General features: G+C 69.6%; 58 protein-coding genes (2 of these 58 running past the window's edge). 24 read left to right on the top strand and 34 right to left on the bottom strand.

Annotation, left to right across the window (positions count from 1 at the left end):
• From M9917_RS16260 to M9917_RS16215, 10 genes are all read right to left on the bottom strand, one after another.
• Positions 1-306, bottom strand: the 5' portion of a protein-coding gene (locus M9917_RS16260; protein ID WP_297255398.1) for an NlpC/P60 family protein. Its footprint begins 126 nt before the window's first position; the window shows 306 of its 432 coding nt (coding positions 1-306); its start codon is at positions 304-306; the stop codon falls past the left edge of the window.
• Complete coding sequence (locus M9917_RS16255; protein ID WP_297255396.1) at positions 303-1,184, bottom strand: DUF2163 domain-containing protein; 882 nt, start codon at positions 1,182-1,184, stop codon at positions 303-305. The genes M9917_RS16260 and M9917_RS16255 overlap by 4 nt, the downstream gene beginning before the upstream one ends.
• A gap of 10 nt (positions 1,185-1,194) precedes the next feature.
• Positions 1,195-1,833: a DUF2460 domain-containing protein gene (locus M9917_RS16250; RefSeq protein WP_297255395.1), complete on the bottom strand. Its 639-nt coding sequence runs from the start codon at positions 1,831-1,833 to the stop codon at positions 1,195-1,197.
• 13 nt (positions 1,834-1,846) lie between these two features.
• Positions 1,847-2,440, bottom strand: coding sequence for a phage tail tape measure protein (locus M9917_RS16245; protein WP_297255393.1), 594 nt, complete (start codon positions 2,438-2,440; stop codon positions 1,847-1,849).
• A complete protein-coding gene (locus M9917_RS16240) occupies positions 2,427-2,657 on the bottom strand; it encodes a phage tail assembly chaperone (protein WP_297255392.1) in 231 nt (76 codons plus the stop codon). Before M9917_RS16240 ends, M9917_RS16245 begins: the two co-directional genes overlap by 14 nt.
• Positions 2,654-2,995, bottom strand: coding sequence for a gene transfer agent family protein (locus tag M9917_RS16235; protein WP_297255390.1), 342 nt, complete (start codon positions 2,993-2,995; stop codon positions 2,654-2,656). Before M9917_RS16235 ends, M9917_RS16240 begins: the two co-directional genes overlap by 4 nt.
• A 10-nt stretch (positions 2,996-3,005) precedes the next feature.
• Positions 3,006-3,416, bottom strand: coding sequence for a phage major tail protein, TP901-1 family (locus M9917_RS16230; protein WP_297255388.1), 411 nt, complete (start codon positions 3,414-3,416; stop codon positions 3,006-3,008).
• A 106-nt stretch (positions 3,417-3,522) separates the two neighbouring features.
• Positions 3,523-3,933 (bottom strand): DUF3168 domain-containing protein, encoded by a 411-nt coding sequence (locus M9917_RS16225; RefSeq protein ID WP_297255386.1) that lies wholly within the window; start codon positions 3,931-3,933, stop codon positions 3,523-3,525.
• On the bottom strand, positions 3,930-4,265 hold the full coding sequence (locus M9917_RS16220) for a phage head closure protein (protein WP_297255384.1): 336 nt from the start codon (positions 4,263-4,265) through the stop codon (positions 3,930-3,932). The genes M9917_RS16225 and M9917_RS16220 overlap by 4 nt, the downstream gene beginning before the upstream one ends.
• Before the next feature lies 1 nt (position 4,266).
• On the bottom strand, positions 4,267-4,836 hold the full coding sequence (locus tag M9917_RS16215) for a head-tail connector protein (protein WP_297255382.1): 570 nt from the start codon (positions 4,834-4,836) through the stop codon (positions 4,267-4,269).
• Between the two features lie 112 nt (positions 4,837-4,948).
• On the opposite strand from M9917_RS16215, the gene M9917_RS16210 reads away from it, so the two are divergent.
• Together M9917_RS16210 and M9917_RS16205 are read left to right on the top strand one after the other, a co-directional pair.
• Positions 4,949-5,719: a S1 family peptidase gene (locus M9917_RS16210; RefSeq protein ID WP_297255381.1), complete on the top strand. Its 771-nt coding sequence runs from the start codon at positions 4,949-4,951 to the stop codon at positions 5,717-5,719.
• A 63-nt stretch (positions 5,720-5,782) separates the two neighbouring features.
• Positions 5,783-6,619, top strand: a complete 837-nt coding sequence (locus tag M9917_RS16205; RefSeq protein ID WP_297255379.1) for a S1 family peptidase — start codon at positions 5,783-5,785, stop codon at positions 6,617-6,619.
• 100 nt (positions 6,620-6,719) lie between these two features.
• On the opposite strand, the gene M9917_RS16200 is transcribed toward M9917_RS16205, so the two are convergent.
• The 8 genes from M9917_RS16200 to M9917_RS16165 all read right to left on the bottom strand — a co-directional run bounded on the left by M9917_RS16200 (position 6,720) and on the right by M9917_RS16165 (position 12,444).
• Entirely contained in the window at positions 6,720-7,964 is a 1,245-nt protein-coding gene (locus M9917_RS16200; protein WP_297255378.1) for a phage major capsid protein, read from the bottom strand.
• 23 nt (positions 7,965-7,987) lie between these two features.
• Positions 7,988-8,497: an HK97 family phage prohead protease gene (locus tag M9917_RS16195; RefSeq protein WP_297255376.1), complete on the bottom strand. Its 510-nt coding sequence runs from the start codon at positions 8,495-8,497 to the stop codon at positions 7,988-7,990.
• Complete coding sequence (locus M9917_RS16190; protein ID WP_297255374.1) at positions 8,494-8,685, bottom strand: hypothetical protein; 192 nt, start codon at positions 8,683-8,685, stop codon at positions 8,494-8,496. Before M9917_RS16190 ends, M9917_RS16195 begins: the two co-directional genes overlap by 4 nt.
• Entirely contained in the window at positions 8,682-8,882 is a 201-nt protein-coding gene (locus tag M9917_RS16185) for a hypothetical protein (RefSeq protein WP_297255372.1), read from the bottom strand. Before M9917_RS16185 ends, M9917_RS16190 begins: the two co-directional genes overlap by 4 nt.
• A complete protein-coding gene (locus M9917_RS16180; RefSeq protein ID WP_297255370.1) occupies positions 8,879-10,060 on the bottom strand; it encodes a phage portal protein in 1,182 nt (393 codons plus the stop codon). The genes M9917_RS16185 and M9917_RS16180 overlap by 4 nt, the downstream gene beginning before the upstream one ends.
• A 36-nt stretch (positions 10,061-10,096) precedes the next feature.
• Positions 10,097-11,374, bottom strand: a complete 1,278-nt coding sequence (locus tag M9917_RS16175) for a DNA-packaging protein (protein ID WP_297255368.1) — start codon at positions 11,372-11,374, stop codon at positions 10,097-10,099.
• The gene (locus tag M9917_RS16170) at positions 11,352-11,702 is read right to left on the bottom strand and encodes a hypothetical protein (RefSeq protein ID WP_297255366.1); all 351 of its coding nucleotides are present in this window, start codon (positions 11,700-11,702) and stop codon (positions 11,352-11,354) included. The genes M9917_RS16175 and M9917_RS16170 overlap by 23 nt, the downstream gene beginning before the upstream one ends.
• Positions 11,703-11,862: 160 nt before the next feature.
• Positions 11,863-12,444, bottom strand: a complete 582-nt coding sequence (locus M9917_RS16165) for an LOG family protein (protein WP_297255364.1) — start codon at positions 12,442-12,444, stop codon at positions 11,863-11,865.
• Between the two features lie 183 nt (positions 12,445-12,627).
• Here M9917_RS16165 and M9917_RS16160 point away from each other — a divergent pair, with 183 nt between their 5' ends.
• Positions 12,628-13,974, top strand: a complete 1,347-nt coding sequence (locus tag M9917_RS16160; protein ID WP_297255362.1) for an Nramp family divalent metal transporter — start codon at positions 12,628-12,630, stop codon at positions 13,972-13,974.
• A gap of 12 nt (positions 13,975-13,986) precedes the next feature.
• Here M9917_RS16160 and M9917_RS16155 read toward each other — a convergent pair whose 3' ends face one another.
• Complete coding sequence (locus M9917_RS16155) at positions 13,987-15,525, bottom strand: helicase HerA-like domain-containing protein (protein ID WP_297255360.1); 1,539 nt, start codon at positions 15,523-15,525, stop codon at positions 13,987-13,989.
• A 155-nt stretch (positions 15,526-15,680) separates the two neighbouring features.
• On the opposite strand from M9917_RS16155, the gene M9917_RS16150 reads away from it, so the two are divergent.
• The 4 genes from M9917_RS16150 to scpA all read left to right on the top strand — a co-directional run bounded on the left by M9917_RS16150 (position 15,681) and on the right by scpA (position 21,143).
• Complete coding sequence (locus tag M9917_RS16150) at positions 15,681-16,061, top strand: DUF2267 domain-containing protein (RefSeq protein ID WP_297255358.1); 381 nt, start codon at positions 15,681-15,683, stop codon at positions 16,059-16,061.
• Between the two features lie 120 nt (positions 16,062-16,181).
• Positions 16,182-18,158, top strand: a complete 1,977-nt coding sequence (locus tag M9917_RS16145; RefSeq protein ID WP_297255356.1) for a methylmalonyl-CoA mutase family protein — start codon at positions 16,182-16,184, stop codon at positions 18,156-18,158.
• Positions 18,159-18,171: 13 nt separating this feature from the next.
• Complete coding sequence (gene thiD / locus M9917_RS16140) at positions 18,172-18,984, top strand: bifunctional hydroxymethylpyrimidine kinase/phosphomethylpyrimidine kinase (RefSeq protein ID WP_297255355.1); 813 nt, start codon at positions 18,172-18,174, stop codon at positions 18,982-18,984.
• Complete coding sequence (gene scpA, locus M9917_RS16135; protein WP_297255351.1) at positions 18,981-21,143, top strand: methylmalonyl-CoA mutase; 2,163 nt, start codon at positions 18,981-18,983, stop codon at positions 21,141-21,143. The genes thiD and scpA overlap by 4 nt, the downstream gene beginning before the upstream one ends.
• 63 nt (positions 21,144-21,206) lie before the next feature.
• On the opposite strand, the gene M9917_RS16130 is transcribed toward scpA, so the two are convergent.
• The 5 genes from M9917_RS16130 to M9917_RS16110 all read right to left on the bottom strand — a co-directional run bounded on the left by M9917_RS16130 (position 21,207) and on the right by M9917_RS16110 (position 25,546).
• The gene (locus M9917_RS16130; protein ID WP_297255350.1) at positions 21,207-21,479 is read right to left on the bottom strand and encodes a hypothetical protein; all 273 of its coding nucleotides are present in this window, start codon (positions 21,477-21,479) and stop codon (positions 21,207-21,209) included.
• 98 nt (positions 21,480-21,577) lie between these two features.
• The gene (locus tag M9917_RS16125) at positions 21,578-22,366 is read right to left on the bottom strand and encodes an ABC transporter permease (RefSeq protein ID WP_297255348.1); all 789 of its coding nucleotides are present in this window, start codon (positions 22,364-22,366) and stop codon (positions 21,578-21,580) included.
• Positions 22,363-23,265: an ABC transporter permease gene (locus M9917_RS16120; protein WP_297255346.1), complete on the bottom strand. Its 903-nt coding sequence runs from the start codon at positions 23,263-23,265 to the stop codon at positions 22,363-22,365. The genes M9917_RS16125 and M9917_RS16120 overlap by 4 nt, the downstream gene beginning before the upstream one ends.
• Positions 23,262-24,416, bottom strand: a complete 1,155-nt coding sequence (locus M9917_RS16115; RefSeq protein ID WP_297255344.1) for an ABC transporter ATP-binding protein — start codon at positions 24,414-24,416, stop codon at positions 23,262-23,264. The genes M9917_RS16120 and M9917_RS16115 overlap by 4 nt, the downstream gene beginning before the upstream one ends.
• 26 nt (positions 24,417-24,442) lie before the next feature.
• Entirely contained in the window at positions 24,443-25,546 is a 1,104-nt protein-coding gene (locus tag M9917_RS16110) for a polyamine ABC transporter substrate-binding protein (RefSeq protein WP_297255343.1), read from the bottom strand.
• 172 nt (positions 25,547-25,718) lie between these two features.
• On the opposite strand from M9917_RS16110, the gene M9917_RS16105 reads away from it, so the two are divergent.
• The 3 genes from M9917_RS16105 to M9917_RS16095 all read left to right on the top strand — a co-directional run bounded on the left by M9917_RS16105 (position 25,719) and on the right by M9917_RS16095 (position 27,065).
• Positions 25,719-26,456, top strand: a complete 738-nt coding sequence (locus M9917_RS16105; protein ID WP_297255341.1) for a DUF3750 domain-containing protein — start codon at positions 25,719-25,721, stop codon at positions 26,454-26,456.
• A 67-nt stretch (positions 26,457-26,523) separates the two neighbouring features.
• A complete protein-coding gene (locus M9917_RS16100) occupies positions 26,524-26,745 on the top strand; it encodes an antitoxin MazE family protein (RefSeq protein ID WP_297255339.1) in 222 nt (73 codons plus the stop codon).
• Positions 26,742-27,065, top strand: coding sequence for a type II toxin-antitoxin system PemK/MazF family toxin (locus M9917_RS16095; RefSeq protein ID WP_297255337.1), 324 nt, complete (start codon positions 26,742-26,744; stop codon positions 27,063-27,065). The genes M9917_RS16100 and M9917_RS16095 overlap by 4 nt, the downstream gene beginning before the upstream one ends.
• 4 nt (positions 27,066-27,069) lie before the next feature.
• On the opposite strand, the gene M9917_RS16090 is transcribed toward M9917_RS16095, so the two are convergent.
• The 3 genes from M9917_RS16090 to M9917_RS16080 form a co-directional block, all read right to left on the bottom strand.
• A complete protein-coding gene (locus tag M9917_RS16090; protein WP_297255335.1) occupies positions 27,070-28,353 on the bottom strand; it encodes a cystathionine gamma-synthase family protein in 1,284 nt (427 codons plus the stop codon).
• Positions 28,354-28,435: 82 nt separating this feature from the next.
• Positions 28,436-29,443, bottom strand: coding sequence for an alpha/beta hydrolase (locus tag M9917_RS16085; RefSeq protein WP_297255334.1), 1,008 nt, complete (start codon positions 29,441-29,443; stop codon positions 28,436-28,438).
• 88 nt (positions 29,444-29,531) lie between these two features.
• On the bottom strand, positions 29,532-30,683 hold the full coding sequence (locus M9917_RS16080; RefSeq protein WP_297255332.1) for an alpha/beta hydrolase: 1,152 nt from the start codon (positions 30,681-30,683) through the stop codon (positions 29,532-29,534).
• A gap of 145 nt (positions 30,684-30,828) precedes the next feature.
• Here M9917_RS16080 and meaB point away from each other — a divergent pair, with 145 nt between their 5' ends.
• Positions 30,829-31,815 (top strand): methylmalonyl Co-A mutase-associated GTPase MeaB, encoded by a 987-nt coding sequence (meaB, locus tag M9917_RS16075; RefSeq protein WP_297255330.1) that lies wholly within the window; start codon positions 30,829-30,831, stop codon positions 31,813-31,815.
• Positions 31,816-31,861: 46 nt separating this feature from the next.
• Here meaB and M9917_RS16070 read toward each other — a convergent pair whose 3' ends face one another.
• On the bottom strand, positions 31,862-32,857 hold the full coding sequence (locus M9917_RS16070; protein ID WP_297255328.1) for an asparaginase: 996 nt from the start codon (positions 32,855-32,857) through the stop codon (positions 31,862-31,864).
• Between the two features lie 138 nt (positions 32,858-32,995).
• Between M9917_RS16070 and M9917_RS16065 the strand changes: the two genes are divergently transcribed.
• From M9917_RS16065 to M9917_RS16050, 4 genes are all read left to right on the top strand, one after another.
• A complete protein-coding gene (locus M9917_RS16065; protein WP_297255325.1) occupies positions 32,996-33,820 on the top strand; it encodes an alpha/beta hydrolase in 825 nt (274 codons plus the stop codon).
• Between the two features lie 55 nt (positions 33,821-33,875).
• Positions 33,876-34,112: an Lrp/AsnC ligand binding domain-containing protein gene (locus M9917_RS16060; protein WP_061964496.1), complete on the top strand. Its 237-nt coding sequence runs from the start codon at positions 33,876-33,878 to the stop codon at positions 34,110-34,112.
• A gap of 240 nt (positions 34,113-34,352) precedes the next feature.
• Complete coding sequence (locus M9917_RS16055; protein WP_297255320.1) at positions 34,353-36,653, top strand: NADP-dependent malic enzyme; 2,301 nt, start codon at positions 34,353-34,355, stop codon at positions 36,651-36,653.
• Between the two features lie 83 nt (positions 36,654-36,736).
• Positions 36,737-37,594 (top strand): D-amino-acid transaminase, encoded by an 858-nt coding sequence (locus M9917_RS16050; protein WP_297255318.1) that lies wholly within the window; start codon positions 36,737-36,739, stop codon positions 37,592-37,594.
• Here M9917_RS16050 and guaD read toward each other — a convergent pair.
• The gene (guaD, locus tag M9917_RS16045; protein WP_297255316.1) at positions 37,564-38,892 is read right to left on the bottom strand and encodes a guanine deaminase; all 1,329 of its coding nucleotides are present in this window, start codon (positions 38,890-38,892) and stop codon (positions 37,564-37,566) included. The two genes, M9917_RS16050 and guaD, sit on opposite strands and share 31 nt — an antisense overlap.
• Before the next feature lie 86 nt (positions 38,893-38,978).
• On the opposite strand from guaD, the gene xdhA reads away from it, so the two are divergent.
• From xdhA to M9917_RS16005, 8 genes are all read left to right on the top strand, one after another.
• Complete coding sequence (xdhA, locus tag M9917_RS16040) at positions 38,979-40,469, top strand: xanthine dehydrogenase small subunit (protein WP_297255314.1); 1,491 nt, start codon at positions 38,979-38,981, stop codon at positions 40,467-40,469.
• Entirely contained in the window at positions 40,462-42,801 is a 2,340-nt protein-coding gene (gene xdhB / locus M9917_RS16035; RefSeq protein WP_297255312.1) for a xanthine dehydrogenase molybdopterin binding subunit, read from the top strand. The genes xdhA and xdhB overlap by 8 nt, the downstream gene beginning before the upstream one ends.
• Positions 42,798-43,640 carry a xanthine dehydrogenase accessory protein XdhC gene (gene xdhC, locus M9917_RS16030; protein WP_297255310.1) on the top strand — a complete coding sequence of 281 codons (843 nt, stop codon included), beginning with the start codon at positions 42,798-42,800 and terminating at the stop codon, positions 43,638-43,640. Before xdhB ends, xdhC begins: the two co-directional genes overlap by 4 nt.
• Complete coding sequence (locus M9917_RS16025; protein WP_297255308.1) at positions 43,624-45,171, top strand: ABC transporter ATP-binding protein; 1,548 nt, start codon at positions 43,624-43,626, stop codon at positions 45,169-45,171. The genes xdhC and M9917_RS16025 overlap by 17 nt, the downstream gene beginning before the upstream one ends.
• Positions 45,172-45,202: 31 nt before the next feature.
• Complete coding sequence (locus M9917_RS16020; RefSeq protein WP_297257099.1) at positions 45,203-46,228, top strand: ABC transporter permease; 1,026 nt, start codon at positions 45,203-45,205, stop codon at positions 46,226-46,228.
• A gap of 8 nt (positions 46,229-46,236) precedes the next feature.
• Positions 46,237-47,148, top strand: coding sequence for an ABC transporter permease (locus M9917_RS16015; RefSeq protein WP_297257098.1), 912 nt, complete (start codon positions 46,237-46,239; stop codon positions 47,146-47,148).
• A gap of 29 nt (positions 47,149-47,177) precedes the next feature.
• Positions 47,178-48,257 carry a BMP family ABC transporter substrate-binding protein gene (locus M9917_RS16010; protein WP_297255306.1) on the top strand — a complete coding sequence of 360 codons (1,080 nt, stop codon included), beginning with the start codon at positions 47,178-47,180 and terminating at the stop codon, positions 48,255-48,257.
• A gap of 261 nt (positions 48,258-48,518) precedes the next feature.
• Complete coding sequence (locus tag M9917_RS16005; protein ID WP_297255304.1) at positions 48,519-48,791, top strand: HU family DNA-binding protein; 273 nt, start codon at positions 48,519-48,521, stop codon at positions 48,789-48,791.
• A gap of 63 nt (positions 48,792-48,854) precedes the next feature.
• Here M9917_RS16005 and M9917_RS16000 read toward each other — a convergent pair whose 3' ends face one another.
• The 5 genes from M9917_RS16000 to M9917_RS15980 all read right to left on the bottom strand — a co-directional run bounded on the left by M9917_RS16000 (position 48,855) and on the right by M9917_RS15980 (position 51,911).
• Complete coding sequence (locus M9917_RS16000; RefSeq protein WP_297255302.1) at positions 48,855-49,463, bottom strand: hypothetical protein; 609 nt, start codon at positions 49,461-49,463, stop codon at positions 48,855-48,857.
• Positions 49,460-50,635, bottom strand: coding sequence for a vWA domain-containing protein (locus tag M9917_RS15995; RefSeq protein WP_297255300.1), 1,176 nt, complete (start codon positions 50,633-50,635; stop codon positions 49,460-49,462). The genes M9917_RS16000 and M9917_RS15995 overlap by 4 nt, the downstream gene beginning before the upstream one ends.
• Positions 50,636-50,647: 12 nt before the next feature.
• Positions 50,648-51,070 carry a universal stress protein gene (locus M9917_RS15990; RefSeq protein WP_297255298.1) on the bottom strand — a complete coding sequence of 141 codons (423 nt, stop codon included), beginning with the start codon at positions 51,068-51,070 and terminating at the stop codon, positions 50,648-50,650.
• A gap of 84 nt (positions 51,071-51,154) precedes the next feature.
• Positions 51,155-51,475, bottom strand: coding sequence for a 2Fe-2S iron-sulfur cluster-binding protein (locus M9917_RS15985; RefSeq protein WP_297255296.1), 321 nt, complete (start codon positions 51,473-51,475; stop codon positions 51,155-51,157).
• 85 nt (positions 51,476-51,560) lie between these two features.
• Complete coding sequence (locus M9917_RS15980) at positions 51,561-51,911, bottom strand: Hpt domain-containing protein (protein ID WP_297255294.1); 351 nt, start codon at positions 51,909-51,911, stop codon at positions 51,561-51,563.
• A gap of 262 nt (positions 51,912-52,173) precedes the next feature.
• On the opposite strand from M9917_RS15980, the gene M9917_RS15975 reads away from it, so the two are divergent.
• A protein-coding gene (locus M9917_RS15975) for an apolipoprotein A-IV repeat region-like domain-containing protein (RefSeq protein WP_297255292.1) crosses the window boundary here: on the top strand, positions 52,174-54,613 show its 5' portion. It continues 3,452 nt past the right edge of the window; only the first 2,440 of its 5,892 coding nucleotides appear in the window; the start codon lies at positions 52,174-52,176; its stop codon lies beyond the right edge, outside the window.

Genomic DNA, 54,613 nt, shown 5'->3' with positions numbered 1-54,613 from the left:
CGCGCAATGCTTGGCAGGCAGATGCTCGCGCCAGCGGAAGAGCAGCGCGTCGCCCGGCCGCGCATGCTCCACGGCAAGCGGGCGCAGATGGCGCGCGGCGGCCAGCGCCAGCGTCTCCTGCCCGAGGCTTTCCGCCCAGCTTTGCGAATAGGGCGGCGGCGCCTCGGGCTCCGCGCCGCAGAGCTCGCGCCAGACGCCGCGCACCAGGCCGAGGCAATCGCAGCCGACGCCGCAAAGCGAGGCCTGGTGATGATAGGGCGTGCCGAGCCAGAGCCGGGCCGCCGCGACGATCTCGGCGCGCCTCATCGGAACAGGCTCCCGCCGTCGAGCCCCCCGTCGCCGGGGCGAACGCCGCCGATGATGAAGTCGTTCGTCGGCATGTGCGGGAAGCCGCGGAAATTGACGCCGTTGCCGAATTTGGCGCGGCAGGTCGCGAAGCTCTTGTCGCAGCCGGGCGTCACCCTGAAGCCGTCGCCGGGCAGGATCGCAGCCGCCGGAGCCTGCCAGAGCTGGAACAGCGCGCGCGTCCCCTCGCGGCCGTGGCGCTTGACCTCGGTCGCGAAGCCGGCATTCGCGCCGCCGGTGAAGACGAGCCGGCCGCCGGTGAAATATCCGTCCGCATAGGAGCCAAGCCCATCGGCCGACAGCGAAAGGCGCCCGTCGCTCTCGTCGACGCCGGCCGTGGCGGCGCTGAGCGCGACGCCGCAACGCTGATCGCCGAGATCGGCCGAGCAGGCGCGCAGATAAAGCCGGCCGCGCTCCTCGTCGAACGCCTTGGCCAGGCCGCGAACCTCGGCGGTGAAGCCGGTCTCGCCGCGCTTGACCTCGCCGACATAACCCTCTTCCAGCAGGAGACGCTCACCGGGATCGGCCCAGTCGACCAGCCAGATCCGGACCCGCGCATCGTCGTAGAGCCCGCGTGCCAGATCGGCCTCGTTCAGCCCGGACGCCGCAAAGGCGCCCGCGACCTCGCCGCCACCGATGGCGAAGCCGAGCTCGGCTGCGCTTTCCGCCGCCTCGAGGCCGGTCGCGGCGGCAAAGGCGATGTCGTCGAAGGACAGGGGACGGTCGTGATCGGTGAAGCCGAGCACGAGGCCGTCGCGGCGCGTCAGGCTCCAGCAATGGCAGAGCGTCGTCGCGCCGGCCGCGATATGGGCGGCAAGCCCGGATGGAATGTCACGCATGGGATAGCCTCTAGGGAACGATCTCGACCACGGGAACGCGCGGGATCTCGCCGGCCGCGAAGGCGGAGAGATCGACCTCGATCGCATCGGTGTCGAAGCGGACCGGCACGTCGAAGGCGAAGCCGGCGGTCACCACGGCATCCGCGGGCGGGATCGCCCCCGGCGCGAAGCTGACTTCGCCGGTCGCGGGGTCGCAGGAGAAGTCCTCCGGCGCCAGCGCTATGCTGTCCAGAGCGACCTTGACCGTCCCCTCGCAGGGCTTGGTGATCTCCCGGCTGTAGGCGGAGGGGCCGGATCCGTAGAGCTTGCTGAGCTGGAAGACGCTGGCGACGCCGTCTCCGGTCCCGATCACCTGATCTGTCGCCGCCGGCTCCTGCGAGGGCGGGCAGCTCTTCCAGTCGAGCGGATCGCGCCAGCGGAAGCCGTAGAGGCGGCCGCGACGCTCCTCGAAGAAGCTCACCACCGCCGCCAGCGCGTCGAGCGTGCGGATGCCGAGGCCGGCATCGTAGCGGCGGCGCGAATGGGCCCAGCGGCTGTTGCGCACCTCCCGCCCGGAGGCGAGCGTGACGATCTGGGTCTGGCGTTCCGGCCCGCCGCGCGCGCCGCGCGCGACATCCAGCGGAAAGCGGACCTCATGGAAATCCGGCATGTCCGCCCTCCCTCTAGAGCGCCCGTCCGCCGCGCGCGACGGCGCGGGCGATGGCGGCGGAGACCTGCGCCTCCGAGCGGCGGAAACTCTCGGCATCGGGGGTCGAGACCTGGACGACCACGCTGAGCGGCCGGGCCTGCCCGCCGCCGGCGCGCACGCCGAGCCGGCCGTCCGGCCCGCGCGCGAGCGGCATGATCGCCTCGGCTCCGCGCTCTGCCATAAGGCCGAGCCCGCGCCCGGTCGGGAAGTAGGACGGCGAGGCGACGATGCCGCCCTCGGCGAAGGGCGCGACCGGCAGGCTCGCGCCCGCACCGCCGAGGCTCAGGCCCCCGAACAGGCCGCTCAGGCTCTGGATGCCGGAGCCGAGCAGGCTCGACAGGCCGCTCTGCAGCGGTTTCAGCGCCGTCTTCAGCAGGCTGTCGGTCATCGAGCGGCCGACGCTGCGCAGCACATCCTCGAAGCGCTTGCCCTCGACGATGCCGCGCGAGAAGGCGCCGACGATCGATTTCCCGAAGCTCTCCGAGGACCGGCTCAGCGACTGGGTCAGCCGGTCCATCGTCCTCAGATCGGCGAGGCGCCCCGTATCGAAGCCGTCATCGTCCGTCATGGCATCCTCTCGGTTCAGTTGCGTCGGGATAGGCGTCCATCAGCGCGGCGAGCGCCCCGCGTTCCGGGGCGGGGCCGCGCTGCGGGGCCTGGTGGGCGCGCAACGCCGCCGCGATCTCGCGCGGCGTCGCCGCCCAGAAGTGCTCGGGCGGCCAGGCCAGCCGGCCGAGCCCGAAGGCCATCACCTCGCCCCAGGGAAAACCCGCCGGCGCGCTCACGCCGGCGGCTGCGGAGGGCGGGCCGCGTTTCCCTCGCCGAAGGTCGCTTCGAGCAGGGCGATCGCGGCTTGAATCGCGCCGCTAAGCCCGCCGTCGAAGGCGAGCTCCGCGACCTCCTCGTCGCGGATCGCCCGGCCGGCACCGCGCAAACCGGCGGCGATGATGCGGATGATGTCGCGGGCGGAGAGCCTGCCCTCGACGAAGCGCTCACCCAGCGCGGGAAGGCTGTCGACCGCGAAAGCGTGCTCCAGCTCGGCCAGCGCGCCGAGCGTCAGCCGCATCGGCAGGCTTTCGCCGGCGACCATGAGCGCGGTCTCGCCGCGATGACGATTGACCATGCTCACCTCCTCACGGCGCCGCGAAGGCGAGAAGCCCGGCGGATTCGAGCGACATATCGAAGGTGACCTCGCCGGCATGGTCGCCGCGATATTCCAGCCCCGTGATCTGGAAGGCGCCGGAGATCGTGCCGAAATCCGGCACGACGACCTGCCATTCCAGGATCGTCCCGTCGAAGAAACTCTGGCGGACGAGCGCGTCGGAGGCCTCGTCCTTGAAGATGCCGGCGCCGCTGATGCTGGCGCGGCGCACGCCGGCGCCCGCCAGCAATTCGCGCCAGCGCCCGGCCGATTCCGAATGCGTCACGTCGACGGTCTCGGCGTTGAAGGCGATCTGGCGCGCCCTCAGGCCCGCGACCGTGACGAAACCGCCGGCGCCATCAGCCGCCTTGAGCAGCAGGTCCTTGCCCTTCTGTGCCGCCATGCGGCTTCTCCTTTGTCGGTTAGGTGGTGCGAACGACCGCAGGCTCGCTCCCTCCGTCATTCCGGGTTCTTCGCTTCGCGAAGCCCCGGAATGACGGCGGATGCGCCTAGAGCGTTTCGGTCACGGCGCGGAAGCGGATCGCCACGGAGGGCAGCCCCTTGCGCGCCTCGCGGGAAAGCCGGCTCGTGAGCCAGCGCAGATTGATCAGCCTGTGCCCGTCCAAGGCGAGATCGGCTTCATGCAGCGCCGCGACGATCCGCCCGGCCGCCTCCAGCGCCTGGCGCGACGAGCCGCTCTCGGCCGCCCAGACGACGAGCACGAATTCCTGCTCGCAGCCCTCGTCGCTGCCGGTCGACCAGTCGCGCGCCTCGACCTCGCCATGGACGACATAGAGCCCGCGCGCCGCACGTGGCGCCTCGTCGAAGACGCGGGTCGGGCCGATCAGCGCCGTGAGGCTTGCATCCGCGACGAGGAGCGCCTGCACGGCGGCGCGAAGCGCAAGGATGGGATCGCTCACGGCACCACCTCCTCGACCAGGCAGACGAGCCGCCGGCGCGACCCGTCCGGATCGGCGGCGGAGCGGATGTCGAACAGGCGATCGCCGTCGCGCAGGCGCCGGCCGGCATCGACATCGCCGCGCCAGCGGATGGTGACGCGATAGTCGCGCGCCTGTTCCGGCCGTCCCCGACGCCAGGATTCGGAGCCCGAGAGCCATTCGACCTCGGCCCAGAGCGCGGCCACGGCCTCGAAACCGTGCGTCGCGCCCCCGAGCCCGTCGGGCGATGCGACGGGCGCCTCCAGCACGAGCCGGCGGCGCAGGCGGCCGATCGCGGCGGGTTCCTCCGCCATCTCAGAGCCTCCCGCGGCGGAAAGGCGCGATGAGCGCCGCAATTGCGGCCGGCAGGGCCTGCCCGTCGCGCCCGGCGACATCGCCGCGCTGCTCGAACCAACGGGCGGCAAGCCGCAACACCGCCTGCCTGAGCGGCGCCGGCACGGCGGCAGCCGTCGCGCCATAGCCGGCTACGATGTCGATCTCGATCGCGCCATGGCTGCGGCCGATCTCGGGCAGCTCCCCCGTCACGCGGATCAGCGGCGGGTCGGCTGCCATCTCCAGGGTGAGCGAAGCAGGTGCGACGGCTTGCGCCTCGCCGAGCACGTCGTAGACGCGCGCCTCCTCGATCCGCATCAGCGGTGAGAGCGGCAGGCGGATCTCGCCGGCCGCCGGCCAGCGGTCGAGCACGATGCGCCAGGGCTGCTCGATCAGGCAGCGGCCGGCCTGCGCCTCGATCATCAGCCGGGAGGCGGTGATCAGGGTCGTCAGCAGGGCGTCCTCGTCGGTCTGGTCGAGGCGCAGGAACTGGCGGGTCTCGGCGAGCGTCACCGGCTCCATCGCCGGCGGTGCCAGGGCAAGCGGCGTCATGATCGCTCCGTTCGAAAGGTCGATTGCACGGGTCCGGCCGCGAAATCGCAGCCGGGAGGGTTCATCTGCGGGGCGGAGCGCGCTATCAGCGCCCTCTCGGAGGAGACGCCCGATGCCCATCGCCAAAAGGATCGCCGCCATCGGCCTCGCCTGCGCCCTGCTGGGCAGCCATCCGGCCGAGGCCGTGGTGGCGGGGCAGGAGGGCGGACCCGACGCCGAAGCGACGCTGATGGTGCTCAACGCCCGCGGCGGGGTCTGCACCGGCATCGTCGTCTCGGCGCGGGCGATCCTGACCGCCGCCCATTGCGCGGCGGGAGGCGCGGAGCTCAGGGTCCACTGGCGGGAGGCGGGAGAGCCTGTCCTCGTCACGCCGGCGGCGGTCGCGCTGCATCCCGAGTTCGACGCCGGTGCGATCCGCAGCCGGCGCCGCTCGGTCGATCTCGCGCTGATCCGGCTGGCGGAGCCCCTGCCCGGCCGGTTCAGCGCCGCCGACCTCGTCGACGGGCCGCTGCCACGCGCCGGCAGCCGCATCACGCTCGCCGGCTACGGCGTCGCCCGCGAAGGCGAGGCCCGCAGCACCGGGACCTATCGCTCGGCGGCGTTGACGACCGTCGAGCCCTATGGGCCGGGCCGCATCCTGCTCTGGGCCGCCGACGGCGCGGGCGACGGCAAGAAGCCGGGCGCCGGCGCCTGCCAGGGCGATTCCGGCGGGCCGATCTTCGGCGAGGCCGGCATCGTCGCGGTCACGAGCTGGTCGACCGGGCCGTCCGGGCGCCAGTGCGGGCTTTTGAGCCAGGGCGTGCTGGTCGCGCCGCAGCGCGGCTGGATCGACAAGACCCTGGCGCGATGGGGCGAAAGCGCCGGCTGGATCAGCGGCCGCTGACGGAGGGGCTGGACTGTGGCGCGACACGACATAGATTGATCGGCTGGTCCATTGGTTCGCTTCATGATCCTTCGCTCGTCATTCGCCCTTGCGTGTTTCCTGATCGCCGCCCAGCCGGCGCTCGCCGTGGTCGGCGGCGTCGATTCGCGCGATGCATCCGGTGCCCGCGCCTCGACCGTCAGGGTCGAGACGAGCCGGGGCGAACTCTGCTCGGGGGCGGTGATCGCTCCCGAGATCGTCCTGACCGCGGCGCATTGCCTGATGGGCGGCGGCACGATCAGCGTCGTCAGCCTCGATACCCGCTTCCGGGCGCGCCGCCAGGCGGTCGTCGCCGTGCTGCCCCATCCGAGCTTCGTGCCGGGCACGACGCCGCGCACCCAGCCCGGCACCGACCTCGCCCTGTTGCTCCTGGCGAAGCCGCTGCCGCGCGACATCGAGCCGCTGACGCTGGGCGGCGGCCTCTGGCAGGGCGAAACCGTCACCATGGCGGGCTTCGGGCTGTCGCTGGAGAACAACAAGGGCACAGCCCGGCGCCTGCGCGAGACCGAGCTCGTCAATGCCGGCAACTACACCACGCAGAACACGGTCAAGGTCGCCGTCGACGTCGAAGGCCGCGGCGAGACGCCCGGCGCCGGCGCCTGCCGCGGCGATTCCGGCGGGCCGGTGCTCAGGGGCCCGGCCCGCTCGCGCGACCTCGTCGGCATCGTCAGCTGGTCGAGCGGCCCGCTGAAGACGCAGGCCCGCCGGATCTGCGGCGGCTTCACCGCGATCACGCCGATCGGCGACCATCGCGGCTGGATCACCGAGGCCAGCGCCCGGCTGCGCGCGTTTCGCGACGGGGTGCCGGCGGCGCAGGCGGCGGAGCCACCCGCCGCCTTTTCCTGGTGGTTCACGCGCTAGATCGCCATGCGCCCTGACGGACGCGAAGCGGCGATCCAGCTTTTCCCCGTATCGGATTGATCCGAAAAGTGGATTCCATTTTTCGGTCCGATACTCCGGTTCAGACCGCGAATTTCAGCCCCTTGATCGCGGCGAAATCCTGGACGCCGCCGCCGACGCGCTTGGTCGTGTAGAACAGCACATAGGGCTTGGCGGAATAGGGATCGCGCAGGATGCGCACGCCCGCCCGGTCGACGACGAGGTAGCCGCGCCGGAAATCGCCGAAGGCGATCGAGATCGCGTTGTTGGCGATGTTGGGCATCTCCTCCGCCTCGACGAGCGGGAAGCCGAGCAGTGTCGCCGGTGCGCCGGCCGAGGCCGGGGGCTGCCAGAGATAATGGCCGCTGGCGTCCTTGAACTTGCGGACGGAGCTTTGCGTCTTGCGGTTCATGACGAAGCAGGCGTTCTGGCGGTAGCCGGCCTTCAGCGCATAGACCAGGTCGACGAGCACGTCGGAGGGGTCGGAGGCCGGGAAGGCGCCGGCGACGCCGGTGTTGAGCACGCCGATATTGCCCCAGCTCCAGCTCCCGTCGGCGACCGTCGGATAGGCGAGGAAGCCCTTGGGCTTGTCGGTGCCGTCGCCGCTGACGAAGGCCTTGCCCTCCTGCTCGGCGAAGGCGCTCTCGACCTCCTCGGCGATCCACTGGTCGATGTCGACGATGGCGTCGTCGAGCAGCGTCTGCGTCGCCGCCGGCATGGCGTAGAGCTCCATCGCCGGGAAGGAGAGCTCGGCCAGCGTCGGCGCGGCACCTTGCGTCCGCGCCCCCGTCTCGGCGACCCAGCCGGAGGCGGGGCCGGTGGTCGAGAAGGCCTTCTTGTAGGTGCCGGACGAGATGGTGCGCACCGTCGCGAGCGAGCGGATCGGCGAGACGCCCGCCAGGCGGCGCAGGATCTCGCCCTCGACGGTCGCCGGCGCGAGATAGCCGCCATCCGGCCCGGAGCCGGCGGAAAGCGCCTTGGCCTCCAGCCGCTTCAGCCCGCCGGCCTCGCCGCTGCGGACATAAGCCGCGAAGGCCGCCTTGTGCTCCGCCGCCAGCGGGTCGCGCGGCCCGTCCCGGCCGAGCGGCGGGCGGGCGCGCTCCAGCGCCAGCCGGTCGATCCGGCGCATGGTGTCGTCGAGCGCGGCATCGATGCGGGTAAGCTTCTCCTCGGTCAGCGGGTCGGCGCCCTGGCGCGCCTCGATGTCAGCGAGGCGCTCCTCATTGGTGACGCGGTAGTTTTCGAGGGTGTAGCGCAGGTCCTCGAAGGCCAGCGCGAGATCGGCGCCGGCTGCCTTGGTCTCGGGCGCGGTATTGAGATGGCTCATGGTCTCTCCTCGGGGTGATCGAATCAGGTGAAAGCGCGGGGCCGCTCAGCCTTCACGGCGGCGATCCGGGCCTGGGGCAGCATCGGGAAGGTGACGACCGACACCTCCCAGAGGTCGATGCGCTCGAGCCGGCGCAGGCCGGTGCGAGGCTCTGTGCGGGCCTTCTCCCGGCGAAAGCCGATGGAAAGCCCGTCGATGGCGCCGTCGAGCATCAGCGCGTGGATCTCGCGCGCACGGGCGACGGAGAGCGACAGCCGGCCGCGCACGTAAAGGCCGCGCCCGTCCTCGACGAGGCTCGACCAGCGGCCGATCGGCTCGGCCGGGTCGTGCTGCCAGAGCATCTTCACGCCGCCCGGCCCGCGCCTGAGCAGGCTGTCGCGGAAGGCGCCGGGCTCGACGACGTCCCGGCCGAGATCGGGCACGCGGAAGAGGCTGGCATAGCCTTCGAAGACGCCGTCGCGCCCGATACGCTCCGGATGGAGCGGCAGGAGCTTGGATTCGAAGGCGGCGCCGGCGGGGTCGAGCCGCCTCATCGCGACGCCTCCCCCTCGCCGCCCTTCACCCGCTCGGATTCGAGCCTGGCGAGCTGGCGGACGAAACGGCCGAAGGTCTCGACGGGCGGCCTGGCGGGAGCCTTCGCGGGAACCTTGGCGGGAACCTTGGACGAAGATCTGGCGGGAGATTTGGACGCCGGCTCGGCGGCGCCGTTTCGGCCTTTCATGACGGATCCCCTTCGTGACGTGCGTTGAAGCGGTTGAGCTCGCGGACGAAGTCGTCGAAGCGGCGATTGGCGGCGGTCAGCTCGCGCAGGACGAGCCAGGCCAGCCCCGAGGCGCTCGCCGCCCAGAGCAAGAGGCCGAGATGGCCGACATCGGCGCGCCCGACGAAGGCGGCGACGATCTGTTCGATGAGGTTCATGAGGTCTCCTTCCCGGGGGCACGCCGGCCGTAGCCGACCGCCTCGCGCTTCTCGTCCTCGTCGAGGAAGGACGCGCTGCCCAGCCGCCGCCAGAGCGATTCGCGCTCGTCGGCCAGCGCCTCGATGGCGTCGAGATCGGGCTCCAGCGTGAGCTCGTCGCCGAAGGCCGGGCCGAGCCATTGCGCCAGCGACTGCGCCGTGCGGCGCACCAGCGGGATCACCGTCTGGCGCCAGAGCGCGCGGTTCGCCTCGGCGAAATTGGCGTGGGTGTTGTCGCCGGGCAGGCCGAGCAGGAGTGGCGGCACGCCGAAGGCGAGCGCGATCTCGCGGGCCGCGACGCCCTTGGCGGCGACGAAATCCAGCTCCGCCGGCGTCAGCGAGAGCGGTTTCCAGTCGAGCCCGCCTTCGAGCAGCAGCGGGCGGCCGGCATTGCGCGCGCCCTGGAACGAATCCTCCAGCTCCTGCTTCAGCCGCTCGAACTGCGTCTCGGTCAGCGTCGCGCCTTCCGGCCCGTCATAGACCAGGGCACCCGACGGCCGCGCCGCGTTGTCGAGCAGGGCCTTGTGCCAGCCGCCGGCGGCGTTGTGGATGTCGAGCGAGACCGCCGCCGCCTCGATGGGCGAAAGGCCGTAATGGTCGTCGACGGGGTGGAACAGCGTCAGGTGCAGGATCGGCGGCAGGCCGTCCTCGTTCTGCCGGAAGCGCACCGTGTCGCCGCCGACAGTGTAGTCGTAAGCCTCCGGCCAGCCATCGCGGCCGGGCACGACCCGCATCCGGTCGGGCCTCAGCGCATAGAGCTCGCGCGGCTCGTGGCCTGCGCTCACCGCCTCGACATAGGCGTTGCCGGCGACGAGCAGGTGGCCGACCAGCATCTCGCGGAAGGCGATGCCGCCCTGGCGCGGATTGGGCCGCTCGATCAGGGCGAGCACCGGATGCTCAGGCATCTCGCGGGCACCGACCTTGGCGACGAGCGCCGTCTGCGCGGCCGCCTCCGCGATCAGGCGGACGCAGCGATGCACGACCGGGTTGCGCTCATAGCCCTCGCGGGCGAGCGCGACATAGTCGCGCGGCGTCCAGACGGCGCGCCCGGCCCCGTGGAGCGCGATCAGCGGCCCGACACGCGAGCGCTTCCGGTCCGGCGCGGCAAGGCCGCGCAGGCTGCGAAGGAAATCGAACATGGATGTCTCGCTGTTGGAGCGTGAAGTAAGCGAAGGCTAGATGCCCCTGACCCGCGGCCGGGGCTTGGGCGCGAGCATCAGATGCGTCAGCGCCCAGACGAGCGCGTCGAGCCGGTCCGGCGAACGGCCGGTTTCGAGCCCTTTCGGGCCGAAGGCGCACATCTCGTCCTCCAATTCCGGGAAGGTGCCGGCATGGCGGACCCGGCCTTGCGCATAGAGTGCCGCCACCGGCTCGGCCCTGAGATACTTGCCGCGCGTCGCCCGCACGGAGACCACCGGCACGCCGGCATCGACCTCGCGGATGATGCTCTCGACCATCTCGCCGCCCTGGTTGACCTCGACGACGAGCGCATCCGCCTCGTGGCGGCGATAGAGCGCGACGGCCTTTTGCGCCCATTCCTGCGGCCGCGCGCCGGCAAGGGTCGCATCCTCCAGCATGTGGCCGAGGCCGTCGCCGTCGATGCCGGCGACGATCAATCCGCAGCGGTCGGCCCGCTGCGAGGAGGTCGCCGGCGGATCGACCGCGACGACGATCCGCGCCAGCGGCGGATGCCGCTGCTCGCGGGTGGCCTCGATCATCGCCCGCGTCCAGAGCGCGTCGGGACTCTCCTCGACGATCTCGCCGTCGAGCTCCTGGCGGCCGAGCCGCGTCCCGCCATAGGTCTGCGTGACGGTGCGCAGGAATTCGGCGGCAAGGTTGTAGCGATTGTCTTGCGTCCGCGCCCGGCTCACCGCGACATGCGGCTCGACCAGCAGGCGCTTCACCAGCGGCACGGGGCGCGGCGTGGTGGTCACGACCTGGCGGGGATGGTCGCCGAGGCGAAGCCCGAATTGCAGCATGTCCCAGCACTCCTGAAGGTTCGGCCATTTCGCCAGCTCGTCGGACCAGGCGGCGCCGAATTGCGGGCCGCGCAAGCCTTCCGGGTCCTCGGCCGTGAAGACCTGCGCGATCGCGCCGTTCGGCCAGCGCAATTGCCTGAGCGAGGGCAGCCAGTCCGGCCGCTCCCAGCGGGTATGGATCGAGAGCAGCCCGGAGACGCCCTCGATCATCACGTCGCGGACCTGACTTTGCGTCTCGCCGACCAGCGCGATCCGTTCGGTCGGCGCTTCGGCGAAGGGCGCCACGCCGAGCGCCATGCCCTTCACCCATTCGGCGCCGGTGCGGGTCTTGCCGGCGCCGCGCCCGCCGAGGACGAGCCAGACCGGCTTTGGCGGAGCCGGCGGCTTCTGGTCGTCGCGCGACCAGAGCGGCCAGCATTCCAGCAGCACCTCGGCCAGCGCGGGTTCGAGCTCAGGCAGGATCCTCGGGATCACCCTCGCCCATTTCGCGGCGGGCAAGAGCCTCAAGACGTCGGGCAAGCTCGCGGCGGAGCTCGGCGACATGGCGCAGGCCGTCGGCGGCGGAAAGATCATCCGTCTGCTTGTCCTTCTTCACCGCCTGGGGTTCGTCGATCGCGACCAGCTCGCGCACCGTGCGGGCGAGCGTCGCCAGCGCCTTGGCGTCGGCCTCGCTTACGGTCGAGCCCTTCGGCAGGTCGCCGAGATGGTCCTCATGGGCGTCGATCTGGCGCTTGGCGGCGCGCCAGAGCTGGCCCACCACCGCCTTGCGCGAGACCGCCTTGCGTTTGGGCTGTTCGGCCATGTCGTCCCTTCCGGCTGCGGGCACGAAAAAGCCGCCGGCTGAGGCAGCGCGGCGGCTTCGTTCGGGCGGATTTCGTGAGCGTTCCCGATCTCTACCCGATCAGCGCCACGATGTCAAGACAATATTCCTACAACCCTTAAGAGCATCCCGCGAGGATAAGTCAGGCCTGCTCCTTCTCGATCCATTTATAGGTCGCGGCGGGGACGTAAGCCTCCATCCGGTCGAGCAGCGTCGCGGGCTCGTCGTCGGTCATCGCCATGGCGCGGTGGCCCTGCTTCAGGAAGCCCGCCGCGACGGTGCGGTCGAGGAAGGTCGCGAGCGGATCGTAGAAACCGGCGACGTTGAGCAGCCCGAGCGGCTTGGCGTGGATGCCGAGCTGGCCCCAGGTCCAGATCTCGAACAGCTCCTCGAAGGTGCCGATGCCGCCGGGCATGGCGATGAAGCCGTCCGAAAGCTCGGCCATGCGCGCCTTGCGCGTGTGCATGGTGTCGACGACCTCGAGCCGGGTCAGCCCGACATGGCCGATCTCCTTGTCCTTGAGCGCCTTGGGGATGACGCCGTGCACCTCACCGCCCGCCTCCATCGCGGCATTGGCGACAATGCCCATCAGGCCGACCGCGCCGCCGCCATAGACCAGCATAAGCCCGCGCCGGGCGATCTCGGCGCCCATGGCGCGGGCACCGGCCGCGTAGACCGGATCATGGCCCGGATTGGAGCCGCAGAAGATGCAGACCGATCTCATGAGCCCAATGCCTCCAGCATGCGATTCAGACGACGCCATCATGGCAAGCACCGGCGCGCGCGTCAGCCCATATCCGAACAATAAGGCTCGGAGCCTCTAATTGCCAACGATTTGCAACTGCATTGACAATCCGGCGGCCGGCCTGTACCTCCTGTTGCGATCAAGTCGCAGCAAGGCCCGTGCATGTCCCAAGGCACTCCGGAATCCACCTCCGTCTGGCTCAGATCGCGCGGCGAGCCATCGCTGACCGACGTCTTCAGGACGGTCGCGGTGACGCCGAATTCCTCGACATGGCGCAAGTTCCTCGCCTTCTTCGGGCCGGGCTATCTCGTCGCGGTCGGCTATATGGACCCCGGCAACTGGGCGACCTCGCTCGCCGGCGGCGCCCAGTACGGCTACACCCTGCTCGTCGTCGCGCTGGTCTCGAACCTGATGGCGATCATCCTGCAATCGCTCTGCGCGCGGCTTGCCATCGCCACCGGCCGCGATCTCGCGCAAGCCTGCCGCGACGCCTATCCGCCTTATTTCGCCCGGCCGCTCTGGCTTCTGGCGGAGCTCGCGATCTGCGCGACCGACCTCGCCGAGGTGATCGGCACCGCGATCGGCCTCAACCTGCTCTTCGGCGTTCCGCTCGAGATCGGCGTCATGATCACCGCCTTCGACGTCTTCCTGATCCTGTGGCTGCAGACGCGCGGCTTCCGCTGGATCGAGGCTTTCATCATCACGCTGCTCGGGGTGATCACGCTGTGCTTCGGCATCCAGATCGCGCTCGCCGATCCGAACTGGGGCGAGGTCATCCGCGGCTTCGCGCCGACGACGCAGATCGTGACCGATCCGAACATGCTCTACATCGCGCTCGGCATCATCGGGGCGACGGTGATGCCGCACAACCTCTACCTGCACTCCGGCATCGTGCAGACCCGCGCCTATGGCGAGACGCTGCCCGAAAAACGGGAGGCGCTGAAATTCGCGACGATCGATTCCACCGTCGCGCTGTGCTTCGCGCTCCTGATCAACGCCTCGATCCTGATCCTCGCCGCCGCGACCTTCCACAAGGCGGGGCACCACGACGTCGCCGAACTCGGCCGGGCGCAGGAACTGCTCCAGCCCCTGCTCGGCGCCTCGATCGCGCCCTCGCTCTTCGCCATCGCCCTGATCTGCTGCGGCCTGAACTCGACCGTGACCGCGACCATGGCCGGGCAGATCGTGATGGAAGGTTTTCTGCGCATCCGCCTGCCCGCCTGGCTGCGGCGGCTGGTGACGCGGCTCGTCGCGATCGTGCCGGCGATCGTCGTCACGCTGATCTATGGCGAGGGCCAGACGGCGAAGCTGCTCATCCTCAGCCAGGTCGTGCTCAGCCTGCAGCTGCCCTTCGCGGTGGTGCCGCTGGTGCTATTCACCGCCTCGAAAGGCAAGATGGGCGCGCTCGTCGCCCCGCGCTGGCTCAGCCTGACCGCAGGCGTCATCGCCGCGATCATCATCGCCTTGAACCTCAAGCTCCTGTTCGACGTCGCGACGGGAGCGGTGTGAGGGGCGAAGCGCTCAGCGCTTTCCGCCGCCCATCGAGCCCAGAATGCCGCGCAGGATCGCGGTGCCGACCTGCCGGCCGATCGAGGTCGCGGCCGAGCGCACGGCCGAGTTGATGGCCTTCTCGGCCATGCTCTGCGGCAGCGGGCCGCCGCGCGAGCCGGGCCCGGTCTTCGGACGCGGCTGGGGCGATCCGCCGCCGAACCAGCCGCCGATCGTGTCGAGGATGCCGCCTTCGCCCGCCGGCGCCTCGATCGCCGAGCCGTCCGGATTGAGGTTCTTGCGCTGCATCAGCACCTCATAGGCCGACTCGCGGTCGATCATGGTGTCGTACTTGCCCTTTTCGGGCGAGGCGTCGATCGCCTGACGGCGCTGCTGCGGGGTGCAGGGGCCGACCTGCGCCATCGGCGGCGCGATCAGGGCGCGCTCGACCATCTCGGGCGAGCCCTTGCCTTCCAGCATCGAGACCAGCGCCTCGCCGACGGCGAGCTGGCTGATCGCCTCCTCGGTCTTGATCTTCGGGTTCTGGCGGAAGGTCTCGGCTGCGGCGCGCACCGCCTTCTGGTCGCGCGGGGTGAAGGCGCGCAGCGCATGCTGGACGCGGTTGCCGAGCTGGGCGAGCACGGTATCGGGGATGTCGAGCGGGTTCTGGGTGACGAAATAGACACCGACGCCCTTGGAGCGGATCAGGCGCACCACCTGCTCGACCGCGCTCAGCAGCGCCTTGGGCGCGCCGTTGAAGAGCAGATGCGCCTCGTCGAAGAAGAAGACGAGCTTCGGCTTGTCGAGATCGCCGACCTCCGGCAGCTGCTCGAACAGCTCCGAGAGCAGCCAGAGCAGGAAGGTGGCGTAAAGCCTCGGATTGTTCATCAGCTTGTCGGCGGCGAGGATGTTGACGATGCCGCGCCCGTCGCGATCCGTCTTCATCAGGTCGGCGATGTCGAGCGCCGGCTCGCCGAAGAAGAGGTCGCCCCGCTGGTTCTCCAGCACGAGCAGCGCGCGCTGGATCGTGCCGACGGTGGCCGCGCTGACATTGCCATATTTCGTGGTCAGATCCTGCGCGTTCTCGGCGATGAAGGTCAGGATCGCGCGCAGGTCCTTCAGGTCGAGCAGCAGGAGCTTCTGCTCGTCGGCGATGCGGAAGGCGATGTTGAGCACGCCTTCCTGCGTGTCGTTGAGGTCGAGCAGGCGGGAAAGCAGCAACGGCCCCATTTCGGAGATGGTGGCGCGGACCGGGTGGCCCTGCTCGCCGAACACGTCCCAGAAGACGGTGGTGAACTGGTCCGGCTCGTAGGGGATGCCGAGCTCCTTGGCCCGGTTGACGAAGGGGGGCTTCGAATCGCCCGGTGCCACGATGCCGGAGAGGTCGCCCTTGATGTCGGCGGCGAAGACCGGGACGCCGTTCCTGGCGAAGCCTTCCGCCATCACCTGCAAGGTCACTGTCTTGCCGGTGCCGGTCGCCCCCGTCACCAGTCCGTGGCGGTTGGCGAGCTTGAGCAGGAGATTTTCGGGCTTGCCGCTCTTGCCGATCAGAATCGCGCCGTCACTCGCCATCGCATTCGCCCATGAGATTTTCCGGAACCTGATGGTGGGTGTAACCAAACGACGCGGCAGGCGGAAGCCCGACGCCGTTGGAATCGGGTCGTAAATATGTAAACTATTTTCCGAAGGCTTCGCGGCGAAGCCGTTTGGCGAGGGGTTTCAGGTCCATGGAAGAATTGCTCGCGCGGGTGGCGGCGGCGGCCGGCATCGACGAAGGGCTCGCCGGCAAGGCGATCGGCATCATCCTCGCCTTCCTGCAGAAGGAAGGTCCGGCGGCCGAGATCGGCGAGTTGATGGCGGCGCTGCCGGGCGCGCAGGCGCTCGCCGATGCAGAAGGCGGCGCCAAGGGTGGCATGCTCGGCGCGATCGGCGGGATGATGGGCGGCGGCGTGATGGCGCTCGGCGGCCAGCTGATGGGCGCGGGCCTTTCGATGGACCAGATCCAGCGCGTCTCGAAGGAGATGTTCGCGGTCGGCCGCGAGAAGGCCGGCGAGGACGCGATGGGCGCGATCGTCGGCGCGATTCCGGGTCTTGGCCAGTTCGTCTGAGCGCGGCGGGCTTTTCGTATCCCGCCGCCTTGCGGTGAAGGAGGGGTAGCGGTCCGCGCGCGCCCGTGGCAATCAGCGTTCCACGACCGTACATCGTACGGAATAGGAGCATCGGCGCGCATGACATCGACTGCCCCATCCGACCTTCCTTATCTCGACGCTTTCGCGGCGGCGTCGCATGACGCGTGGCGCGCGGCGGTCGACAAGGTGCTGAAGGGCGCCGATTTCGAGAAGCGGCTGGTCGGCCGCAGCGCCGACGGCATCCGCATCGAGCCGCTCTATCCCGCCGCGAGTGAGCCCGCACGCGCGTTGCGCGCCGAGGCCGGGCGCTGGCATGTCGCGGCCCGGCTCGACCATCCGCTGGCCGAGGCGGCGCGGGCGCTGGCGCTCGCCGATCTCGAGGGCGGCGCCGACACGCTGAGCATCAGCTTCGCCGGGGCGCCGGCCGCGCACGGCTACGGGCTTGCCGCCGACGATGTCGCGACGCTCGATGCCGCGCTCCACGGCGTGATGCTCGACCTCGTCCAGCTGCGCCTCGATCCGGCCCCTCAGGGGCGCATCAACGCCCTGCTGCTGGCGGCGCTGGTCGAGAAGCGCGGGCACGCGCCGGGCGGGCTTTCGATTTCGTTCGGGCTCGATCCGATCGGCGTCTTCGCCAGCCGCGGCTCGCTCAGCGCGCCCTGGCCGGAGCTCGGCCGCCGGCTCGCCGCGACGATCCGGACGCTGAAGGAACGCGGCTATGCCGGCCCCTTCGTCGAGGCCGACAGCCGGCCCTATCACGAAGCCGGCGCCAGCGAGGGCCAGGAGCTCGGCGCGGTCATGGCCACGGCGGTCGCCTATCTGCGCGCGCTCGAGGCGCAGGGCATGAGCCTGGCCGAGGCGCGCGACGCCATCGGTTTCACGCTGGTCGCGGATACCGACGCGTTCCTGACGGTGGCGAAGCTCAGGGCGGCGCGGCTGATCTGGAACCGCATCCAGCAGGCCTGCGGCCTGACGCCTGAGCCTGCCCGCATCCATGCCGAGACCGCCTGGCGGGCGCTGACGCGGCGCGACCCCCACGTCAACCTGCTGCGCGGCACCGTCGCCGCCTTCGCGGCCGGGATCGGCGGCGCCGATTCGATCGCCGTCCAGCCCTTCACCGCCGCGCTCGGCTTAGCCGACGCCTTCGCGCGCCGCGTCGCGCGCAACACCCAGCTCATCCTGCTCGAGGAGAGCAATCTCTGGCGCGTCGCCGATCCCGCCGCCGGCGCCGGCGGCTTCGAGGCGCTGACGCAGGCGCTCTGCGAGAAAGGCTGGCACGCTTTCCAGGCGATCGAGCGTGAGCCCGGCGGCGAGCCCGGCGGCATCGTCGCGGCCCTGGCCGAGGGCCGGCTCCAGCAGACGCTCGCCGCGCAGCGCGCCGCCCGCACGAAGGCGATCGCCACCCGCCGCGAGCCGATCACCGGCACGAGCGAGTTCCCCAATCTCCGCGAGGAAGCCGTCGCGGTGCTCGACGTCGCACCGGTCGGGCCGGATCTGCGCCATTCGCAAGGCAGCCTCGCCGAGCGGAACCAGAGCGAGCTGATCCGCTGCTTCGTCGGCGGCGCCGGCCGGGCCGAGGCATTGGCCGCGCCGGCCGCGGCGCTGCGCGCGCCAGCCCTGCCCTCGCTCAGGCTCGCGGCGCCGTTCGAGGCCCTGCGCGACAAGGCCGATGCCCAGCCGCGGCGCCCGGCCGTGTTCCTGGCTACGCTCGGCCCGATCGCCGATTTCACCGCGCGCGCTGGCTTCGCCCGCAACCTGTTCGAGGCCGGCGGCCTCGCGGCGCCGAGCGGCGACGGCTTCGCCAGGGACGGCACGACCGATCTCGACGCTCTGGTCGGCGCCTTCCGTGCCTCGGGCGCGAAGCTCGCCTGCCTGTGCGGCTCGGACGCCGCCTATGCCGAAGAAGGCGCAGCCGCGGCTGAAGCGCTCGTCAGGGCCGGTGCCACCGTCTGGCTCGCCGGCCGGCCGGGCGAGAGCGAAGCGGCATTGAACAAGGCCGGCGTCGCCTCGTTCATCTTCGCAGGCTGCGATGCGATCGAGACGCTGACGCAAGCGCAGGCCATCGCGAACACCTGACCGGAGAGAGACCGTGACCGCCATCGCGTTGACCATCGCCGGCTCGGATTCCAGCGGCGGCGCCGGAATCCAGGCCGATCTGAAGACTTTCGCGGCGCATCAGGTCTATGGCGCCAGCGTCATCGTGGCGCTGACGGCGCAGAACACCAGGGGCGTCAGTGCCATCCACGCCGTGCCGCGCGACTTCGTCGCCAGGCAGATGGACGCGGTCTTCGAGGATCTCGACGTGCATGCCGTCAAGATCGGCATGCTGGCGACGGCCGAGCTGATCGAGACCGTCGCAGCCGGGCTGAGGAAGCACGGGGCGAAGAACGTCGTGCTCGATCCGGTGATGATCGCGGCCTCCGGCGCGCGGCTGCTCGAAACGGCGGCGGTCGAGGCGATCCGCGCGCATCTCTTCCCGCTCGCGACGCTCGTCACGCCGAACCTGCCGGAAGCGGCAGCGCTCATCGGCACCAGCATCGCCCAGACCGATGCGGCAGTCGACGAGCAGGCCGACAGGCTCGCCGCGCTCGGCGCCGCGAACGTGCTGGTCAAGGGCGGCCATGGCGGGGGCGACGTCAGCAGCGACCTCTTGCTGCTCGCCGGCGGCACGCGCCAGCGCTTCAACGCGCCGCGCCTTTCCACCCGCAACACGCACGGCACCGGCTGCACCCTGTCCTCGGCGATCGCCGCCAATCTCGCCAAGGGGCAGGCCCTGCCGGAGGCGGTCGGCAACGCCAAGAGCTATATCTCCGCGGCCATCGCCGCCGCCGACCAGGTCGCGGTTGGCCACGGCCACGGACCGGTGCATCATTTCCATCACTGGTGGGAGAGCAAACCATGACCGCGATCCCGGATTTCACCAAGCTCGCCTTTGCCGGAGGTCGCCCCGCCGCCGGCGAGCTGCCGGCGGGCGAGGCCTGGCAGACGCCGGAGGATATCCCGGTCAAGCCGGTCTACACGGCGGCAGACCGCGACGGGCTGCCCTTCGTCGCGACGCTGCCCGGCCTGCCGCCCTATCTGCGCGGCCCCTATCCGACGATGTACGTCAACCAGCCCTGGACGATCCGGCAATATGCCGGCTTCTCCACGGCGGAGGATTCCAACGCCTTCTACCGGCGCAACCTCGCCGCCGGTCAGAAAGGCCTCTCGGTCGCCTTCGACCTCGCGACCCATCGCGGCTATGACAGCGACCATGCGCGCGTCGCCGGCGACGTCGGCATGGCCGGCGTCGCGATCGACTCGATATACGACATGCGCACGCTGTTCTCCGGCATCCCGCTCGACCAGATGAGCGTGTCGATGACGATGAACGGCGCGGTGCTTCCCGTTCTGGCGCTCTATATCGTCGCGGCCGAGGAGCAGGGCGTGCCGCAGGCCAAGCTCTCGGGGACCATCCAGAACGACATTCTCAAGGAGTTCATGGTCCGCAACACCTATATCTACCCGCCCTCGCCCTCGATGCGGATCATCGGCGACATCTTCGCCTTCACCTCGGCCAACATGCCGAAGTTCAACTCGATCTCGATCTCCGGCTACCACATGCAGGAGGCGGGCGCGACGCAGGACCTCGAGCTCGCCTATACGCTGGCTGACGGCGTCGAATACATCCGCGCCGGCCAGCGGGCGGGACTGTCGGTCGACGTCTTCGCGCCGCGGCTGTCCTTCTTCTGGGCGATCGGCATGAACTTCTTCATGGAAGTCGCCAAGATGCGCGCCGCCCGGCTGATCTGGGCCAAGCTCGTCCAGGATTTCGGCGCCAAGAACGAAAAATCCCTGCCGCTGCGCACCCATTGCCAGACGTCGGGCTGGTCGCTGACGGCGCAGGACGTGTTCAACAACGTGCCGCGCACGATGATCGAGGCGCTTGCCGCAACCCAGGGCCACACCCAGTCGCTGCACACCAACGCGCTCGACGAGGCGCTCGCCCTGCCGACCGACTTCTCGGCCCGGATCGCGCGCAACACCCAGATCCTGCTGCAGCAGGAGAGCGGCACCACCCGCATCATCGATCCCTGGGGCGGCTCCTATTACGTCGAGCGGTTGACCGCCGAGCTCGCCGAGAAGGCCTGGGGCCATATCCGGGAGGTCGAGGCGCTCGGCGGCATGGCCAAGGCGATCGAGGCCGGCATCCCGAAGCTCAGGATCGAGGAGGCCGCCGCCAGGACGCAGGCGCGCATCGACGCCGGCCAGCAGGCGATCATCGGCGTCAACTGCTACAAGCCCGACAGCGAAGCGGCGATCGAGGTGCTCAAGGTCGACAACGCCGCCGTGCGCGCCCGGCAGCTCGACAAGCTGAAGCGCCTCAAGGCCGAGCGCAACGAGAGCGAGACGCAAGCCGCGCTCGAAGCCTTGACCCATGGCGCGCAAGGCGACGGCAACCTGCTCGACCTCGCGGTCAAGGCGGCCCGCGCCAAGGCGACGGTCGGCGAGATCTCGCTGGCGATGGAGAAGGTCTTCGGGCGCCACCGGGCCGAGATCAAGGCGATCTCGGGCGTCTACAAGCGGGAGGTCGGCGAGATGAACCCAGCCGTCACGCGCGTCCAGCTGATGTGCCAGGCTTTCGAGGAGGCGGACGGGCGCCGCCCGCGCATCCTCGTCGCCAAGATGGGCCAGGACGGGCACGACCGCGGCCAGAAGGTGATCGCCTCGGCCTTCGCCGATCTCGGCTTCGACGTCGATATCGGCCCGCTCTTCGCCACGCCCGACGAGGCCGCGCGGCAGGCGGTGGAGAACGACGTCCACATCGTCGGCGTCTCCTCGCTCGCCGCGGGGCACCTGACGCTGGTGCCGGAGCTCAAGGCCGCGCTCGCCAGCGCGGGCCGGCCCGACATCATGATCGTCGTCGGCGGCGTCATCCCGCCGCAGGATTTCGATGCGCTGATCAAAGCCGGAGCCTCCGCGATCTTCCCGCCCGGAACCGTCATTGCCAACGCCGCCGAAAAACTGATCCAGGAATTGAACGAACGCCTCGGCTACGCCCAGCAGACCGCGGCGGAATAAAGCGAAGGCGGGCGCGGCCTGCCGGCAGCGCCCGCCCCATGATCACGACCGACGTGGCGACACTTACCGCCAGCCGTAACCATAGCCCGCGCGCGGCGGCACCGGCCGCATGCCGAAACCGTCGGAATAGCGATGCCAGCGGCGCTGGCCCCAGAAGCCGTGGACGGCCGGCGGCGCCGGACGCCAGCCATAGCCATAGGCCGGGCGCTCGAAGGAGCGCTCATAGCGGCCACCGAAGGCATGGGCCTCGCCAGATCCGGCGGCGAGCGAAGCTGCGAGCACGGCGCCGCCGAAAGCGAGGGCGGCCAAACCGGTACGGGCGCGATTGGCAAACATGATCCGACATCCTGTTCCCGGCAGGGGTCGCCCTGCCACGGACCGGACCTTCGCAGATCGCGCCTGAACGGGTTTTGAGGGCGCCGTTCAGCCGGCGTTTAACTTGCGGAAAGCTGCTCGCGCTTGAGCAGGAGCGAGGCCGCGATCACCACGATCGCGACCGCCGCGATCATGATCGTGCAGGCGGCGTTGATCTCGGGCGAGACGCCGAGCTTGACGGCCGAATAGAGCCGCATCGGCAGCGTCGTCGCGCCGGGCCCCGTGGTGAAGCTCGCGATGACGAGATCGTCGAGCGAGAGGGTGAATGCCAGCATCCAGGCCGCCGCCACCGCCGGCCAGATCAGCGGCAGCGTCACCGTCCAGAAGGTGACGAAGGGCGTGGCGCCGAGATCCTGCGCCGCCTCCTCGAGCGAACGATCGAAGCCCGCCAGCCGCGACTGCACGACGATGCAGGCGAAGCCGAGGCTGAAGGTGGCGTGGGCGATCGTCACCGTCCAGAAGCCGCGCTCGACATCGGCTGCGACGAAGAGCAGCAGGAGCGACAGCCCCGTCACCACCTCCGGCATGACGAGCGGCGCCAGCACCATGCCGGAGAACAGGGTGCGCCCGCGGAAGCGGCCATGGCGGGCGAGCGCCAGCGCGGCGAGCGTGCCGAGCACCGTCGCCAGCGTCGCCGAGACGATGCCGAGGCGGATCGAGAGCCAGGCGGCGGCGAGCAGCGGCTCATTCTGCATCAGCGCGCCGTACCAGTGGGTCGAGAAGCCGCCCCAGACCGTCACCAGCCGCGAGGCGTTGAAGGAATAGGCGACGAGCGTCAGGATCGGCAGGTAGAGGAAGGCGAAGCCGACGATCAGCGCGAGGATCAGTCCGGGGCCGAGGCGCGTCACGCCGCAAGCTCCCGCTTCAGCCGGGCGCGCTGGAGCCAGACCAGCGGCAGGACGAGGACGACGAGCAGCACCACCGCCACCGCAGAGGCCAGCGGCCAGTCGCGGTTGGAGAAGAACTCGCTCCACAGCACCTTGCCGATCATCACCGTATCGGGGCCGCCGAGCAGGTCGGGGATGACGAACTCGCCCACCGCCGGGATGAAGACCAGCGCGGAACCGGCGAGGATGCCGGGCAGCGAGAGCGGCAGCGTCACCGTGAGGAAAGCCGTGACCGGCGTCGCGCCGAGATCGGCCGCCGCCTCGAGCAGGCCGCGATCGAGCTTCTCGAGCGTCGCGAAGAGCGGCAGCACCATGAAGGGCAGATAGGAATAGACCATGCCGATCAGCACGGCGGCCTCGGTGTTGAGCAGGCGCAGCGGCCCGCTCTCGAAGCCGATGAGGGCAAGCGCCGCATCGAGCAGCCCGTCCGGCCGCAATATGCCGATCCAGGCGTAGACGCGGATCAGGAAGGAGGTCCAGAACGGCAGGATGACGAAGACGATGAGCACGCCGCGCCAGCGCGACGGCGCGGCCGCCATGGCATAGGCGAGCGGATAGCCGATCGCCAGCGCGAGCGCAGTGGTCAGCGCCGCGATGCGCAGCGAATAGAGATAACTCTGCCAGTAGAGCGGATCGTCGCCGAGCAGGCTGAAATTCGCGAGGTCGAGCTCAGAGAGGAATTCGCCGAGCTGGGCAAATCCCTCCCAATGCGGCGCATAGGGCGGCAGCGCCGTCGCCGCCTGCGAGAACGCCATGCGCAGCACGATGGCGAAGGGCGCGAGGAAGAACAGCGCCAGCCAGAGATAGGGCACGGCGACGACGAGGCGGGAAAGCCGTCGCAGCGAGGCACTCCCGCTCATGGCGGCAGCACCACGCCGGCCTCGACGTCCCAGGAGAGCCAGACCTCGTCGTCCCAAGCGAAGGGCCGGGCCAGCCGGCGCGTGCGGTTGGCGAGCGCGACCTTGACGAGCTGGCCGCCCTCCCCGCCGAGCATCACCTGGATCATGGTGAAGTCGCCGAGATAGCCGATGTCCCAGATCTCGCCGCAAACCTTGTTGACGGCCCCAGCCGGCTCGTCATGGGCGATCTCGATCTTCTCGGGCCGGATGCCGATCAGCAGGGCATCGCCGGGCTTCAGCGCCGGCGCCTCCTCGTCGAGCTCCACCGGCCCGATGCGCGGCACCTCGGCACGCACCAGCTCGCCCTCGACGGACGCGATCCTCCCCTCGAAGATGTTGATGTCGCCGACGAACTCGGCGACGTGGCGGTTGGCCGGGGCCTCGTAGATCACGTCCGGCGGGGCGATCTGGACGAGCCTGCCATGGTCCATCACCGCCATGCGGTCGGCCATCGTCATCGCCTCGTCCTGGTCGTGGGTGACGACCATGAAGGTGAGGCCAAGCTCGCTCTGGAGGTCCATCAGCTCGAACTGGGTCTGCTCGCGCAGCTTCTTGTCGAGCGCCGCCATCGGCTCGTCGAGCAGCAGGAGCTTCGGGCGCTTGGCGAGCGAGCGGGCGAGCGCGACGCGCTGGCGCTGGCCGCCGGAGAGCTGATGCGGCTTGCGCGCGCCCAACCCCGAGAGCTTGACCAGCGCCAGCATCTCCTCGACGCGGCGGGAAATCTCGGCGCGCGGCAGCCTCTCGCGCCTGAGCCCATAGGCGATGTTGCCGGCGACGCTCAGATGCGGGAACAGCGCATAGGACTGGAACATCATATTGATCGGCCGCAGATGCGGCGGGATGGCGGTGATGTCCTGGCCGTCGAGCAGGATTACCCCTTCGTCCGGCGTCTCGAAGCCGGCGAGCATGCGCATCAGCGTGGTCTTGCCGCAGCCGGAGGGGCCGAGCAGCGCGAAGAACTCGCGCGGGTAGAGCGCGAGCGAAAGCCCGCTCACGGCCGTGACGGCACCGAAGCGCCTTGTCACGTCCCGGAACTCGACCAGCGGCTTCGCCGCCGGGTCGTTCCAGGGCTGGAAGGCCCGGCGCACGCTGCCGGGCGAGGTCTTCCTCATGGTGTTACGTTCACTTGGCGCCGCGTTCACTTGCCGGTCTTGACGCGGGTCCAGAGCCGGTTCACCAGCCGCTGCGACTTCTGGTCATAGGGCGTGATCGTATAGAGCAGCCCCATCACCTCGTTCGACGGGTAGATGCCGGGGTTGTCGCGCACCGCAGCCGAGAGGAACGGCTTCGAGGCCATGTTGCCGTTGGCGTACTGGATGAAGTCCGAGTTCTTCGCCGCCATCTGCGGCCGGTTGACGAAGTCGATGAACTTCATCGCCGCCTCGACATTGGCGGCGTCCTTCGGGATCACGAAGGAATCGAACCACATCAGCGCGCCTTCCTTCGGGATCGAATAGGCGATCTCGACACCGTTCTTGGCTTCCTCGGCGCGCTTCCTGGCCTGGAGGATGTCGCCGGAATAGCCGACGGCGAGGCAGATGTCGCCGTTCGCCAGCGCGTTGATGTATTCGGACGAGTGGAATTTCTGGATATGCGGGCGGATCTTGCGCAAGAGCTCGCCGGCCTTGTTGAGATCGGCTTCCTTCTTGGAATCCGGGTCGAGGCCGAGATAGCGAAGCGCCGCCGGGAACATCTCCTCGACCGCGTCGAGCACATGGACGCCGCAATTCGACAATTTCTTGAGCTGGTCGGGCTCGAACACGATCTTCCAGGAATCGAGCACCGCATCGGGGCCGAGCCGCTCCCTGACCTTGGCGACGTTGTAGCCGATGCCGGTCGTGCCCCACATGTAGTTCACGGCATACTTATTGTCGGGATCGTATTTGGAGAGCCTCGCCTGGATCTCGGGCCAGAGGTTCTTGAGGTTTTGCGCCTTGTCCTTGTCGACCGGCTGATAGAGGCCGAGCGGGATATGACGCGGCAGGAAGGAGGCCGTGACCACGATCAGGTCGTAGCCGGTCTTGCCCGCGAGAAGCTTGGTCTCCACCGTCTCCATCTGGTCGAAGGTGTCGTAGACGACGGTGACGCCGGTTTCCTTCTTGAAGGCGTCGAGCACCTCCGGATCGACGTAGTCGGACCAGTTGAAGATGCGCAGCTGCTTGTCCTGCGCGGCCGCCGGTGCGGCGAGAAGGCCCAATCCGATCGCGCAGGCGGCAATCGCCTCGGTCAGTCGCTTCATCATCCTACCCAATCTGTTCCTCCATCGCACCCAGGCGCGCGCACGCTACCAGCTTTCACCCCGGCATCAACCGCCATCGGGCGCGACGCAACGCCCGCGCACAGGCAAGCGCCTGACGCAAGCGTGATCGGCGGCGATCTTGCCCGCCCGCGCCGCCGTGCACATACCCTGTCCGATGCGCCTTTTCCGCCGCTTCCTGCTGTTCTTCGCCCTCGCCTTCCTGCTGCCGCTGATCAGCCACGCGGGCTGGTGGGCCTGGCAGACACACTCCCCCGACTGGCGCCGCGCCGACTGGACAAGCGCAAAGCTCCTGCCCGCGGCGTCGACCGAGCCGGAAGCGACGGTGCATCTCTTCGCCGCGCGCGTCGGGCGCTGGCGCGGCATCTTCGCGCATCATTCCTGGATCGTGCTGAAGGAGCGCGGCGCCAGCGCCTATACGCGCTTCGACGTCGTCGGCTGGGGCGCGCCGGTCAGGGTCAACCACCGCGAGGCCGACGGGCGCTGGTTCGGCAACCTGCCGGAACCGGTCAGCGAGATCCGCGGCGCGGCGGCCGAGGCGCTGATCCCCCGCATCCGGGCGGCGGTCGAAACTTACGCCTATTCGAGCCCCGGCAGCTATCTCGCCTGGCCGGGGCCGAACTCGAACAGCTTCGTCCAGCATGTGCTTGCCGAGGTGCCGGAGCTCAGACAGGCGCTGCCGCCGACCGCGATCGGCAAGGACTGGCGCGCCGATGGCCTCTTCGCCGGGCTCACCGCCAGCCGCACCGGCATCCAGGCGTCGCTCTACGGGCTTCTCGGCGTGACGGTGGGCTGGGTCGAGGGCGTCGAGGTCAACCTGCTCGGCCTTGTCGCCGGACTCGATCTGCGCAGCCCGGCGCTGAAGCTGCCGGGCTGGGGACGGATCGGGGTTTGAGCCATCCAGCGAACCTTGAAAAGCCGAGACGAAAACGTTACATGTAACGCTCGCAAGGAGAGCCGACATGCCCGCCTCGACGGCCAGACGCGTTCAGAAGCGCCGCGACACCCTGCGAGCAGCCGGGCTGCGACCGGTCCAGATCTGGATTCCCGATACGCGCCGGCCCGGCTTCGATGAGGAATGCCGCCGTCAGGCTCGCCTCGTCGCCGTCAGCGACAGCGCCGATCGGGATCTGGAGGCGTTCCTCGACGCCGCGCTGGAAGACCTGGACCGCGCTCCCGAATGAAGCGTGGCGACCTCGTCACCGTCGCGCTCGCGGGGGATTTCGGCAAGCCGCGCCCGGCCCTGATCATTCAGGCCGATCCGTTCGAGGCGACGGCGACGGTGACCGTGCTGCTCATCTCCAGTGATCTCGTCAATGCCCCGCTGGTCCGGCTGGCGGTCGAGCCGGACGCCACCAACGGCCTGCGCCTTACCTCCCAGATCATGGTCGACAAAGCGATGACCCTGCGCCGGGACCGGATCGGCCGGGTTTTCGGCCGCCTCGATGCCGAGACGCTGATCAGCGTGAATCGCTCGCTGGCGCTGTTTCTCGGTCTCGGCTAGCCCCTCACACCGCCTCGAAGGCCTGCGCCAGGTCCGAGATCAGGTCCTCGACATTCTCGATGCCGACCGAGATGCGGATCAGGGCATCGGTCAGGCCGATCTCCTCGCGCAGCTCTCGGGCGACGCCGGAATGGGTCATCGCCGCCGGATGCGAGACCAGCGTCTCGGTGCCGCCGAGGCTGACCGCGAGCTTCATGATCTGGAGGTGGTCGAGCAGCGCGAAGGCTTCCGTCTCGCCGCCCTTGACGTCGAAGGCGAAGGTCGAGCCCGCCGCCGTGCACTGGCGGTCGAAGACGGCCTTGCGCGGGTCGCCATCCTTGAGGTTGCCGAGATAGTGGACCCTGGCGACCTTCGGGTGGCTTTCGAGATATTCCGCCACGAGCCTGGCGTTCTCGTTGGCGCGGCTCATGCGGATGTCGAGCGTTTCGAGCGAGCGCATCAGCATCCAGCAGGAATTCGGGTCGGCCTGGGTGCCGAGCGAGCCGCGCCACGCCTTGACCTGGCGCACCAGTTCGTCGGAACCGCTGATCGAGCCGCCGACGAGGTCGGAATGGCCGCCGACATATTTGGTCAGCGAGAGCAGCGTCAGGTCGGCACCCTGCTTCAGCGGCTTCTGGTATTTCGGGCCGAGCATGGTGTTGTCGACCACGACGGGCGGGCGGTGCCCCTGCGACGCCGCAAGCTCGTCGGCGACCGTCTTGCAGGCGGCGAGGTCGACGAGGCCGTTGGTCGGGTTGGCCGGCGTCTCGACCAGGATCATCGCGACGCGGCCCCTGGCGGCGGCCTCCTTCGCGACGGCGCGCATCTGCGCGATGTCGAGCCCATCGGTGAAGCCGAAGGGCGTGACGCCGAAGGCGCCCATCTGGTTCTTCAGGAGCGTCTCGCTGCCGCCATAGAGCGGGCGCGAATGCAGGACGGTGTCGCCGGGCCTGAGGAAGGCGAGGCAGGTGGTGGCGATCGCCGCCATGCCGGAGGCGAAGACGGCGCATTTCTCGGCCTCGTCCCAGATCGCCAGGCGATCCTCGAGGATCTCCATGTTCGGGTGGTTGAAGCGCGAATAGACGAGGCCCGGCTTCTCGCCGGGCTTCGGCCGGCGCCGGCCGGAGGTGAAGTCGAAGAACTCCTTGCCCTGCCGGGCGTTCTCGAAGACGAAGGTCGAGGTCAGGAAGACCGGCGGCTTCAGCGAGCCCTCCGACATGGCCGGCGAATAGCCGAAGCCCATCATCAGCGTCTCGGGGTGGAGCCTGCGGTTGGCGATCCGGTCCTTGTGATAGTCGTCTGCGCTCATGGCTCTCTTCCTCTGCAAGGCCGGTTTGCGCCGCCAGATTAGCGCCATCGCCGCGCCATGGCTCGTATCAATCGATGCCGGCTCAGCCGCCGCCGCGCTCCATGGCGCGGCGCACGACCTGCGTGACCTCGCTGTTCGAGAGGAAGAGATCGTGGCGCAGCATGCTCCAGCCCCGGCCGGAGGTGTCGGCGACGCGCACGCCCAGCGCCTCGAGCCGCGTGCGGTCGGCGGAGCCGGCCCGCGCCACGCCGCCGGCGATGCGGGCGGAGACCGCCAGCGCCCGGTCGCCCGGATCGATGATCACGGTCATCCGATGCGCGAGCGGCCCGAGCTTCCTCACCGTCTGCTCGAAGGCGTCGATGTCGACATCGGGCGAAGCCAGCACGACCGAGCCGATCCTGGCCTGGATCTCCGGCGAATCACGCAGCTCGCGCAGGCCCTCCAGCGTCAGGAACGTGCCCATCGAATGCGCGACGATGTGGATGCGGCCCACCGTCGGATTGGCGATCAGCGCCTGCAGCGTCTGGACGAAGCCGTCGCGCGACCACAGCGCGCTCTCCCGGTCATAGGCGTAGTCGAACAGCCTGCCGCCGGAAGGCCAGGTGAACAGGGCCGTGCGGCCCTGGAATGCGAGCGCATGCGAAAGCTGGCCGGCGCTGCGCGCGGCGGTGTCGAAGGTCTCGTTGAAGCCGTGGATATAGAGCAGCACATCCTGCCCGTTCGCCGCCGCCGCGAAGGCGCCTGCCGCGCCGTCCGTGGTCTCGCGGGCGATTCCGAGCACGGCCCAGTCGCCGCTGACCGCCGAGGAGACGCGGCCGGCGATGCCGCGCCCGGGTGGTGAAAGCCGCGCCTCGGCGAAGGTCAGCCTGCCGCGATCGGTATCGAAGTAGGGCGCGACGTTGCCGGTGGAGCGGCGCGTCGTCATCACGAGCAGGCGCGGGTCGCGGCCGAGCGCCGAGCCGTCGGCGCGCTCCGGCTCGGAGAAGGGCGAGACGCTCGCCTCGCTCTGCGCGCAGGCGGAAAGCCCGAGCGGCAGCAAGGCGGCGAGCGCCAGCGAACGGCATGAGAAGGCACGCCTCGTAACGGGCATCAAGACGGTCATCCGGGTCGATTGCGAGAAGCCGCGCGGGCGGCGGGGCCTCTAAAGACAGCTCAACGCGGCCAGAATGGGGCGGGCCTCAGCGCATGCCGCCGGAAAGGATGGTGATCGGCGCGCCGACGACGAGGCCTACGGTCGAGCCGACCGTGCCCGCCAACCCGCCGGCGATGTCGCCGAGCCGGTCGCCGAATTGCGGCCCGGCGAAGCCGATGCCCTTGTCCTGCCTGAGCCTTTCGCCGATGAGCTGCACCACCTTCGGGGAGGACGCGAATTTCGCGTGGTTCAAGCTGTCGCCGGAGGATATCTCGGAGAGATCGATCAGCCGGGCGCCGAGCTTCTCCAGCGCCACGATCGTCTCGGTGTCCTTGCTCGACACCGCTCCCAGCCGCGTCTTGTCGCCGGCGAAGCGCCGCGAGAAGGCGAGCGCGCGGTCGTCGGCCGAGACGAAGACCGTCACCGGCCGCTTGATCTCGCGCATCTGCGTCTTGAACACGTCGAGATCGAGGTCCGGCGCCGCGAGTATCACGTCGCGCAGCTTGCCGCCGAAGGTGCCGTCGCCCCGGATCGCGGCCTGGCGCAGCGTCTCCATCGTCAGGAACGTGCCCATGGAATGGGCGAGGATGTCCATGCGCGAGGCGCCGAGATCACGCGCGATGGCCCGCAGGTTCCGCTCCAGGAAGTCGCGCGAGTAGAGGGCGCTCTCGCGGTCGTAAGGATAAGCCAGGAGTTCGCCGCGCGAAGGCCAGGTGAACAGCACCGGCACGCCCTTGAAGCCGGAATCGAAGACGATCTGGGCGAAGCGATAGGCCGCATCGGCGAAGTTCGTGTTGTAGCCGTGGATGAAGATCAGCACGTCGCGCTGGGAGGGCGGGCGCCGCTGCAATTCCTTGCGCACGTCGGAGACGACCGGGGCGAGCTCGAGCTTCTGGATATAGGTCGCGGCGAAATGCTTGGACGGGTCGCCCGGCCCCGAATCGGGCAGTTCCAGCTCGCCGGACTTGTGGGAGCGCGGCACGGTGATGTCGAGACGGGCGAAGGAGAGCTGCGGGCCCCGCTCGCCGCTGAAATAGACCGGCTGCGCGGAAGCCTCGCGCGTGGTCGCCACGAAGAGCTGGACCGTCCCGGCGATGTCGCCCTTCGGCGCCTGGCTCAGCTCGAGCACGCGCGGCGTGCCGCAGGCGGCAAGCGCGAGCGGGAGGAGCAGGGCGGCCAGGAGAACACGAAACCGCATCGCCACGCACATCGTTTCCGAGGACAATCGGCCTCTCGTCTCACCGCCGTGGCGGATTCACAAGAGGCGTCCATGACACAGTGACGGAGCAAGTGAGGCGCGCGGGCGCCTTGTCGCCCGCGCTCATGGCTTGCTAACTGGCGCCATGGTCGACAGAATCTCCCCAGCCGAGGCGCTCGGCGATGCCCTTCTCGCCGGCGAGCGCGCCGCGCTGGCGCGCGCGATCACGCTTTCGGAATCGCGCCGCGCCGATCATCGCGACGCGGCGCAGGCCCTGATCCGGCGGCTCCTGCCCCACACCGGCCGCGCCATCCGCGTCGGTATCACGGGCGTGCCCGGCGTCGGCAAATCGACCCTGATCGACGCGCTGGGCAGCCACCTCACGGCGAACGGCCACAAGGTCGCGGTGCTCGCGGTCGATCCCTCCTCGACCCGCACCGGCGGCTCGATCCTCGGCGACAAGACGCGGATGGCCCGGCTCGCCATCGACCGACAAGCCTATATCCGACCCTCCCCTTCCTCGGGCACCCTCGGCGGCGTCGCCGCCCGGACCCGCGAGACGATGCTGCTCTGCGAGGCGGCGGGCTTCGACGTCATCCTGGTCGAGACCGTGGGCGTCGGCCAGTCCGAGACCGCCGTCGCCGACCTCACCGACTTCTTCCTCGTGCTGATGCTGCCCAATGCCGGCGACGAGCTGCAGGGCATCAAGAAGGGCATCATCGAGCTCGCCGACATGATCGCGGTCAACAAGGCGGACGGCGACGGCGCGACGGCGGCGCGCGCGGCGGCGGCCCAGTACCGGGCGGCGCTGCGCATCCTCGCCCCCGCCTCGGGCCCGTGGAGCACGCCGGTCGTGACCGTCTCGGGGCTGACGGGGGCGGGCCTCGACGCGCTCTGGTCGAAGATCGAGGAGCATCACGCCCGGCTCGAGGCCAGGGGCCTGATCGCCGAGAAGCGGCGCCGGCAGGACGTGAAATGGATGTGGGCGATGGTGCAGGACCGGTTGCAGGCGAAGCTCAGGCACGATCCGGTCCTGAAAGCCCGCGCGCCGGAGCTGGAAGCCGCCGTCGCGGCCGGGCGCCTGGCCCCCACCGCCGCCGCCGACGAGATCGCGCGGGCGCTCGGGCTGTAGGGCATGTCGATAATTGCTGGATTGCTTCCAGTCGAAACCACCTCTGTCATCCCGGGGCGCGCACCCGGCCGACCTCGATACCGTTCCAGTTCCTCAGCACGGCCTCGCTGAGCGGCGCGAAAGCGGCTCGCGTGGCCTCGTCCATCGGCAGGAAACGGGCGATCAGCGCGCCGATCGCGACCTCCGCGGCGCGGCCGGCGCCGTCGTCGCATTTCACGGCGAGCCCCAAACCCAGCTCCGGGAGGGCTGCGCAGTAGACGCCCTCGGCACCGGTCTTGGTGAAGGCGCGCCGACCGAGCACGCCCATCAGCCGCGTATCGTAGCGGTCCGTGCCGGCGACAATGAAGGGATGGGCCGCGACGGCGGCACGGATCAGCGCCGCCGCCTTCGCCCGCTCCGGCGGGAGGCCGTGCCCGGTGCCGAGCCGCGCGAAGCCCAGCGCCAGCGCCGGAAGCGGCACGGCATAGGTGGGGATCGAGCAGCCGTCGATGCCCATCCGCTCCGGGCCGTGGGCCGCGCCGGTCACCGCCTCCAGCGCGCCGCGCACCGCCTGCTGCACGGGGTGGGCGGGCTTGACATAGCCGGCCGGATCCTCGTCCAGAGCGCAGGACAGGCAGACGAAGCCGGCATGCTTGCCCGAGCAGTTGTTGTTGAGCGCGCCGGGCTCGGCGCCCGATTTCGCCAAGGCGCGGGCGGCTGGCTCGCCGATCGGCCAATGCGCGCCGCATTCGAGGCAGCCGGCGTCGCGGCCGGCCTTGCGCAGCATCGCAAGCGCCGTCTCGACATGCCGCGGCTCGCCGGAATGCGAGGAGACGGAAAGCGCGATCTCGGCCTCCGTCAGCCCGTAGCGGTCGGCGGCGCCGCTCTCGATCAGCGGCAGCGCCTGGATCGCCTTGACCGCGGAACGCGGAAAGACCGGACGCCCGACCTCGCCGGCCGAGAAGACCACGCCGCCATCGGCGTCGACGACGATCGCCGCGCCGCGATGGCGCGATTCGACGACGTTGCCGCGCGTGACCTCGGCGAGGACCGGATTTTCCATGGCGACCTCCGCTGCCCGCCCGTCGCGGGCCCGCCGCCTTTTGGCGCCGGCGCCGGGTTCTTGTCAAAAGCGCTGGCGCGAAGCGCGCCGGGCTGCCACGCTCGCGCCCGACATCGACCCTTCAACGACGGACCCGCCATGCCGCCGGACTACGAGAGCGAATATGGCAACCGCGCCCGCGTGCCGGAGCATCCGCGGATCATCGCCGGCTGGCAGGCGGATGCGGCAGCCTATCGCGCCGCCGCTCCTTGCGAGCTCAACGTCTCCTATGGCGAGGGCGAGCGCCAGGCCTACGACCTGTTCAAGCCCGAGGCGATGCGCGGCAACGCGCTGGTGATGTTCATCCATGGCGGCTACTGGCAGGCGCTGGATCGCCAGCATTTCTCGCATATGGCGCGCGGGTTGAACCGGCTCGGCCTGGCCGTCGCCGTGGTCGGCTACGATCTGTGCCCGCAGGTGCATCTCGGCCATATCGTCTGGGAATTGCAGCAGGCGACCGCCGCGCTCTGGCGCCGCTTCGGCCTGCCCGTCGTCGCGACGGGGCATTCAGCCGGCGGGCATCTCGCCGCCTGCACGCTCGCCACCGACTGGAAGAACGTCGACCCCGACCTGCCCGACCAACTCGCGCCCGCCGCCTATGGCATCTCCGGCCTCTACAACCTGAAGCCCCTGACCGAGACCAGCCTCAACAAGGCGCTGAACCTCAGCCTGGAGGCGGCCGAGCTCGAAAGCCCGCTGTTCTGGCCAGCGCCGTCGCGGCTGACGATGGACGCCGTGGTCGGTGCCGAGGAGAGCGCGGAATATCTCAAGCAGAGCCGCCGGCTGGTCGATGTCTGGGGGCTGGAAGGGGTCGCGACGCGCTATGAGGAAATCGCCGGAGCCAATCATTTCACCGTGCTCGCCGGGCTCTCCGAGCCGGAGAACGCGATGACACGGCGGATCGCCGCACTCGCGGGCGCTTGATCTCAACGCATCCGCGGTTCTATCCAGACAGCATTCCAGAGTTTGGGAGCGCGCGATGCAGACCTTCTTCGTCGAGATCAAATGCAGGCTCGGCAAGACCTACGAGGTCGCCAGCGAGCTGGCCGACCGCGAGATCGCCTCGGAGATCTATTCGACCGCCGGCAACTACGACATCCTGGCCAAGTTCCATGTCGCGGCGGATGTCGATATCGGCCATTTCGTCGCGCAGAAAGTGCAGTCGATCCCCGAGATCGCCGACACCCACACCATCATCACCTTCAAGGCCTTCTGAGGCCTCGTCGCCCGGGCGCGATGGCCCGGGCGGCCGGGCAGGATGTCGGCCGCTCCTGTCCGCCAAGCCGACGGCTTGACGCCGCATGGGCTTTCGCGCGACCAGCTAGAGCATCGGACCGAAAAGTGGATCCACCTTTCGGAAAAATCCGATGCTCCAACAATGGGATAGATCATCGCTACCGCGTCCGGTAGGACGCGCGATGATCTGGACACTGGCTTTGCGGGGGTGACGGGCACCATGAAGAGCACGCTTTCCAACGACCTGCGCGCGGGCGCGCTCGTCTATCACCGCCAGCCCCGCCCGGGTAAGCTCGAGATCCAGGCGACCAAGCCGCTCGGCAACCAGCGCGACCTGGCGCTGGCCTATTCGCCCGGCGTCGCCGCCGCCTGCGAGGCGATCGTCGACGATCCTTCGCAGGCCGCGGAACTCACCTCGCGCCAGAACCTCGTCGCCGTCATCACCAACGGCACCGCCGTGCTGGGGCTCGGCGACATCGGCTCGCTGGCGTCGAAGCCGGTGATGGAGGGCAAGGCCGTCCTGTTCAAGAAATTCGCCGGCATCGACTGCTTCGACATCGAGGTCGAGCAGAAGGAGATCGAGAAGTTCGTCGAGGTGGTCGCGGCGCTGGAGCCGACCTTCGGCGGCATCAACCTCGAGGACATCAAGGGGCCGGAATGCTTCGAGATCGAGGAGAAGCTCAAGGCCCGGATGAAGATCCCGGTCTTCCATGACGATCAGCACGGCACGGCGATCATCGTCTCGGCGGCGGTGCTGAACGGGCTCGATCTCGCGGGCAAGAAGATCGCCGACGTCAAGATCGTGGTCTCGGGCGCGGGCGCTGCCGCGCTCGCCTGCACCAACCTGCTGGTCGAGCTCGGCGCGCAGCGGAAGAATATCTGGATCACCGATCTCGAAGGCGTGGTCTACAAGGGCCGCACCGCGCTGATGGACCGCTGGAAGGCGGTCTATGCGCAGGACACGCAAGCCCGCACGCTCAGCGAGGTCATAACCGGTGCCGACGTCTTCCTCGGCCTCTCCGCCGCCGGCGTGCTCAAGCCCGAGATGGCGAAGCAGATGGCACGGATGCCGCTGATCCTGGCGCTCGCCAACCCCAATCCCGAGATCACCCCGGAGGAGGCGCTCGCCGCCCGCCCCGACGCGATGATCTGCACCGGCCGCTCGGATTATCCGAACCAGGTCAACAACGTCCTGTGCTTCCCTTACATCTTCCGCGGTGCGCTCGACGTGCAGGCGACCACGATCAACGAGGCGATGAAGCTCGCCGCGGTGCGCGCCATCGCCTCGCTCGCCCGCGAGGCGACCTCCGACATCGCCGCGCGCGCCTATGGCGGCGAGGCCTCGACCTTCGGCGCGACCTCGCTGATCCCCAACCCCTTCGATCCGCGGCTGATCATGCGCATCGCGCCGGCCGTGGCGGAGGCTGCGATGGCGACCGGCGTCGCCGGCAAGCCGCTGGTCGATATCGAAGCCTATCGCGAGCAGCTGTCACGCTTCGTCTTCCGCTCCGGCTTCCTGATGAAGCCGCTGTTCCAGAAGGCCAAGGCCGATCCCAAGCGCGTGATCTATGCCGAGGGCGAGGACGAGCGCGTGCTGCGCGCAGCCCAGGTCGCGCTGGAGGAAGGGCTTGCCGTACCGATCCTGATCGGCCGCCCGAACGTGATCGAAAGCCGCATCGAGCGCTTCGGCCTGTCGCTGAAGCCCGGCACCGATTTCGCGGTGGTCAACCCAGAGGACGATCCGCGCTATCGCGACTACGTCCAGACCTATCTCGAGATCGCCGGACGGCGCGGCATCACGCCGGAGGCGGCCCGTTCGCTGGTGCGCACCAACAACACCGTGATCGCGGCGCTGGCGGTGGCGCGCGGCGAGGCGGACGCGATGATCACCGGCCTCGAGGGCCGCTTCATGTCGCGGCTCAGGCACATCAAGGACATCATCGGCCTGGCGCCGGGTGCCAGCGACATCGCGGCGATGACGCTGATCATCACCACCAAGGGCGCCTTCTTCCTCGGCGACACCCATGTGAAGCACGATCCCAGCGCCGAGGAGATCGCCGACATGACCGTGCTCGCCGCCGACCATGTCCAGCGCTTCGGCATCGATCCGAAGATAGCGCTCCTGTCGCATGCCGATTTCGGCGCGGCCGACACGCCCTCCTCGCTGAAGATGCGCAAGGCGCTGAAGCTGATCCGCGAGCGGGCGCCCAGCCTCGAATGCGACGGCGAGATGGAGGCCGATACCGCGCTCGTGCCGCTGATCCGCGAGCGCGTGCTGCCCTCCTCGACGCTGAAGGGGATGGCGAACGTCCTGATCTTCCCCAATCTCGACGCCGCCAACATCTCCTACCAGTTCGCCAAGGTGATGGCCGACGCGCTGCCCGTCGGGCCGATCCTGATCGGCACCGCCAAGCCCGCCCATATCCTCACCGGCTCGGTCACGGCGCGCGGCGTCGTCAACATGACCGCCGTCGCGGTGGTCGAGGCGCAGGAAAGCGCCGCCGCGGCAACCGGCCGATAGGGAACCAACGGCGCGGTTTCCTCCGGACTCCGCATGCTCTAGGAAGGACGGGCGTTCCTTCCAATCAGAGAGTCCCGCGTCCCATGAGCCGCATCGTCTATGTCAACGGCGCCTATCTTCCCGAGGAAGAGGCGACGATCTCCGTCTTCGACCGCGGTTTCATCTTCGGCGACGGCATCTACGAGGTCTCGGCGGTGATCGGCGGCAAGCTCGTCGATTGCGAGGCGCATCTTGCCCGCCTCGAACGCTCCTGCGGCGAGATCCGGCTTCCCCTGCCTTGGTCGAAGGCCGAGCTCGTCGCCATCCACGAGGAATTGATCAGGAAGAACAGCCTCGACGAGGGTGGCATCTACCTGCAGGTCTCGCGCGGCGCCGCCGATCGCGACTTCGCCTTCCCGAAGGACGTGAAGCCGACGCTGGTGATGTTCACCCAGGCCCGCAACTTCGTGAACGCGCCGGCGGCGAAAACCGGCATCAAGGTGGTCTCGACGCCAGACCTGCGCTGGGCACGGCGCGACATCAAGAGCGTCAACCTGCTCGCCCCCGTGCTCGCCAAGCAGTTCGCGCAGGACAACGGCGCGCAGGAGGCCTGGCTTGTCGAGGACGGCGTGGTGACGGAGGGCTCCTCCTCCACCGCCTGGATCGTCAAGGACAAGACGCTGATCTCGCGCCCGCTCTCGCACAAGGTGCTGCCGGGCATCACCCGCAAGGCGGTGCTGGCCTATCTTGCGGAAACGGGCTTTTCCTTTGAGGAGCGCGCCTTCACGCTGGAAGAGGCGCTCGAGGCGGAGGAAGCCTTCGTCACCTCCGCGACCAGCCTGGTCATGCCGGTCACCTCGATCGACGGCCACACCATCCACAACGGCGCGCCGGGCCCGACCGCACAGCGCCTGCGCGAGATCTATATCGACTATGCCCGCAAGGGCGGCGTGCTGGGCTGAGCCGCCCGCTTTCCCATCACATAGGTCGCGGCGACGTTGCGCTCGTCGCCGAGCGTGACCAGCACGAACAGCTCCTCGGCCAGATCGCGCGCCGTCTCCAGGCGATGCGCCATCGCCCGCGTCGCGCCGGTATCGAGCACCACGACATCCGCCTCTCGGCCCGGCTCGAACGTGCCGATCAGGTGATCGAGGCTGAGCGCCACCGCATTGCCGCGCGTGATCGCGTGCAGCGCCGCGAAGGCGCCAAGCGTCTGCCCCTGCAATTGCAGCACCTTGTAGGCTTCGGCCATGGTCCTGAGCATCGAATAGGAGGTGCCGCCGCCGATATCGGTCGCGACCGCGACCCGGACGCCGCTCGCGCGCGCCTCTCCCCAATCGAACAGGCCTGAGCCGAGGAACAGGTTCGAGGTCGGGCAGAAGACGGCGACCGCGCCGGTCTCGGCGAAGGCCCGCCACTCGTTGGCGGTCATGTGGATGCAATGGCCCATGAGGCTTTTGGGGCCGAGCACACCGTAACGCCGATAGATGTCGGCATAATCGGCAGCTTCCGGATAGAGCTCACGGGCCAGCGCGATCTCGGCCCGGTTCTCGTCGATATGGGTCTGGACATGGCAATCGGGATGCTCGCCCGCGAGCCGCCCCGCGGCGGTGAGTTGCTCCGGCGTCGAGGTGATCGCGAAGCGCGGCGTGATCGCGTAGAGCTGCCGGCCGTTGCCGTGCCAGCGGGCGATCAGCGCCTTCGAATCGCGATAGCCGCTCTCGGCCGTGTCGGTCAGCGCGTCCGGCGCATTGCGGTCCATCATCACCTTGCCGGCGATCATGCGCGTGTTCCGCCGCTGCGATTCCGTGAAGAAGGCTTCCGCCGATTGCGGATGCACCGAGCAATAGACCGCGGCCGTGGTGGTGCCGTTGGCGACGAGCTCGTCGAGGAAGAAGCGCGAGAGCTTCTCGGCATGGCCCTGCCGGCTGAGCTTCTGCTCCTCGACGAAGGTGTATTTGTTCAGCCACTCCAGCAGTTGCGCGCCGTAGGAGGCGATGACCTGCGTCTGCGGTATGTGGATATGAGCGTCGATGAAGCCCGGCATGATCAGGTGCGGGCGGTGATCGACGATCTCCGCATCGGCCGGCAGCGCCGGCAGCAGGTCGCGCGCCGCGCCGGCTGCCTCGACCAGACCGTTGCGGATGACGAGCAGCCCGTCCTCGACATAGCGATGCGCCGCCTCGCCCGCGATCTCCGGATCGTCGACGAACCAGAGCAGGCGGCCGCGCAGGGCGCGCAAGGCGGTGGATGCGGTCACGGCGGGCGCCTCCGGCACAATGTCCCATCACATCTGCACCAAATCGCCGCTTCCGGCCAAGCGCGGATCATGCCTAATCTGGCGGCATGCGTGAGACCTTGCGCTTCCTGCTCGGCGACGAGCCGATCGCGATCGAAAGCTGCGACCCGACGCTGACGGTGCTCGACTGGCTGCGCCTCGAGAGGCGCATGACCGGCACCAAGGAAGGCTGCGCCGAGGGCGATTGCGGCGCCTGCACCGTCGTCATCGGCCGGCTCGACCGCGGCACGCTGCGCCACGAGGCGATCAACGCCTGCATCCGCTTCCTGCCGACGCTCGACGGCTGCCAGTTGCTGACGGTCGAACATCTGAAGGACGCGGATGGCGGCCTGCACCCGGTCCAGCAGGCGATGGTGGACTGCCACGGCTCGCAATGCGGCTTCTGCACGCCGGGCTTCGTGATGTCGCTCCTCGCGCTCCGGCTGAACGAGGCGGCGCCGACAACCGGCCGCATCGAAGATGCGCTCGCCGGCAATCTCTGCCGCTGCACCGGCTATGAGCCGATCATCGCCGCCGGCCGCCGCATGGATGAGATCGCGCTACGCGAGGCGGATCGGTTCCTGAAAGAGCGCGCGGCGATCGCGGCACGGCTCGCGGCCCTGAACGATGCCGAGACGCTGGCGCTGCAAGGCGAAGGCGGGCGCTTCTTCGCGCCCGCGACCGTCGCGGCGCTGGCCGATCTCATCGCCGCGCATCCGCAGGCGACGCTGGTGGCGGGCGCTACCGATGTCGGCTTATGGGTCACCAAGGCGATGAAGCGGCTCGACCCGGTGATCTTCCTCGGGCGGATCGAAGCGCTGCGCGAGATCGCCGACGAGGGCGGTGATCTGCGCTTCGGCGCCATGGCGAGCCAGACGGATGTCCGCAAGGCGCTCGCCACGCTCTCCCCCCAGCTCGACGAGCTGATGCGCCGCTTCGGCGGCGAGCAGGTGCGCAACGCCGGCACGATCGGCGGCAACATCGCCAACGGCTCGCCGATCGGCGACCTGCCGCCTGCCCTGATCGCGCTCGACGCGACGCTGGTCCTGGCGCGACGCAGCGAGGGCGGAATCGAGCGCCGCGCGATCCCGCTCGAACGCTTCTTCCTCGACTACCGCAAGCAGGACCGGCACAGGTGCGAATTCGTCGAGGCGGTGCTGGTGCCGAAGCCGGCGGCGGGCATGCTGTTCCACGCCTCCAAGGTCTCGAAGCGCTTCGACGAGGACATCTCGGCCGTCTGCGGCGCCTTCCGGCTGACGCTCGGGCCCGGCGGCGTGATCACGCAGGCCCGCCTCGCCTATGGCGGCATGGCCGGCATCCCGAAGCGGGCGGCGGCGGCGGAGGCTGTGCTGACCGGCTGGCGATGGGGCGAGGAGGCGGTCATGGCGGCGATTTCGGCGCTGCCGCAGGATTTCACGCCGCTCGACGACATGCGCGCCTCGGCGCATTACCGGCTGAAGATCGCCGGCAACCTGCTGCGCCGCTTCCTGATCGAGACGACGCAAGGCCCGACGCAAACGCGGGTCGCCGGCAGGCCGGCGGAGGCCGCCCATGGCTGACGCACGCCGCAGGCTCGACAGCGGGACTGAGGCCGGCGCCGCCCGCGCCCATGATTCCGCGCTGAAGCACGTCGCGGGCGAGGCGCTCTATATCGACGACATCGCCGCGCCGGAGGGGCTGCTGCACGCCTATCTCGGCTTAAGCGCCATCGCCCATGGCCGGCTCGCCGCGCTCGACCTTTCCGCCGTCCGCGCCGCGCCGGGCGTCCTCGCCGTGCTGACGGCGGCCGACATCCCCGGCGCCAACGACATCTCCTCGACGCATCTGCATGACGAGCCGGTCTTCGCCACCGACCGCATCCTGTTCCACGGCCAGCCGCTCTTCGCCGTGGTGGCCGGGACACGCGATGAGGCGCGCCGCGCCGCCGCGCTGGCGAAGGCCGATCATGCCGAGGAGGCGCCGCTCATCGACATCGCCGCCGCGCGCGCGGCCGGCGGCAGGCTCGTCACCGAACCGCTCAGGCTGGAGCGCGGGGATGTCGCTGCGGCGCTCGCGGCGAGCCCGCGCCGGCTGAACGGCACGATGGCGATCGGCGGGCAGGAGCATTTCTATCTCGAAGGCCAGATCGCGCTCGCCATCCCCGGCGAGGACGAGGACATGACGGTCATGGTCTCGACCCAGCACCCGAGCGAGGTCCAGCACATGGTCGCCGCCGTGCTCGGCACCGGCTCGCACGCGGTGACGGTCGAGGTCAGGCGCATGGGCGGCGGCTTCGGCGGCAAGGAGACGCAGGCCAATCTCTTCGCCTGCGTCGCCGCGCTCGCCGCCCGCAAGCTCAGGCGCCCGGTCAAGCTCCGGCCCGACCGCGACGACGACATGGCGATCACGGGAAAACGCCACGATTTCGTCTGCGACTACGAAATCGGCTTCGACGACGAGGGCATGATCCATGCGGTCGATGCCGTCTATGCGGCGCGCTGCGGCTGGAACGCCGACCTGTCGGGGCCGGTGACCGACCGCGCCCTGTTCCACATGGACAACTGCTATTTCTACCCGGCGGTGCGCGCCAGCTCGCAGCCGCTCTTCACCAACACCTGCTCGAACACCGCCTTCCGCGGCTTCGGCGGGCCGCAGGGCATGGTCGGGGCCGAGCGCTTCATCGAGGAGGTCGCCTTCGCGACCGGGCTCGATCCGCTCACGGTACGCAAGCGCAACCTCTACCGGGGCTCGGGCCGCGACGTCACGCCCTATCACCAGGCGGTCGAGGACAATATCGCGGCGGATATCATCGCGGAGCTGGAACGGCGCTCAGACTACCAGGCGCGCAAGGCGGCGATCCGTGAGGCCAACGAGACGAGCCCCATCGTCAAGCGCGGCATCGCGCTGACGCCGGTCAAGTTCGGCATCTCCTTCACCGCGACCTGGTTCAACCAGGCAGGCGCCCTGGTCAATGTCTATACCGACGGCACGGTCGCGCTGAACCATGGCGGCACCGAGATGGGGCAAGGGCTCTACATCAAGGTGGCGCAGGTGGTGGCGCATGCCTTCGGCATCGACCTGACCCAGGTCAAGATCACCGCGACCACCACCGGCAAGGTGCCGAACACCTCGGCGACCGCCGCCTCCTCCGGCTCCGATCTCAACGGCATGGCGGCGCTCGACGCCTGCGAGACGATCAAGCGGCGGCTGACGGCATTCGCCGCGAGGCACTGGCAGGTGCAGGCAGAGGAGATCGCCTTCCTGCCGGGACGCGTGAAGGTCGGCGCCCGCGAGATCGGCTTCAAGGAACTGGTCGCGGCCGCCTATATGGCACGCGTCCAGCTTTCCGCGACGGGCTTCTACGCGACGCCAAAAATCCATTGGGACCGCAAGGCCGGGCGCGGCCACCCCTTCTATTACTTCGCCTATGGCGCGGCGGCGGCCGAAGTCGCGATCGACACGCTGACCGGCGAATACAGGGTCGAGCGCGTCGATATCCTGCATGATTGCGGGCAATCGCTGAATCCGGCGATCGACCGGGGCCAGATCGAGGGCGGCTTCGTGCAGGGCATGGGCTGGCTGACGACGGAGGAGCTGGTCTGGGACCGCAAGGGGAGGCTTTCGACCCACGCCCCCTCGACCTACAAGATCCCCGTCGCCTCGGACCGGCCGCGCATCTTCAACGTGCACCTGCTCGACGATGCGCCGAACCGCGAGCCGACGATCCACCGCTCCAAGGCGGTCGGCGAGCCGCCGCTGATGCTGGCGATCTCGGTGCTGCATGCGCTGTCGGACGCGGTGGCGAGCGTGGGCGATCACCGGATCTGCCCGCGCCTCGACGCGCCCGCGACGCCCGAGCGCGTGCTGGACGCCGTCGAACGGGTCAGGACGGAACGCGGGAGGAGGCCGTGACGCTTGCCGCCTTCCTCTCCGCGCATCGCCACGACGCCGTCGTCCTCGTCAGGATCGAGGCGGCGGAAGGCTCGACCCCGCGCGAGGCCGGTGCCTCGATGGCCGTCTCCCCGGATGCCAGCGCCGGGACCATCGGCGGCGGGCAGCTCGAATTCCACTGCATCGACATCGCCCGGCAGATGCTGGCAGCCGGCCAAGCTGAGCGCATCCTCGACATCCCGCTCGGCCCGCAGATGGGGCAGTGCTGCGGCGGACGGGTCAGCGTCTCGCTGCGCCGCACGGCTACCGCCGAGATCGCGCTCATCGCCGCCCGCGAGAAGGCGCAAGCCCTCGCCCGCCCCTCGGTCCTCGTCTTCGGCGCCGGCCATACCGGCCGGGCGCTGGCGAAGGCGCTGGCGCCCCTGCCCTTTTCAGTCACGCTGATCGACGACCGCGACGCGGTGATGGACGGTCTGCCGCGCGCCGTCACCTGCATCCGCATGGCCGATCCGGTCGATGCGGTCGCGGGCGCGCCGGCGGGCGCCGGTTTCGTCGTGCTCTCGCACAGCCATGCGCTCGACTACCGGCTGGCGGAGGCGGCTCTGGCGCGGGGCGACGCGGCTTATATCGGCATGATCGGCTCGGCCACCAAGCGCGCCCGCTTCGAATCGGGCTTCATCAGGGTCGGCGGGCGGCGCGCGGCGCTCATGCACCTGACCTGCCCGATCGGCGGCGCGGATGTGGACGACAAGCGCCCGGAGGTGATCGCGGCCTTGACGGCGGCCGAGTTGGTGCGTTGCTTGCTTGGCCGCCGGACGCCGGCGCGAGGGAGGCGGGCGAGCCATGAACCAGCCGCGTGAGCAGGAGGTGCCGCCGCGGCTGGCGCTCGCCCACATCTCCAAGAGCTTTCCGGGCGTGAAGGCCAATGACGACATCAGCCTGAGCGTCAGGCCCGGCGAGATCCACGCCCTGCTCGGCGAGAACGGCGCCGGCAAGTCGACGCTGGTCAAGATCATCTACGGCGTGCTCGAGGCCGACGCGGGCACGATCTCCTGGAACGGCAGGCCGGTCGCGATCGCCTCGCCGAAAGCCGCGCGCAAGCTCGGCATCGGCATGGTGTTCCAGCATTTCTCGCTGTTCGACGCGATGACCGTGATCGAGAACATCGCGCTGGGCCTCGACGAGGCGGTCGAGCGCGAGGAGCTGAAGCGCCGCGTCGCCGCGATCCTGCAATCCTATTCGCTGCCGCTCGATCCGGAGCGGGAGGTGCACACGCTCTCGGTCGGCGAGCGCCAGCGCATCGAGATCGTGCGCTGCCTGTTGCAGAAGCCGAAGCTGCTTATCATGGACGAGCCGACCTCGGTCTTGACGCCGCAGGAGGTCGAGCGGCTGTTTTCGACGCTGCGCCAGATCGCGGCCGAGGGCTGCTCGATCCTCTACATTTCGCACAAGCTTCCGGAGATCAAGGCGCTCTGCGACGGCGCCACCATCCTGCGCGGCGGGCGCGTGGTCGCGGCTTGCGACCCGAAAACCGAGACGACCCGGCGCATGGCGGAGCTGATGATCGGCGCGCAATTGCGCAGGATCGAGCATGGCCGGGCGACTGGCGCCGGCGCCGTCAGGCTCGCTGTCGAAGGGCTTTCGCTCCCCGGCGAACCGCCCTTCGGCACCGCCCTGAAGGACATCGCCTTCGAGGCGCGGGCCGGCGAGATCCTCGGCATCGCCGGCGTCGCCGGCAACGGACAGGCGGAGCTTCTCACCGCGCTCTCGGGCGAGCGGCTCGCGGCCAGGCCCGAGGCGATCAGGCTCGACGGCAGGGCAATCGGGCTCGATGGCGCGGGCGCCCGGCGGGCGCTCGGCCTCGCCTGCGTGCCCGAGGAGCGCAACGGCCATGCCGCCGTGCCGGATTTCTCGCTGGCCGAGAACGCCGTCCTGACCGCGCGCCATCGCCTGAAGCTCACGCCGCGCGGCTTCATCAGCGCCGCCGCCGTGGCGCGCTTCACCGAGGGGGTCATCCAGCGCTTCGACGTGCGCACCACCGGCCCCGGCGCGCTGGCGCGCTCGCTCTCGGGCGGAAACCTGCAGAAATTCATCATGGGCCGCGAGATCGGCCAGGAGCCTTCCGTGCTCGTCGTCTCGCAGCCGACCTGGGGCGTCGATGCGGGCGCGGCCGCAGCGATAAGGCAGGAGCTCGTCGATCTCGCCGCCAAGGGCTCGGCGGTCATCGTGATCTCGCAGGATCTGGACGAGCTCATCGAGCTTACCGACCGGCTCAGCGTCATCAACGAGGGACGGCTGTCAGTGCCGCGCCCGGTCGCGAGCCTCGGCATCGACGAGATCGGCCTGATGATGGGCGGGGTCCACGGCGCGGAGGCGGCCGCCCATGCTTGAATGGCGCCGCCGCCGGGAACCCAGCCTGCGGATGCTGGCCTTGAGTCCGATGATCGCGATCGGGGCGACCATGCTTCTGGGCATGATCGTCTTCACCGCCATGGGCTATGACGGCTTCCACGCGGTCGAGAGCATCTTCCTGACGCCCTTCCTGGAGCCGCAGCGCTGGGCCGATATCGGCGTCAAGGCCGCGCCGCTCGTGATGATCGCGCTCGGGCTCGCCATCGGCTTCCGCGCCAATGTCTGGAACATCGGCGCCGAGGGGCAATACGTCATGGGTGCCGTCGCCGGCACCGGCGTCGCGCTTTTGACCTACGACATGAGCGGCTGGTGGATCCTGCCGGCCATGGCGCTCGCCGGCATCCTCGGCGGCATGGCCTGGGCCGCGATCCCCGCTTTGCTGCGGGTGAAACTCCAGGTCAGCGAGATCCTGACCAGCCTGATGCTGACCTATGTCGCGGTGCAGCTCCTGTATTTCCTGGTGCGCGGGCCGTGGAAGGACCCGGACGGCTTCAATTTCCCGCAGACGCGGATGTTCACCGCCGACCAGACGCTGCCGACCGTGATCGAGGGAACGCTCGTCCATCTCGGCATTCCCGTCGCGCTCATCATCGCGGCAATCGCCTGGCTCACCATGGAGAAGACCACGGCGGGCTATGCGGTGAAGGTCGTGGGCCTGGCGCCCGCCGCCGCCCGGCACGGCGGCTTCAGCGCGGCGCGCACGACCTGGGCGACGATGCTGCTCGGCGGCGGGCTTGCCGGCCTCGCCGGGCTGTTCGAGGCGGCAGGCCCCTTCGGCCAGCTCACCCCGCAATTCCCGGTCGGCTACGGTTTCACCGCGATCATCGTCGCCTTCCTCGGCCGGCTCAGCCCGCCCGGCATCGTCTTCGGCGGGATCGTGCTGGCGGGATCTTATGTCGGCGGCGAGATCGCGCAATCGACGGTGCGCCTGCCGCAGGCGGCCACGGGCATGTTCCAGGCGCTGCTGCTGTTCATGCTGCTGGCGACCGACGTCCTGGTGACGTGGCGGATCGCGTGGAAGCGGAGGGCGGCGTGACCACCACCATGCTCGTCTCGATCGTGATGACGCTGGTCGCGGCCTCGACGCCGCTTCTGCTGGCGGCGCTCGGCGAGCTCGTCGCGGAGAAGGCCGGCGTGCTCAACCTCGGCGTCGAGGGCATGATGCTGTGCGGCGCGGTCGCGGGCTTCTCCGTCGCCTTCTCGACCGGCAGCACCGGGGCGGGCGTCGTCGCGGCGGCGGGCGCCGGTATCGCGGCCGCCATGATCTTCGCCGTGCTCGCGCTCTCGCTGATGGCCAACCAGGTCGCGACCGGGCTTGCGCTCACGATCTTCGGCATCGGCGCCTCCTCGCTCGTCGGCGCGGGCTTCGTCGGGCGCACGGTGGAGCGGCTGGGACCGGTGTTTCCGGCCGCGCTTTCGCAGCATCCGCTGCTGCGCATCGTCTTCGGCCACGACATCCTGGTCTATCTCTCGCTCGCGCTGGTAGCGGGCGTGAGCTTTGTCCTCAGCCGCACGCGGGCGGGGCTGATCCTGCGCGCGGTCGGCGAGAACGACGCCTCGGCGCATGCAATCGGCTATCCGGTCGTTGCCATCCGCTACGGCGCGGTCGCCTTCGGCGGGGCGCTGGCGGGGCTTGCCGGCGCCTGCTTCTCTCTGGCGCTGACACCGATGTGGGCGGACCGGCTGACCGCCGGCCGGGGCTGGATCGCGCTGGCGCTCGTCGTCTTCTCGGCCTGGAAGCCGGGGCGGCTCCTGATCGGCGCCTATCTTTTCGGCGCGGTGATGACGCTCGAGCTGCAGGCCAAGGCGGCCGGCGTCGCCTGGCTCGCGCCGGAGGTTCTGGCGATGACCCCCTACCTTGCGACGATTGCGGTTCTGACCATGATGTCGCTAGGACGGAGGACCGGCCGGCTCGACGCGCCCGCCTGCCTCGGCAAACCCTTCTCGGCGTCCTGACGCCGCAACCAGACAACGGGGATAAGGACATGACCAGCATCATCACCCGCCGCAGGCTGACATTCGGGGCGGCGGCCGCCTCGACGCTGCCGGTCCTCGGCCGCACCGCCTCGGCCCAGGCGCCGCTCGGCGTCGGCTTCATCTATGTCGGCCCGATCGGCGACCACGGCTACAGCTGGACGCACGACCAGGGCCGGCTCGCGCTGGAGAAGGAATACGGCGCGAAGATCAAGACCAGCTTCATCGAGAACGTCGCCGAGGGGCCCGACGCGGCGCGCGCGCTGCGCCAGCTCGCCCAGGCCGGCAACCAGCTCATCTTCGCGACCTCCTTCGGCTTCATGAATCCGACGATCCAGGTCGCCAAGCAGTTCCCGAAGGTCAAGTTCGAGCACGCCACCGGCTATATGCGCGCCGAGAACGTCGCCACCTACGATGCCCGCTTCTACGAGGGCCGCGCCGTCATCGGCACCATCGCCGGCCACATGTCGAAGAGCGGACAGGCGGGCTACGTCGCCTCCTTCCCCATCCCCGAGGTGGTGATGGGCATCAACGCCTTCCATCTCGCCGCCCGCAAGGTGAACCCGAACTTCAAGACCAGGGTCGTCTGGGTCTCGAGCTGGTACGACCCGGCCAAGGAGGCCGACGCCGCCAAGGCGCTGATCGACCAGGGCGCCGACATGATCACCCAGCACACCGATTCGCCCGCCCCCCTCCAGGCGGCCGAGCAGCGCGGCGTCTACGCCTTCGGCCAGGCTTCCGACATGCGCGCCTTCGCGCCCAGGGCCCATCTCACCGCCATCGTCGACGACTGGTCGGGCTATTACATCAAGCGCGTCCGGGAGGTGATGGACGGCACCTGGAAGTCCGGCGCTGTCTGGGGCGGCATCAAGGACGGCTTCGTCAAGCTCGCCCCTTATAACGAGACGATGACGGCGGAGGCGCGCAAGGCGGCGGACGCGGTCAAGGACGCCATCGTCGCCGGCACGCTCCACCCCTTCACCGGCGAGCTCAAGGACCAGAAGGGCGAGGTGCGCCTGAAGGCCGGCGAGACGGCCAGCGACGAGATGCTTTCCAAGATGGACTGGTATGTCGACGGTATCCAGGCCTGAGCGGTGATTCGCGCCGTGCGCCGTGATTCGAGCCCGGATCGACGCCTTGCGGGCTTATTTCGGCCCGCGACCGGCGGAACGAAGCCGTTTTCTGTGCGTATCTACCGCCACGGGCATCGTCTTTCCGCGATAACCGTGGCAACTGCGTGAGTTGTGCGCCGTGATCGACACCGATGAACCGTGGTCGCCCGTGCCGGAACGCGCGCATGAGCGGCCGCAATCCAGCACCTGACGCCTGAAGCCCTTCTCGAGGAGGATTTGATGACCAAGAACGAACTGATCGCCGCCATCGCCGACGAGACCGGCAAGACCAAGGCCGACGTCTCGGCCATCCTGGCCTCCCTCGGCGCGACGGTCGCCAAGACGCTGAAGACGGGCGGCGACGTCACGCTCGGCGGCATCGGCAAGCTCTCCGCCGCCAAGCGCGAAGCCCGCGAGGCCCGCAACCCCTCGACCGGCGCGACCATCAAGGTTCCGGCCAAGACCGTGGTGAAGTTCAAGGTCACCAAGGACCTCGCCGACGCCGTGGCGTAATCGCCGCCATCCGGCTTCGAGCGGCGTCCGCGCTCCGGCGCGGGCGCCGCTTGCGTTTCGTCGTCAGCCGGCCCGGCCGGGCACGAGCTCGTCGGGCACCGCGCCGGTCGCAAGCTCGCGGGGCCGGTTGAGGTGGACCAGCGGCCAGACCTGCCAGAACGAGGCGGCGATCAGCAGGATGCCGATCAGCGCGGTCGTGGTCGCGCCCTGCTGAAGCGCGCGCAGCGTCACGGCCGCGAGCATCGCAAGCGAAAGCGCGCCGACGACGGCGACGGCGAGCCAGATCGGCCGCGGCCGCCCGGCGACGAAGCGGGCGCGCGGATTGGCCCGCGCGATCGCGGCCGAAAGCGCCGAAACGAAGCGGTGATAGCGCCGGTCGTCACGGTCGAGATCGGTCAGCGAGCGCCAGGACAGGTTGCCGAAGGTGACGGTGCGGCCGTCGCTGAGCCTGAGCGCGGTCTTGTAGCCCTTCGACGAGATGTTGCCCGGCGCATAGAGGAAGCGCACCTGCTCGACCGCGCTCAAGCGGATGCTGTCCACCCGGCGCGTGCGGTCGACCTCGAGGGTGTCGCCGTCGAGCCTGTAGGCGATCTCGAAGCCGACCGGCCTGGGGCGCTGGCGCCAGCTCGGGGCGGGGGTGTCGCCGTCCTCGTCGCGGGCGGCGCCCGTCACCGCGCCAGCTCCTTCATCGCCCCGTCGAGGCCGTCGAGCGTCAGCGGGAACATGCGCCCGCCGATCAGCCCGCCGATCTGGCGGATCGACTGGGTATAGTTCCACAGATGCCGCTGCACCGGGTTGAGCCAGACCGATTTCGGGAATTTGCCGGTCAGCCGCTCCATCCAGACCTGGCCGGCCTCCTCGTTCCAGTGCTCGACCGAGCCGCCGGGCATCGCGATCTCATAGGGGCTCATCGAGGCGTCGCCGACGAAGACGAGGCGGTAGTCGGACGGATAGGTCCTGAGCACCTCCCAGGTCTCGATCTCATGGTCGCGCCGGCGGCGGTTCTCCTTCCAGAGGCGCTCATAGGGGCAGTTGTGGAAGTAGAAATGCTCGAAATGCTTGAACTCGGCGCGCGCGGCCGAGAACAGCTCCTCGGCGAGCTCCACATGCCAGTCCATCGAGCCGCCGACATCGAGGAAGAGCAGGACCTTCACGGTGTTGCGCCGCTCGGGCCGCAGCTTGACGTCGAGATAGCCGTGGCGGGCGGTCTCGGAGATGGTGTTGTCGAGGTCGAGCTCCTCGGCCGCGCCGGTGCGGGCGAAGCGGCGCAGGCGCCTGAGCGCGACGCGCAGGTTGCGGATGCCGAGCTCGCGCGTATCGTCGAAATCCTTAAATTCGCGCTTGTCCCAGACCTTCACCGCCCTGAAGTTACGGTTCTTGTCCTGGCCGATGCGGACGCCTTCGGGGTTGTAGCCATGGGCGCCGTAGGGCGAGGTGCCGGCGGTGCCGATCCATTTGTTGCCGCCCTGATGGCGGCCTTTCTGCTCTTCGAGCCGCTGCTTCAACGTCTCCCAGAGCTTGTCCCAGCCGAGCGCCGCGATCTGCGCCCTCTCCTCCTCGGTGAGGAATTTCTCGGCGAGCTTGCGCAGCCACTCCTCGGGGATCGCCGTTTCCCCGATCGCCTCCTGCAGCGTCTCCAGCCCCTTGAACACCTGGGCGAAGACCTGGTCGAACTTGTCGAGATGGCGCTCGTCCTTCACCAGCGCGGCGCGGGCGAGATAGTAGAACTCGTCGACCCGATGCTCGGCGAGATCGGCCTCCACCCCTTCAAGCAGCGTGAGGTACTCGCGCAGGGTCACCGGGACCCTGGCGGCGCGCAGATCGGTGAAGAGGCGAAGGAACATGAGGCCGCGCCGTCAGCGGACCACCAGCACCGAGCATTTCGCCCGGCGCACGATGGCCGAGGCGTTCGAGCCGAGGACATAGGCGAGCATGCCGGGCTCGCGCGAGCCGATGACGATGAGGTCGGTGCCGCTGGCATCGGCCTCGGCCAAGACCTCGCCATGGACCGAGCCGATCAGCACCTTGGCCGAAACCTGCTCTTCCGGCAGGTCGATCTTCGCCGCGATCTCGGCGAGCTTCGCCTCGGCATCCTCCTGCTGCTCGGTGTCGAAATCGGCCGGCACGAACTCCATGTAGGTGACCGGAATGAGCGAGCGGACATAGATGAGCCGCACCATCCCGCCCGAAACCTTGGCGAAGGATACCGCCGCCGTGATCGCCGGGGCGGCGAGATCGGCCTCGGCGAGGTCTACCGGGACCATGATCGATCTGTACATCGCGTCCTCCTGGGCGGGTCATGCAACCATCGTGGAGTTTGCCAGCATCGGCGCCATGATCCAGCGCAAAATATCGGCTGCGTTTCAGGTCTGCCGCGCGGGGGTGCGCACGACAAGCCCATCGAGGTCGTCGCGCATGCGGATCTGGCAGGAGAGACGCGAGGTCGGGCGGATGTCGAAGGCGAAATCGAGCATGTCCTCCTCCATCGGCTGGGCCTGGCCGACGGCGTCGATCCAGGCCTCGTCGACATAGACGTGGCAGGTGGCGCAGGCGCAGGCGCCGCCGCATTCCGCCTCGACGCCGGGAATGGCGTTGCGGATCGCCGCCTCCATCACGGTCGCGCCGACCTCGACCTCGACGGTGCGCGTCTCTCCGTGAACGTCGATGAAGTTGATCTTCGGCATGGGCAAACTCCGGCGGCGCGACGACGGCTCCGCTTAGAGCATTTCAAAGCGGGGCGGAACGGGGTTTCACGCCGCAGCCTCCCGCTCAGGCGGCAGGCTCGAGACGCGCGATCGCCGCCCTCGCCTCGGCCGCCGCGAGCGCGAGCGCATCGAGGGCGGCGTCGCCCGGCTCGTCCCGCGGCCCGGCGAGCGCCTCCTCGACACGGCCGGCGGCCTCCGCCACCTGCCAGGCGCCGACGGCCCGCGCCGCGCCCTTCAGCGTGTGGGCGGCGTCCATGCGCTCGCGCCGGTCGGCGCTGGCGTGGATGGTGCGCAGATGCAGGCTGCATTGCCCGGCAAACAGCGTCAGCAGCTCGCGTTCCAGCGCCCGGTCGCCGCCGGTCTGGCGGGCAAGATGGGCGAGATCGATGGCCGACGAACCAATGGGCGAACTCATGAGCGAACTCTCGGATGGCGGGCATCGAACGGCCGCGCGGGCGGCTCGCCTGCCCTCCAGCAAGCGCCGGGATGGTAAACGAGGCGTTAACGACGTTTGTGAATCGCGCGCAGGAATGGGTTTCCAAGGCTCCGGGGGTCCACTACCCTTCCAATTGGTAAATGATGGGCGCAGTGTCTCCGTTCACCCGGCCAGAGGCGGCCCTGGGACGACGGAGGCACCCTCACGCGCCCGTCGTCAGTAGCGTGGCGAGGCGGCAACGATGAATCGACCCAAGAAGCTCCAGGATCCCACTGAAGCTGCGATGTCGGCGATCGAAGAGGCGCTGCGTCTCGACCAGCCCCGGGAGAGCGCCGAGACGCCCGTCGAGACGGAGCCGAGGCTGCCCTCGACGAGCGAGAACGATCTGAAGCTCGAAATGCCGCGCGTCGAGCCGGCCCCGACGCCCGCCGCCCCGCCGCCGGCCGCGCCCGCCCAGCCGCCGGCGCCGCCGCGCGCCGCGATCGCGCCCGACACCAGCCGCGTCGCCAATGACGACCGCCGCGATTCGAGCTCGCTCGTCCAGGCCTTCGCCGTGCGCCCCTCGCGCAAGCCCTACTGGTTCGCGGCGCTCGCCTCCCTCGCCTGGCTCGGCGGCGCCGCCTTCGTCCTGATCGGCCGCTATGGCTCGTTCAGCGAGGGGCTGCCCGAGCCGGTCGCCAGCTTCGGCATCGGCGAATGGACGCTGCTCGCGCTTTCGATCGGCGCGCCGGTGGTATTCTTCTTCGTGCTGGCGGCACTCTATCGCCGCACCCAGGAGATGCGCCTGATCTCGCGCGCCATGACCGAGGTCGCGCTGCGCCTCGCCGAGCCCGAGGTCGCCGGGGCCGATTCCGTCCTGTCGCTGAGCCAGACCATCCGCCGCGAGGTCGCCGCCATGGGCGACGGCATCGAGCGCGCCGTGGCACGCGCCGGTGAACTTGAAACCATCGTGCGCGGCGAGATCTCGACGCTGGAGCGCGCCTATGCCGACAACGAGATCAGGCTGCGCTCGCTGATCGACGAGCTCGTCACCCAGCGCGAGGCGGTGGTCGGCAATGCCGAGCGGGTCAAGATCGCGATCAGCGGCGCGCATGAGGGCCTCGCCAAGGACCTCGACAGCGCCAGCCGCGCCATCGCGGAGGCTGTCTCGCAGGCGGGCGACCGCGTCACCGGCTCGCTCGGCGCCAAGGGCGACCAGATCACCCAGGCGCTCGGCCACGCCGGCGAGAAGATGATCGAGGAGATCAGCGGCCGCAGCCACGACCTGGTCGAGCGCCTGCAGATCACCTCCGGCGAGGTCTCGGAGCGTCTGGCCGGCGCCAGCGGCAACCTGTCGGAAATGCTCGACGGCCGCGCCAGGGAGATCGCGAGCTCGCTGGAACGCACCGGCGCCGTCCTCACCGAGGGGCTGACCACCGGCGCCCATAACGTCACCCGCGCCATCAGCGAGACCGGCGCGCAGGTCGCCGATACGCTGACCGGCCGCGTCGACACCGTCAACGAGCTCCTGAAGAACACCGGCGAGACGCTCGCCCGCGACATCGCGGAGCGCGGCAGCGAGGCCGCGGAGCGCTTCGAGACCAGCAGCCGCAGCATGGTCGCGCTGATCGAGAGCCAGAGCGAGGCCTTGCAGAAGCGCCTCGCCGAATCCGGCGAAGCGCTGCGCAGCGCGCTCTCCGACGAGGGCGAGAGCGTGACGACCCGCCTCGCCGAGGTCGGGCGCGGGGTCAACAGCCTGCTCATCCGCCAGAACGAAGCGATCGCCGCCCGCCTCAGCGAGGTCGGCGAGAACGTCCACGGCCTGATCGGCACGCAGGGCGACACGCTGGTCGCCCGCCTCGACGAGACGGCGCGGACCGTCGACGACCTGCTGCGCGAGCGCAGCGAGGCGATCATCCTGCGCGTCGCCGAGGCCGGCCAGAGCCTCGGCGAGACCGTGGCGCAGCACGGCGACACGCTGACCGGGCGGATCGGCGCGGTCGCGGCCGAGGTCAACGGGCTGTTCGACGCGCAGGGCGGCAAGCTCGTCGAGCGCCTCGACCAGACCGGCCGCAGCGTGCACGGCCTGCTCGACCAGCAGGCCGAGGCGCTGGTCGGCCGCGTCTCGGGCGCCGGCACCGCGCTCGCCGATCTGGTCGGCCAGCAGAGCGACGGCATCGTCGGCCGCGTCTCCGAAGCCTCGACCGCGCTGGCGCGCATCCTGGCGGAGCGCAGCGACGCCAGCGTCGCCCGCGTCTCGCAGGCCGGCACCGATGTCGCCCGCCTGCTGGAGGAGCGCAGCGAGGCCCTGGTCGCCAGCGTCTCGGGCGCGGTCAACACCGTCGAGACCCGCCTGCGCGACGAGAGCGAGCTGCTCGTCAGCCGCCTGACCCAGGCCGGCCAGGAGGTCGGCGTCGTCGTCGGCAACGAGAGCGAGCGCCTGATCTCCGGCCTGTCGGAGACGGGCATGCGCGTCAGCGCCCTGCTCGAGGAGCAGGCCGGCGCGATGACGGTCAAGGTTTCGCAGGCCGGGCTCGAGATCAAGGACCTGCTCGGCAACGAGAGCCAGGCGCTGGCCGGCCGCGTCGCCGATGTCGGCCGCTCGGTCCACGCCATCCTGGCGGAGCGCTCGAACGCGCTGATCTCGCGCCTCGCCGAGACCGGCGCCGGCATCGACCGCGAGCTCGACGAGCGCGGCACCG

It is taken from the genome of Bosea sp. (in: a-proteobacteria) (assembly GCF_023953965.1).
In the GTDB taxonomy this organism is placed as follows: Bacteria; Pseudomonadota; Alphaproteobacteria; order Rhizobiales; family Beijerinckiaceae; genus Allobosea.
The sequence above is the reverse complement of the archived record's forward strand: the minus strand, read 5'-3'. Positions and strand labels throughout refer to the sequence as shown.

Excerpts from the sequence above, each read along its gene's own strand:
- M9917_RS16255 (WP_297255396.1), bottom strand. The coding sequence starts at position 1,184 with ATGCGTGACATTCCATCCGGGCTTGCCGCCCATATCGCGGCCGGCGCG.
- M9917_RS16250 (WP_297255395.1), bottom strand. The coding sequence starts at position 1,833 with ATGCCGGATTTCCATGAGGTCCGCTTTCCGCTGGATGTCGCGCGCGGC.
- M9917_RS16245 (WP_297255393.1), bottom strand. The coding sequence starts at position 2,440 with ATGACGGACGATGACGGCTTCGATACGGGGCGCCTCGCCGATCTGAGG.
- M9917_RS16235 (WP_297255390.1), bottom strand. The coding sequence starts at position 2,995 with ATGGTCAATCGTCATCGCGGCGAGACCGCGCTCATGGTCGCCGGCGAA.
- M9917_RS16230 (WP_297255388.1), bottom strand. The coding sequence starts at position 3,416 with ATGGCGGCACAGAAGGGCAAGGACCTGCTGCTCAAGGCGGCTGATGGC.
- M9917_RS16220 (WP_297255384.1), bottom strand. The coding sequence starts at position 4,265 with ATGGCGGAGGAACCCGCCGCGATCGGCCGCCTGCGCCGCCGGCTCGTG.
- M9917_RS16215 (WP_297255382.1), bottom strand. The coding sequence starts at position 4,836 with ATGACGCCGCTTGCCCTGGCACCGCCGGCGATGGAGCCGGTGACGCTC.
- M9917_RS16210 (WP_297255381.1), top strand. The coding sequence starts at position 4,949 with ATGCCCATCGCCAAAAGGATCGCCGCCATCGGCCTCGCCTGCGCCCTG.
- M9917_RS16205 (WP_297255379.1), top strand. The coding sequence starts at position 5,783 with ATGATCCTTCGCTCGTCATTCGCCCTTGCGTGTTTCCTGATCGCCGCC.
- M9917_RS16200 (WP_297255378.1), bottom strand. The coding sequence starts at position 7,964 with ATGAGCCATCTCAATACCGCGCCCGAGACCAAGGCAGCCGGCGCCGAT.
- M9917_RS16195 (WP_297255376.1), bottom strand. The coding sequence starts at position 8,497 with ATGAGGCGGCTCGACCCCGCCGGCGCCGCCTTCGAATCCAAGCTCCTG.
- M9917_RS16190 (WP_297255374.1), bottom strand. The coding sequence starts at position 8,685 with ATGAAAGGCCGAAACGGCGCCGCCGAGCCGGCGTCCAAATCTCCCGCC.
- M9917_RS16185 (WP_297255372.1), bottom strand. The coding sequence starts at position 8,882 with ATGAACCTCATCGAACAGATCGTCGCCGCCTTCGTCGGGCGCGCCGAT.
- M9917_RS16180 (WP_297255370.1), bottom strand. The coding sequence starts at position 10,060 with ATGTTCGATTTCCTTCGCAGCCTGCGCGGCCTTGCCGCGCCGGACCGG.
- M9917_RS16170 (WP_297255366.1), bottom strand. The coding sequence starts at position 11,702 with ATGGCCGAACAGCCCAAACGCAAGGCGGTCTCGCGCAAGGCGGTGGTG.
- M9917_RS16165 (WP_297255364.1), bottom strand. The coding sequence starts at position 12,444 with ATGAGATCGGTCTGCATCTTCTGCGGCTCCAATCCGGGCCATGATCCG.
- M9917_RS16160 (WP_297255362.1), top strand. The coding sequence starts at position 12,628 with ATGTCCCAAGGCACTCCGGAATCCACCTCCGTCTGGCTCAGATCGCGC.
- M9917_RS16155 (WP_297255360.1), bottom strand. The coding sequence starts at position 15,525 with ATGGCGAGTGACGGCGCGATTCTGATCGGCAAGAGCGGCAAGCCCGAA.
- M9917_RS16150 (WP_297255358.1), top strand. The coding sequence starts at position 15,681 with ATGGAAGAATTGCTCGCGCGGGTGGCGGCGGCGGCCGGCATCGACGAA.
- M9917_RS16145 (WP_297255356.1), top strand. The coding sequence starts at position 16,182 with ATGACATCGACTGCCCCATCCGACCTTCCTTATCTCGACGCTTTCGCG.
- scpA (WP_297255351.1), top strand. The coding sequence starts at position 18,981 with ATGACCGCGATCCCGGATTTCACCAAGCTCGCCTTTGCCGGAGGTCGC.
- M9917_RS16130 (WP_297255350.1), bottom strand. The coding sequence starts at position 21,479 with ATGTTTGCCAATCGCGCCCGTACCGGTTTGGCCGCCCTCGCTTTCGGC.
- M9917_RS16120 (WP_297255346.1), bottom strand. The coding sequence starts at position 23,265 with ATGAGCGGGAGTGCCTCGCTGCGACGGCTTTCCCGCCTCGTCGTCGCC.
- M9917_RS16115 (WP_297255344.1), bottom strand. The coding sequence starts at position 24,416 with ATGAGGAAGACCTCGCCCGGCAGCGTGCGCCGGGCCTTCCAGCCCTGG.
- M9917_RS16110 (WP_297255343.1), bottom strand. The coding sequence starts at position 25,546 with ATGATGAAGCGACTGACCGAGGCGATTGCCGCCTGCGCGATCGGATTG.
- M9917_RS16105 (WP_297255341.1), top strand. The coding sequence starts at position 25,719 with ATGCGCCTTTTCCGCCGCTTCCTGCTGTTCTTCGCCCTCGCCTTCCTG.
- M9917_RS16100 (WP_297255339.1), top strand. The coding sequence starts at position 26,524 with ATGCCCGCCTCGACGGCCAGACGCGTTCAGAAGCGCCGCGACACCCTG.
- M9917_RS16095 (WP_297255337.1), top strand. The coding sequence starts at position 26,742 with ATGAAGCGTGGCGACCTCGTCACCGTCGCGCTCGCGGGGGATTTCGGC.
- M9917_RS16090 (WP_297255335.1), bottom strand. The coding sequence starts at position 28,353 with ATGAGCGCAGACGACTATCACAAGGACCGGATCGCCAACCGCAGGCTC.
- M9917_RS16085 (WP_297255334.1), bottom strand. The coding sequence starts at position 29,443 with ATGCCCGTTACGAGGCGTGCCTTCTCATGCCGTTCGCTGGCGCTCGCC.
- M9917_RS16080 (WP_297255332.1), bottom strand. The coding sequence starts at position 30,683 with ATGCGGTTTCGTGTTCTCCTGGCCGCCCTGCTCCTCCCGCTCGCGCTT.
- meaB (WP_297255330.1), top strand. The coding sequence starts at position 30,829 with ATGGTCGACAGAATCTCCCCAGCCGAGGCGCTCGGCGATGCCCTTCTC.
- M9917_RS16070 (WP_297255328.1), bottom strand. The coding sequence starts at position 32,857 with ATGGAAAATCCGGTCCTCGCCGAGGTCACGCGCGGCAACGTCGTCGAA.
- M9917_RS16065 (WP_297255325.1), top strand. The coding sequence starts at position 32,996 with ATGCCGCCGGACTACGAGAGCGAATATGGCAACCGCGCCCGCGTGCCG.
- M9917_RS16060 (WP_061964496.1), top strand. The coding sequence starts at position 33,876 with ATGCAGACCTTCTTCGTCGAGATCAAATGCAGGCTCGGCAAGACCTAC.
- M9917_RS16055 (WP_297255320.1), top strand. The coding sequence starts at position 34,353 with ATGAAGAGCACGCTTTCCAACGACCTGCGCGCGGGCGCGCTCGTCTAT.
- M9917_RS16050 (WP_297255318.1), top strand. The coding sequence starts at position 36,737 with ATGAGCCGCATCGTCTATGTCAACGGCGCCTATCTTCCCGAGGAAGAG.
- xdhA (WP_297255314.1), top strand. The coding sequence starts at position 38,979 with ATGCGTGAGACCTTGCGCTTCCTGCTCGGCGACGAGCCGATCGCGATC.
- xdhB (WP_297255312.1), top strand. The coding sequence starts at position 40,462 with ATGGCTGACGCACGCCGCAGGCTCGACAGCGGGACTGAGGCCGGCGCC.
- M9917_RS16025 (WP_297255308.1), top strand. The coding sequence starts at position 43,624 with ATGAACCAGCCGCGTGAGCAGGAGGTGCCGCCGCGGCTGGCGCTCGCC.
- M9917_RS16020 (WP_297257099.1), top strand. The coding sequence starts at position 45,203 with ATGCTGGCCTTGAGTCCGATGATCGCGATCGGGGCGACCATGCTTCTG.
- M9917_RS16015 (WP_297257098.1), top strand. The coding sequence starts at position 46,237 with ATGCTCGTCTCGATCGTGATGACGCTGGTCGCGGCCTCGACGCCGCTT.
- M9917_RS16010 (WP_297255306.1), top strand. The coding sequence starts at position 47,178 with ATGACCAGCATCATCACCCGCCGCAGGCTGACATTCGGGGCGGCGGCC.
- M9917_RS16005 (WP_297255304.1), top strand. The coding sequence starts at position 48,519 with ATGACCAAGAACGAACTGATCGCCGCCATCGCCGACGAGACCGGCAAG.
- M9917_RS15995 (WP_297255300.1), bottom strand. The coding sequence starts at position 50,635 with ATGTTCCTTCGCCTCTTCACCGATCTGCGCGCCGCCAGGGTCCCGGTG.
- M9917_RS15990 (WP_297255298.1), bottom strand. The coding sequence starts at position 51,070 with ATGTACAGATCGATCATGGTCCCGGTAGACCTCGCCGAGGCCGATCTC.
- M9917_RS15985 (WP_297255296.1), bottom strand. The coding sequence starts at position 51,475 with ATGCCGAAGATCAACTTCATCGACGTTCACGGAGAGACGCGCACCGTC.
- M9917_RS15980 (WP_297255294.1), bottom strand. The coding sequence starts at position 51,911 with ATGAGTTCGCCCATTGGTTCGTCGGCCATCGATCTCGCCCATCTTGCC.